The 57,671-nt window shown below is 52.9% G+C and carries 38 protein-coding genes, 1 tRNA gene, 1 pseudogene and 1 riboswitch (1 of these 41 running past the window's edge); of the genes and pseudogenes, 19 read left to right on the top strand and 21 right to left on the bottom strand.

What is annotated here, in order from left to right; genetic code table 11:
• Both P8N76_07230 and P8N76_07225 read left to right on the top strand, forming a co-directional pair.
• Positions 1 to 480, top strand: partial view of a hypothetical protein gene (locus P8N76_07230; protein ID MDG2381448.1) — the 3' end only. It extends 552 nt beyond the left edge of the window; the window shows 480 of its 1,032 coding nt (coding positions 553-1,032); the start codon falls outside the window, past its left edge; the stop codon is at positions 478 to 480.
• Between the two features lie 160 nt (positions 481 to 640).
• The gene (locus P8N76_07225) at positions 641 to 1,090 is read left to right on the top strand and encodes a hypothetical protein (GenBank protein MDG2381447.1); all 450 of its coding nucleotides are present in this window, start codon (positions 641 to 643) and stop codon (positions 1,088 to 1,090) included.
• 60 nt (positions 1,091 to 1,150) lie between these two features.
• Here P8N76_07225 and P8N76_07220 read toward each other — a convergent pair whose 3' ends face one another.
• Positions 1,151 to 2,644 carry a sulfatase gene (locus P8N76_07220; protein MDG2381446.1) on the bottom strand — a complete coding sequence of 498 codons (1,494 nt, stop codon included), beginning with the start codon at positions 2,642 to 2,644 and terminating at the stop codon, positions 1,151 to 1,153.
• 542 nt (positions 2,645 to 3,186) lie between these two features.
• Between P8N76_07220 and P8N76_07215 the strand changes: the two genes are divergently transcribed.
• A tRNA-Arg gene (locus P8N76_07215) sits at positions 3,187 to 3,260 on the top strand.
• Here P8N76_07215 and P8N76_07210 read toward each other — a convergent pair.
• The 3 genes from P8N76_07210 to P8N76_07200 all read right to left on the bottom strand — a co-directional run bounded on the left by P8N76_07210 (position 3,234) and on the right by P8N76_07200 (position 6,004).
• Complete coding sequence (locus P8N76_07210; GenBank protein ID MDG2381445.1) at positions 3,234 to 3,575, bottom strand: hypothetical protein; 342 nt, start codon at positions 3,573 to 3,575, stop codon at positions 3,234 to 3,236. The genes P8N76_07215 and P8N76_07210 overlap by 27 nt on opposite strands.
• 213 nt (positions 3,576 to 3,788) lie before the next feature.
• Positions 3,789 to 5,138: a beta-propeller fold lactonase family protein gene (locus P8N76_07205; protein ID MDG2381444.1), complete on the bottom strand. Its 1,350-nt coding sequence runs from the start codon at positions 5,136 to 5,138 to the stop codon at positions 3,789 to 3,791.
• 338 nt (positions 5,139 to 5,476) lie between these two features.
• Positions 5,477 to 6,004, bottom strand: coding sequence for a hypothetical protein (locus tag P8N76_07200; protein ID MDG2381443.1), 528 nt, complete (start codon positions 6,002 to 6,004; stop codon positions 5,477 to 5,479).
• A gap of 990 nt (positions 6,005 to 6,994) precedes the next feature.
• Between P8N76_07200 and P8N76_07195 the strand changes: the two genes are divergently transcribed.
• The 5 genes from P8N76_07195 (at position 6,995) to P8N76_07175 (ending at position 18,982) form a co-directional block, all read left to right on the top strand.
• A complete protein-coding gene (locus tag P8N76_07195) occupies positions 6,995 to 8,218 on the top strand; it encodes a DUF1552 domain-containing protein (GenBank protein ID MDG2381442.1) in 1,224 nt (407 codons plus the stop codon).
• Positions 8,215 to 10,515, top strand: coding sequence for a DUF1592 domain-containing protein (locus P8N76_07190; GenBank protein MDG2381441.1), 2,301 nt, complete (start codon positions 8,215 to 8,217; stop codon positions 10,513 to 10,515). Before P8N76_07195 ends, P8N76_07190 begins: the two co-directional genes overlap by 4 nt.
• Positions 10,516 to 10,558: 43 nt before the next feature.
• Complete coding sequence (locus P8N76_07185; GenBank protein MDG2381440.1) at positions 10,559 to 10,747, top strand: hypothetical protein; 189 nt, start codon at positions 10,559 to 10,561, stop codon at positions 10,745 to 10,747.
• A 1,239-nt stretch (positions 10,748 to 11,986) separates the two neighbouring features.
• Entirely contained in the window at positions 11,987 to 15,982 is a 3,996-nt protein-coding gene (locus P8N76_07180; protein ID MDG2381439.1) for a lamin tail domain-containing protein, read from the top strand.
• An 860-nt stretch (positions 15,983 to 16,842) separates the two neighbouring features.
• Positions 16,843 to 16,948, bottom strand: a riboswitch (SAM-I-IV-variant riboswitch).
• 924 nt (positions 16,949 to 17,872) lie between these two features.
• The gene (locus P8N76_07175; protein MDG2381438.1) at positions 17,873 to 18,982 is read left to right on the top strand and encodes a linear amide C-N hydrolase; all 1,110 of its coding nucleotides are present in this window, start codon (positions 17,873 to 17,875) and stop codon (positions 18,980 to 18,982) included.
• Positions 18,983 to 19,034: 52 nt separating this feature from the next.
• On the opposite strand, the pseudogene P8N76_07170 reads toward P8N76_07175, so the two are convergent.
• Positions 19,035 to 19,199 (bottom strand): annotated as a pseudogene (locus tag P8N76_07170) (transposase).
• A 463-nt stretch (positions 19,200 to 19,662) separates the two neighbouring features.
• Between P8N76_07170 and P8N76_07165 the strand changes: the two are divergent.
• Positions 19,663 to 20,892 (top strand): DUF1552 domain-containing protein, encoded by a 1,230-nt coding sequence (locus P8N76_07165; protein MDG2381437.1) that lies wholly within the window; start codon positions 19,663 to 19,665, stop codon positions 20,890 to 20,892.
• Between the two features lie 4 nt (positions 20,893 to 20,896).
• Positions 20,897 to 23,377 carry a DUF1592 domain-containing protein gene (locus tag P8N76_07160; GenBank protein MDG2381436.1) on the top strand — a complete coding sequence of 827 codons (2,481 nt, stop codon included), beginning with the start codon at positions 20,897 to 20,899 and terminating at the stop codon, positions 23,375 to 23,377.
• Between the two features lie 790 nt (positions 23,378 to 24,167).
• Here P8N76_07160 and P8N76_07155 read toward each other — a convergent pair.
• The gene (locus P8N76_07155) at positions 24,168 to 24,482 is read right to left on the bottom strand and encodes a hypothetical protein (GenBank protein MDG2381435.1); all 315 of its coding nucleotides are present in this window, start codon (positions 24,480 to 24,482) and stop codon (positions 24,168 to 24,170) included.
• Positions 24,483 to 24,485: 3 nt separating this feature from the next.
• Positions 24,486 to 25,550, bottom strand: a complete 1,065-nt coding sequence (locus P8N76_07150) for a DUF1559 domain-containing protein (GenBank protein ID MDG2381434.1) — start codon at positions 25,548 to 25,550, stop codon at positions 24,486 to 24,488.
• Between the two features lie 133 nt (positions 25,551 to 25,683).
• Here P8N76_07150 and mntR point away from each other — a divergent pair, with 133 nt between their 5' ends.
• Together mntR and P8N76_07140 are read left to right on the top strand one after the other, a co-directional pair.
• Positions 25,684 to 26,100: a manganese-binding transcriptional regulator MntR gene (gene mntR, locus P8N76_07145; GenBank protein MDG2381433.1), complete on the top strand. Its 417-nt coding sequence runs from the start codon at positions 25,684 to 25,686 to the stop codon at positions 26,098 to 26,100.
• Between the two features lie 368 nt (positions 26,101 to 26,468).
• A complete protein-coding gene (locus P8N76_07140) occupies positions 26,469 to 28,469 on the top strand; it encodes an amidohydrolase (protein MDG2381432.1) in 2,001 nt (666 codons plus the stop codon).
• Positions 28,470 to 28,536: 67 nt separating this feature from the next.
• On the opposite strand, the gene P8N76_07135 is transcribed toward P8N76_07140, so the two are convergent.
• Both P8N76_07135 and P8N76_07130 read right to left on the bottom strand, forming a co-directional pair.
• A complete protein-coding gene (locus tag P8N76_07135; GenBank protein ID MDG2381431.1) occupies positions 28,537 to 28,818 on the bottom strand; it encodes a hypothetical protein in 282 nt (93 codons plus the stop codon).
• A 661-nt stretch (positions 28,819 to 29,479) separates the two neighbouring features.
• The gene (locus tag P8N76_07130) at positions 29,480 to 31,477 is read right to left on the bottom strand and encodes a S9 family peptidase (GenBank protein ID MDG2381430.1); all 1,998 of its coding nucleotides are present in this window, start codon (positions 31,475 to 31,477) and stop codon (positions 29,480 to 29,482) included.
• A 354-nt stretch (positions 31,478 to 31,831) separates the two neighbouring features.
• On the opposite strand from P8N76_07130, the gene P8N76_07125 reads away from it, so the two are divergent.
• Entirely contained in the window at positions 31,832 to 32,869 is a 1,038-nt protein-coding gene (locus P8N76_07125) for an SMP-30/gluconolactonase/LRE family protein (GenBank protein MDG2381429.1), read from the top strand.
• A 300-nt stretch (positions 32,870 to 33,169) separates the two neighbouring features.
• On the opposite strand, the gene P8N76_07120 is transcribed toward P8N76_07125, so the two are convergent.
• Complete coding sequence (locus P8N76_07120) at positions 33,170 to 33,436, bottom strand: GTP-binding protein (GenBank protein ID MDG2381428.1); 267 nt, start codon at positions 33,434 to 33,436, stop codon at positions 33,170 to 33,172.
• A 194-nt stretch (positions 33,437 to 33,630) separates the two neighbouring features.
• Positions 33,631 to 33,912, bottom strand: coding sequence for a GTP-binding protein (locus P8N76_07115; GenBank protein ID MDG2381427.1), 282 nt, complete (start codon positions 33,910 to 33,912; stop codon positions 33,631 to 33,633).
• Between the two features lie 138 nt (positions 33,913 to 34,050).
• Here P8N76_07115 and P8N76_07110 point away from each other — a divergent pair, with 138 nt between their 5' ends.
• Entirely contained in the window at positions 34,051 to 34,866 is an 816-nt protein-coding gene (locus P8N76_07110) for a DUF3137 domain-containing protein (GenBank protein ID MDG2381426.1), read from the top strand.
• A 19-nt stretch (positions 34,867 to 34,885) separates the two neighbouring features.
• Positions 34,886 to 35,497 carry a LemA family protein gene (locus tag P8N76_07105; protein ID MDG2381425.1) on the top strand — a complete coding sequence of 204 codons (612 nt, stop codon included), beginning with the start codon at positions 34,886 to 34,888 and terminating at the stop codon, positions 35,495 to 35,497.
• A gap of 258 nt (positions 35,498 to 35,755) precedes the next feature.
• Here the strand turns inward: P8N76_07105 and P8N76_07100 are convergent, their stop codons facing one another.
• Both P8N76_07100 and P8N76_07095 read right to left on the bottom strand, forming a co-directional pair.
• The gene (locus P8N76_07100; protein ID MDG2381424.1) at positions 35,756 to 37,192 is read right to left on the bottom strand and encodes a DUF1501 domain-containing protein; all 1,437 of its coding nucleotides are present in this window, start codon (positions 37,190 to 37,192) and stop codon (positions 35,756 to 35,758) included.
• Positions 37,189 to 41,001, bottom strand: a complete 3,813-nt coding sequence (locus P8N76_07095; protein ID MDG2381423.1) for a DUF1553 domain-containing protein — start codon at positions 40,999 to 41,001, stop codon at positions 37,189 to 37,191. The genes P8N76_07100 and P8N76_07095 overlap by 4 nt, the downstream gene beginning before the upstream one ends.
• Before the next feature lie 121 nt (positions 41,002 to 41,122).
• On the opposite strand from P8N76_07095, the gene P8N76_07090 reads away from it, so the two are divergent.
• Positions 41,123 to 41,881 carry an FCD domain-containing protein gene (locus P8N76_07090; GenBank protein ID MDG2381422.1) on the top strand — a complete coding sequence of 253 codons (759 nt, stop codon included), beginning with the start codon at positions 41,123 to 41,125 and terminating at the stop codon, positions 41,879 to 41,881.
• A gap of 89 nt (positions 41,882 to 41,970) precedes the next feature.
• On the opposite strand, the gene P8N76_07085 is transcribed toward P8N76_07090, so the two are convergent.
• Positions 41,971 to 43,227, bottom strand: coding sequence for a hypothetical protein (locus tag P8N76_07085; GenBank protein ID MDG2381421.1), 1,257 nt, complete (start codon positions 43,225 to 43,227; stop codon positions 41,971 to 41,973).
• A 72-nt stretch (positions 43,228 to 43,299) separates the two neighbouring features.
• On the opposite strand from P8N76_07085, the gene P8N76_07080 reads away from it, so the two are divergent.
• Positions 43,300 to 43,551: a PEP-CTERM sorting domain-containing protein gene (locus P8N76_07080; protein MDG2381420.1), complete on the top strand. Its 252-nt coding sequence runs from the start codon at positions 43,300 to 43,302 to the stop codon at positions 43,549 to 43,551.
• 184 nt (positions 43,552 to 43,735) lie between these two features.
• On the opposite strand, the gene P8N76_07075 is transcribed toward P8N76_07080, so the two are convergent.
• The 4 genes from P8N76_07075 to P8N76_07060 all read right to left on the bottom strand — a co-directional run bounded on the left by P8N76_07075 (position 43,736) and on the right by P8N76_07060 (position 50,717).
• Positions 43,736 to 45,514 carry a methyl-accepting chemotaxis protein gene (locus tag P8N76_07075; protein MDG2381419.1) on the bottom strand — a complete coding sequence of 593 codons (1,779 nt, stop codon included), beginning with the start codon at positions 45,512 to 45,514 and terminating at the stop codon, positions 43,736 to 43,738.
• An 872-nt stretch (positions 45,515 to 46,386) separates the two neighbouring features.
• Positions 46,387 to 47,733 (bottom strand): hypothetical protein, encoded by a 1,347-nt coding sequence (locus P8N76_07070; protein MDG2381418.1) that lies wholly within the window; start codon positions 47,731 to 47,733, stop codon positions 46,387 to 46,389.
• Between the two features lie 41 nt (positions 47,734 to 47,774).
• Positions 47,775 to 49,157: a hypothetical protein gene (locus P8N76_07065; protein ID MDG2381417.1), complete on the bottom strand. Its 1,383-nt coding sequence runs from the start codon at positions 49,155 to 49,157 to the stop codon at positions 47,775 to 47,777.
• 6 nt (positions 49,158 to 49,163) lie between these two features.
• A complete protein-coding gene (locus P8N76_07060) occupies positions 49,164 to 50,717 on the bottom strand; it encodes an enolase C-terminal domain-like protein (GenBank protein ID MDG2381416.1) in 1,554 nt (517 codons plus the stop codon).
• 1,091 nt (positions 50,718 to 51,808) lie between these two features.
• On the opposite strand from P8N76_07060, the gene P8N76_07055 reads away from it, so the two are divergent.
• Both P8N76_07055 and P8N76_07050 read left to right on the top strand, forming a co-directional pair.
• The gene (locus tag P8N76_07055) at positions 51,809 to 52,009 is read left to right on the top strand and encodes a hypothetical protein (GenBank protein MDG2381415.1); all 201 of its coding nucleotides are present in this window, start codon (positions 51,809 to 51,811) and stop codon (positions 52,007 to 52,009) included.
• 504 nt (positions 52,010 to 52,513) lie between these two features.
• Positions 52,514 to 52,954 carry a polysaccharide pyruvyl transferase family protein gene (locus tag P8N76_07050; protein ID MDG2381414.1) on the top strand — a complete coding sequence of 147 codons (441 nt, stop codon included), beginning with the start codon at positions 52,514 to 52,516 and terminating at the stop codon, positions 52,952 to 52,954.
• A 318-nt stretch (positions 52,955 to 53,272) separates the two neighbouring features.
• Here the strand turns inward: P8N76_07050 and P8N76_07045 are convergent, their stop codons facing one another.
• From P8N76_07045 to P8N76_07035, 3 genes are all read right to left on the bottom strand, one after another.
• The gene (locus tag P8N76_07045; protein ID MDG2381413.1) at positions 53,273 to 54,043 is read right to left on the bottom strand and encodes a hypothetical protein; all 771 of its coding nucleotides are present in this window, start codon (positions 54,041 to 54,043) and stop codon (positions 53,273 to 53,275) included.
• Positions 54,044 to 55,696 (bottom strand): arylsulfatase, encoded by a 1,653-nt coding sequence (locus tag P8N76_07040; GenBank protein MDG2381412.1) that lies wholly within the window; start codon positions 55,694 to 55,696, stop codon positions 54,044 to 54,046. It lies immediately after the preceding gene.
• Between the two features lie 797 nt (positions 55,697 to 56,493).
• Positions 56,494 to 57,671, bottom strand: a 1,178-nt coding sequence (locus P8N76_07035) for a hypothetical protein (GenBank protein MDG2381411.1), incomplete at its 5' end; no start/stop codon positions are given.

Raw genomic sequence — 57,671 nt, 5'->3', positions numbered from 1 at the left:
ATGCGGTTCGGGATGGAGTATGGCTCAGACGCGGAGGATCTGTCGCAATTTGGTTTTGATCTGTTGGCAAATCGAACCGCTGGATTTGGAATCGACACGAGTGTTAGGATGCATCGGGAGCAGGGCTTTGACTTTCGTGATCATTTGTGGGTCGGTGATGTTAATCTTGTTTACGAACTTTTTCCCACCAAGCATGTACGTCCTCGCGCGGGGATTGGTATCAATTGGCTCGCAGACGATATTGGTGGTGAAGCGGGCCTTAATTTGACGTTTGGGGTGGACGTGACGCTGTGGGAGCGGCTGCAGTTAACCGGTGAGGTGGACTATGGTGCAATCGGTGATGCTGATCTGTTTCATGCACGAGCGACAGTGGGGTACGGATTATCAGATCATCTTGAATGGTTTGCCGGTTACGACCAGTTGAATGTCGGTAGCGTTGTCATTGACGGTTTAGTTACCGGGATTCGTTTTCGGTTTTAGCGTGAATCCTAGCTAGCCTAGAGAGCTGATGAATCGTTTGCTCTTCGGATGATCTTGTTTCACGGATTGCAGGACCAAGTTTTTTGTCGGTCGGGCCTATACTGAAGCACGTGCTGTCCGATTTCCTTGATTCCGCCATTTTTTGGCTCGGAGTTGTGTCTTGAAGCAATTCATTCGCGCTTTTGGCATGGTCCCTGAAGATGGCGGCACCCGTGAAAAATGGCTGTGCTTGTGGAATAATCGTCGGAAGTGTTTTGAATTTATTTCTGCGGAGCCGATGGCCGCCGATACGTTTCGCGAACAAATTCACCAACAGGTTTGTGCGGATTTGGGGCTCTCCGACCAACAGTTGCTTACCGCCAGCATGGCCCAGCTGAATTTAGAAACAAGCGAAGTCTTGCCTGGTGAGACGCAACCCTGTCATCTTGCAATCGCTTTTTACCTGACTGAGTTATACGGGCCGGATGCCAAAAGCCGGATACAAAGAGTACCGAATCACCGTTGGTTGAACCATCGTGAACTGATTGGTGGCACAAGCGACGACGGCTTGGATGTCGACCCTGTTTTGGTGCATCTGCTGAGACGCACCGAAGTGATTCAGCCCTGGTAAAGGGATGGCGAGTTCGAGGGAGGGTCCGATCGGTGGGCGAGCAGTTTGAGCTATCAAGAGCTATTCATAGTCCCATTTCATGATCCAGGGATCATCCATTGATTTTTGCATCGCTTTCAATTTCGCCTTGTACTGTTTCAGCACCTGCTGATGTTCTTCACTTTCTGCCAGGTTGACTGTTTCGTGAGGGTCATTGCGAACATCAAAGAACTCGAACTCGGGACGTTGCACGTATCGACCGACGGTCATGTTCCCGTAAGGTGCGTCCTTACCTTGAGCCCATTGAGCTTGCCAGCTGCTGGCGGCCCATAGATCGGATGCGAACGGGTAGGGCAGGGGGTGTGCGATATTCCAGATCAATTTGTAGTAGTTGTCTCGAACCACACGCATCGGATAGTACATCTGGATTTCATGGAACGTATGCGAGGCAAAAATCGTGTCATGGTGTCGGGCAGTTGCATCGGCCAGAGAAGGTAGCCACGATTTACCGTGATAGTGATCGAACTTTTTGTTGCCATTACGATTTTCTTTGAGCGCTTCGCCTCTGGATTTCCAAAACTTATTGGCATCGATCATGTTTTTGGGGCCATTGGTTTTGTGGTTTAATCCACCCGCAAAGTCCAACAGCGTGGGGGTGATATCGATATGGCTGATTAGCGCATTCGATTCAACGCCCCGAACGGACTGATAGGGGTCACGAACAACCATCGGGACGCGCAGGCCTCCTTCGTAAACCGTGGTTTTTCCACCGGCGAAGGCCATGCCATGGTCGCTGGTGAATACGATCAATGTCTTGTCGTAGAGGTTGGCCTCTTTGAGAATTTGCACGAGTCTGGCGATACCCTGGTCGATGCGCGAACAGGATTGGTAGTATTGCGCCAGTTCTTCTCGGGTGTCGGCCGTATCAGGTAGAAAGGGGGGCACGGGAACCTGGTTGGGATCGTAGAACACTTCCTTGACGCCTGGATAGGAGCCGTCGTTCGGTTTGTTTCCGAATAAATCCGGTTTCAATTCACGTTGTGACGTTTTGTCTGTGCCGCCACCTCGGTGAGGGTCGGACGTTGCGAAGTACAAAAAGAAGGGCCGATTGTCAGATCGGTCGTTAATGAATTCGCGACATTGCTCCGCCATCTGGACCGCATTTCGAGAATTACCTTTGAGGTAGGTTTCGAAGTGGTAAACCGGTTCTGGCGCGACGTGATATTTGCCGATTTGACCCGTGCGGTATCCAGCTCCGGCCATGACACGTGGCAGTGACAGGCTGACCACATCGTGAAACGAAGCAAATTTGTGGAAGTGATGCTGGTGTCCAAATTGGCCGTTGCGATGATTGTGTAGACCGCTCATGATGACACTGCGACTGGCGCTGCAGGACGCGGTGGTTGCAAATGCGTTGCGGAAAATCATCCCATCTTCGGCGACCGCATCGATCGCTGGAGTTACAGCGATCGGGTCGCCATAGCAGCCGAGTGTTGGACTCTCGTCATCGGTGATAATGAACAGGACATTTTTTTCAGCGGTTTGGGCGCTACTCAGGAAAACGAAGCCGAGCATAAACAGGCTACAGGTTGATCGTGCAAAAAATCGCATCGTTGAAATCTCGCTTGCAAGAGTTGCCAATGATTTTTCCGTTCTGTCACAGTTTAATCCGATTTCGAGCCGTTTGCTGCCACCAAAGAGGGCTCGATCATTGAACGAGCTGAATTGTTACACGGATGGCGCGAGGGTAGGAACCGGATGAATAGCGTCGCGAAGGACTTGGTTCCGTTGCCGAGTGGGCTGAAATGGCTGAAGATTTGGTTGAATGGGCAACCTGTCAATCCTCGAAAGGATTGGGGCGATCGGCCGTTTGCCCGGGAATGACGGCGGTTGGGCGGAGTCGATCGGCTCTTCGCTGGGCCGGCTTTTCTAGGTCGAGCTGACTTGGTAGACTGAGCCGCTGCCGTGAAGTTGCTCCGTTGTTGGAGGAGGCGGCAGGATCGACGAGCCGCCGCATCGGCGGTGACGGTCGAGGAGAAAACCGGGGAGTCGCTGAAAACTTGCGGCCGTTTGTGGGGCATCGATGTTTTTGCTCAACTGGATTCTCGAAAACGTTTGCACCCCTAGCTCAATTGGATAGAGCATCGGTCTACGAAACCGAAGGTTACTGGTTCGAATCCAGTGGGGTGTACTTCAATTGATGAAGGTCGTCGGAACCCACTCCGGCGGCCTTTTTCTGTTTCAGCTCCGCCGTCCCAAGTGCAATCAGATCAAAGGGTTGTCGAAATTCGACCGTCAGTTCACCGTTGCCCCAGGTCGAGTTCGATAGTACGAAATTGAGCAATCGGCGTTTCTCACTGGCTGACTGCTTTTCAAAGAGCTCTCCCGCCCGATTGGCCAGTTCGAGAATGGCGATGCCTTCCTGAAGGTAACTCTGGTTCGCTTGCTCGTGCTGTTCGAGGTTCTGTAGAACGGCGGCCTGCTCTACCGCTGCGGTCGTTTGCACATCACGCCTTTCCCGCGAACGGTTTGAATCCTGTTATCAGTCAACAGTGCGTTCCGTTTGAGAAATGCGGGCAAGACTGTTTTCGATGGGTAGGAGATGCAAGTTTCCTGAGGATTCAGCGGCAATGGTATGGACAGGCGGAAATTGAATCGCCAAGTCAACATTGAGTTCCCGTTTGATCGATAAACTAGGCGTTTCGTGCTGAATGGCTGATCAGCACGCTAAAGGTTTTGCGACTTGGACACTGAGGATGTGCGGTGCTTCCCAAATGGCCCCGGTGGGACGTAGCGAGCCATTTTCAGGGTCTCGTCTTAGAACCATTAAATTTCCTGGCTCACGACCTGCTGGCGCGATTCGGTCGGGATCGGAACCTTGGCCACCCGGTTGACGCGCGGTTGGGTCATCCGCATTTTGATTAGCAACCAGAAGAAAATGATTGTCGAGAAATGTGATCGACCATGGTGTTCGGCCGCCACTGGCAATTCGGACTTGATCTGTTGGTGCAAGCACGCCATCTGCGTGAATCTTGAAACCAGCGACCGAATCATGTCCTCTCGCTGAGGAATACACGTGACGACCATCGGGGGAAACTGCAATGCCCGCATTGTAGTTTGGTTGCGCGTTGTACATGTATGGACGTGGCGGTAATTCATCTAACCAAGTTTGGGGAATCGTCATGTGAGGTGGACCGCACGGAATCAGCGTGCCTCTGGACTCGTCAAATCGATAGCTGGATATCGTGTGGTCCAATTCATTGACGCTTAATAAAAATTTGCCGTTAGGTGAAAAGCGTATCAGACGTGTACCGGCAAGGTAATGGCGATTATTGTCGGGTGCTGCATGACCGCGCAGGACAAAATCCGGTTTACCCGAATCAAAAGATTCTCCAAGGGGAAGTGAAAACACTGACAGGTTACTGGTGCCAAGATCACAAACCGCCAACCATTTTCCACTGGGGTGGCACGCGACTCCATGCGGGTGTGATCCATCCTCGGGAAAACCTTCTGGGAAACCCAGTTCTTTCGCCGCAGCACTAGGACCCAGTTGCCGGACTTTCTCAGGAATACCAAAATGCGTCAGCAAGCAGACTCGGGGATCGCCGCAAAGTTGACCATCGGTGTCAAGTGATAGAGAGGAAATTGAGCCTGCCATGAAATTGCATGTAAACAGGTTTTCCTCACGCATATCCAAGCTGATATCAACTGGCATCACACCATAAGGTGTCTTCGAGGGTTCAGGGGTAACCTGCAACAGGATCGGTCCACCAATGATTTTCCCTTGATCGTGGGGAGCTAGGTGGTAGCAAACGACTCCATGTCTTCCAGCGGTAGTAAACAGCTTCGTTCCTTTTTGATTGATCACCTGAGCGATCGGCATCAATGTCCCTTCCGGCAGCGTCGTTTGTTGCACGGGGATCAAGCTATTTGTGGTGGTATCGAGCGAGAGAACCGTCAGCTTCGATGCCCGCTCGTCAGGCAATGGCGCGTTGTAGCAATGTGAAACACAGTAGATAGCCGGTATCCGGTGTGGTGACACGTTGTTTGCCTCGGTTTGTAATTGCATGTTGCTTTGTCAATCAGCTGATGAAATGCACTTCGAATGATTATTGTGCTTGAATTTCCTCGGAGCGTAAACAGTGGCTCGACGAAGCAAGATTCATCTCAATATCGGTTCTCCCATGCGGAAATAAAGCATCAGAGGTGCCTTACGATCTTCATCAATTTTACACTGATCTCGCAATCATTTCGGTTATTTCTCTGGCACATGCCTGGCCCGTTATTTGATCGACAGTGAGTTGTGCAGGCGTGTTCGCATGAAGAAGTAATAGGACAACGGAACTTAAGTACAAGGATTCAAGGTTGCATACCTAGAGTGTAAAATCAGTCCAAGATATTTATTGTTTAGGCAGCTCTCTTCGCATTAAGTGTGGGGCAATTATTTGTTGGGTATATGCCATGCGTGATGCACGCAGACAGATTGAGCTCGTCGAGTCGCTTTAGAAGATCTGCAATCGCATGAGAGTTTGAACGGAGAGAAGTTCTAAAAGCATCAACCCAGGGGTACTTCAATTGATGAAGGTCGTCGGAGTTCAATCCGGCGGCCTTTTTCTGTTTCAGCTCCGTCGCCCCAAGTGCAATCAGATCGAAGGGTTGGCAAAATTCGACCGTCAGTTCACCGTTGCCCCAAGTCGAGTTCGATAGTACGAAATCGAGCAATCGGCGTTTCTCACTGGCTGACTGCTTTTCAAAGAGTTCTGCCGCTCGATTTGCCAGTTCGAGAATCTCTACACCTTCCTGCAGGTAGCTCTGATTGGCGTGCTCATGCTGCGCGAGATTCTGTCTGACGGCAGCCTGTTCTTGACGCCACTCCGTTGACTTCTGGTCGAAGAATTCGTCTGTCACGCGGCCATCCAGCTTATCGATATACATGCGGTCGATTCGATTCTGGAGGCGACTGTACTCGCCTTGGAGACGCTGGACCGCTTCATCGTGGAACCGTTTTTCATTCCGATTGAGGTGTTGAACTAAATCTTGGTGGGACCAATTACGCCCTGCGATACTGGGTCGAGAGGGTCGGACCGACGGAGCATCGCAATGTGAAGCGGTCGTCGAGGCGAGTGTGGCTCAGCATCATCTTATTTACGGATTGCTTGTGTTTGTGTTCCTGAAGTAATCATACCCGCCGTTTTCAGCTGCTTTCCAGTACTAGTAGATCTCGTGAAAAAAGAGCTGTCAACGGCACTTCCGCAAGCGTCGCGATCGCCAAAAGAAGCCGCGAGGTCCGTCGCCTTCACCTCGCAACGCCAACGAAGACTACAGCCTCGTTCTTGGCCTTTTGTATTGACGACCGGAGCCGTTTAGCATGATGCCACTGGCATTTGCGGCGCTGTTCTTGCTTCGTTTGAGTCGGATCTAGGTGGATTTCAAATGAGCAGTCCAATCAGAGTTGGGATGGTTTGCGTTGTTTAAAGTTTATTGACTTTCTTGGGGCTCACTCCGGACGTGATGACTTGGGATTTATTGCAACGCTTTCGTGAAAGGGGAAAACGATTCTGGGAGGGAAGAACCGGATTATTGAAGACTGGGCAATGGTCAGTGGTTACTTCCCGTTTCGTGTCTTAAGAGCCGTTTGGACTGGCAAGGATTGATCACTCAGCCACCAACGAGCACAGGAAACTAACTGAGATCATCCGGCAGAAACCAGTAAGGATCAATAGTTTTGATAAGGCCCCAGCACACTAGTTTTGAAGTCTTTTTTTATCCGTAGAATCGGAAGAAATCAAAAAGTGCGTCACCCGGATAGGTAGCGTTAAAGTTTTTGGTTTGATGCTGTAGCATGGCCTGATTCGATCTGCGAAACTTGTTAGAGATTTGTTCAGAGCTCTGCTAGATTGAAGTGAAGCTGAAAGAGGCGGAATTGTGAATAGACGTACATTTCTTCAGGGAGCGGGGGTTGTCTTGCTCCTCCCCCGCATGGAAAGCCTAGGGCAAGTCGCCGAGGCCGATTCGCCGCGCCGCCTGCTCACGATCGTTAATCACCTCAGCTTTTATCAGCCCGAGTTGATCCCGCAGGTGGACGGTGCATTCGAGAAGACGCCGCCCTTGCTGGACGAGTTTTCCGATCACTTCAATCACCTAAAGATTTTCAGCGGGCTGGACAACCCTGCCGTACAGAACGGTTTCGGGCATACGCCTTGCGTGGGAATTCTCTCCGGTTACTTCAACAAGCTGCGACGCAAAAACCGGCTATCGATTGACCAGGCAGTCGCGGACCTGATTGGGGCCGACACGCGTTTCAGGTCGCTGGTCTTTCAGGCTGGAGAGAACCTTAACTTCTCCCAGATCTCCTGGAACAAACACGGATTACCGGTTAAACAGATCGATTCTCCCCGGAAAATTTTCAATCTGCTCTTTCAAGTCAACGAAAACGAGACGACGCAACAGCAAGTACTCGCCGAAGACCGCAGCATTCTCGATGCGGTGTTCACTCAGGCCAAGTCGATGGAGAAGCGTCTCAATGCGACTGACCGATTGAAAATGGATGAGTATCTAACTTCAGTCCGCGAAGTGGAGCAGACGATAAAGCGCCGAGCCTACTGGGCCGACCACTCCAAGCCACGCGTGGACTACGACTTCGAGGATTTCAACCGCAAGTCGGTGGACGACTACGTAGGCACCTTGCTGGATCTTGCCGTGCTAGCCCTGGAAACCGATTCGACGCGTGCGGTCACAGTGCAGATTCCGTTTTGGGAAGGCTTCAAGGAGCCGGACCTCAGTGGTAACTACCACGATCTTTCCCACCACGGCCAGAAGCCGGAGAAGATCGAGAAGTTGCTCATGCTGGAGCACGCAATCGTCAAGCGGATCAGTACTTCGCTCAGCAAGATGAAGGAACGCAACGCAGGAAACAGCTCGCTCTTCGATCAGACGACCACCCTCCTGACCGCCTCCATGGGCAGCGCCAACTCTCATAATTTCGATGACCTGCCAGCCCTGGTGTTTGACGGCCGTATGAAGACCGCCGGCCATTGGCAAAAAAAGGACGCACCAATGAGCAACCTGTACCTCGGGCTGCTGCAACTGTTCGGGGCCGAGCAGGAACGGTTCGGGGAAAGCACCGGAGCCTTCGAGGTGTTGTCATGATGCTGCGGCCCTGGGCAGTGCTGCTGGCGGGCTTTCTTCTATCGGGGACGCTTAACGCGGAAACCACGCTGGAACAGTTCTTCGCGCAAAACTGTGTCAATTGCCACGGCCCTGAAAAACAAAAGGGCAAGGTGCGATTCGACAAGCCGGTTGGCGACTTGCTCTCTGATGAGGAGTTACTGGAGACAATTGCGGCCGTGCTCGAGGCTGGCGAAATGCCGCCGGACGAGGCGCCGCAACCCAAAGCGGAAGCAGTCGCTGAGGTTGTGCAGATGCTTCAGAAACAAATCCTCACCCAGCCCCCGGTCAATACCCTCAAACGGCTCACTCGCGCTGAATACACCAACACGATCCGTGACCTCTTCGGTGTGGATTTCGATTTCACCGGTCTACTGCCGCCCGATCACGTGGAGCACGGCTTCGACAAGTTTGGCGAGGCTCACCTGATGTCGCCGCATCAGGTTATGGCCTACCTCAAGGCCGCACGCTTCATCGCCGATCGTGTCTTGCCGGATGCCAAACCCAAAACGAGGACGTGGGGATTCGATGTGCGGCATTTTCATGGCAGCAAAAACTTTGCGACCGGTGGAGGTGGGGATTACCGAGATGGTGACGACTACGTTCTCACGGGCTTCCGCCCCTACCGTAGCAATCTGCATTTCTCCATCGATCCGGAGAGCCACGATCAATTTATGATTCCCGCCTTTGGGGTGTACCGGCTCGAAGTAAAAGCGCATTCGGGAAAATCGAACGAAGGCGAAATCATCGGGATCAATCTCGGGGACGGGCGTCACCCGACCAGCTTTCAGATGATCCGTCGGATTCCCATGCCGCATGGCTCGAAAGATTTTACGACCGAGCTCACGCTGAAGGCGGGCGACCAGCTCGCCTTCACCTTCGATAGCGCCCGTGTGCCGGGCAGAAGTTTGGAAAAGAAACCACACAAGGGTCCAGTCATGCGATTCTCTCATCTGAGGGTGACCGGCCCGTTAACGGAGCAGTGGCCGACCGCAGCGATGGAGGCCATTCTCCCCAAGCCGAATATGAAGCCGACGGAGCTCGTCGATCACATTGCGTTGTTGCTCACGCAGCGGCCTCTGGTGGAGGAGGATCGCAAAGCATTTGTCGAGATCGCTCGGACCCGCGAGAAGGTCGGCACCTCGATGATCGCCACCGCCCGCAGCGTGCTGATCGCGTTGTTGACCTCTCCGCATTTCATCTACAAGTCTGAGTCACCAAGGTTAACCGACGTGGAACTGGCCTACCGTCTGTCGTATTTCCTCTGGAATTCTGCCCCCGACGCCACACTTCTGAACGCGGCCAGGTCCGGCACCCTGCGCAAGGATCCATCAGCCCAGGTGGAGCGGATGCTCGAGGATACCAGGGCAGGTCGCTTCATCGACGACTTCACCCGCCAGTGGTTGCAACTTGACAGGGTGGGCAATTTCGGGCCGGATGTCCGAGTGTTTAAGAACGTGCGTCGCATGACGGTCAATTCCATGGGGCGCGAAGGCCGCGAGCTTTTTCGCCACCTGCTCGAGAAGGGGCTGAGCATGGAATACTTCATCGACTCGGATTTCGTGATGGTCAATGACCGTCTGGCCCGCTTCTACGGTTTGCCCGCCGTCGAGGGTGATGCTTTCGTGCCGGTGAAGCTTCCCAATAAAAGCGAACGGGGCGGACTCGTGGCTCAGGCCGGTTTCCTCAAGCTTACCTCCACCGACTTCGCCACATCACCGATCCACAGGGGCTCGTGGATTCTTAAGAATCTCTACAACGAACGCATCGAACCACCCGCTGACGTTTTGATCAACGAGCCGGACATCCGGGGGACCACCACCATCCGCGAAGCCATTCTCAAGCATCAACAGCTTGAAAGCTGCTCCCGTTGTCATTCGAAGATCGATCCCCTGGGGTTTGCCCTGGAATACTACGATCCGGTTGGGCGCAAACGGAGCGAGTATCGGCACGTTGAAGAACTCCTTGTCGAGCAGGAGCGAACGACGTTCACGAAGAAACTCAAATTCACCAAGGTACCGATTGACGCCGCCATGAAACTTCCGAACGGCCTGGAGGTGCGAGATCTTCCCACGCTCAAGGTCGCTCTAATGGCCGATAAGGAACGCATCCTTAAGGGCATCATCGGAAAACTCATCAGCTACGCCCATGGCCGCGAAGTCACTCGGGCCGACCGTCCGACTGTCAACGCAGTCTTCGAGTCGATTGCTGATGAGGATTTATCTCTTCGCGCCGCTATCCACGCTATCGTGGCCCACCCTGGTTTCGGCCGGAAATAGCCTGACGCGTGAGCGGGGGACGGAATTCGAAAAGCTCTGCCGCTTGATTTGCCAGTTCGAGAATCGCAACGCCTTCCTGCAGGTCGCTCTGATTGGCGTGCTCATGCTGCTCGAGATTCTGTCTAACGGCAGCCTGTTCTTGATGCCTCGAGTTCGAGCCGCCCCGGACCAGTGTTTGCTTGCCGAATCACTCGAATCGACGGTTTCACCCGTGATTCAAGTGATTCGATGAGTTCACCCAAATCGACTGGATTATCGCTCCCATCATCCACAATGATGATCTCATATTCGTCAACGGTAAGTGTCTGTCGGCAGAGTGACTTAATGCAATCATTAAGAGCGGTGTTGCGGTTGTAGGTCGGTATGATAATTGAAACGTGGATGTTGCATTCTCGCTATTGTATTTGATATTCGAGTAGACGAGTGCGTGGATAAATTGAATGCACGGATGTGGTCCATTGATCAGGTAATGCTGCTAATAGCACCGCCATTTCCTCCTGCAGTACGCAAGTGGACGTGGAGCCGAAATTTCGGTCGCCCATCTACTCATTTGTTTTGATTAGCGTACAACAAATACTAAAAACAATGCCACAGATTGCATCGGTTCGTTGCATGGTTAAGCGTTTTTTTTATCGCAAAAAACTTCGTATAGTGGATGCGTTTCAGACCGGTTCACACCGCAGAGGGCACAGATTCGAATTCTGTATCGCCCACTGCTTTTTTGAGACTGCAAAACACGACGAAAACTCACTCTTCGTTCATTGGGGAACGGGAGCATCATCGAAGTGACTACCCCCCGGTCTTTGCGCCAAGTTGAGTGAGAGAATCGGGGTTGGTAATGCGGCTGTGTTCTGGATGCTGAGGCGTAGCCGAAGCCGGAAGAACAGAGCCTGCCTGGTTTGTGAACGAGATCGCGTTTGTCTGCTTGCCCTCAAACCGAACAATCATCCACAGTCACCGAACCGTACTTTTCAAAATCGAACCACGCGTCGTTTCCATACTTACCGCCGCGGAGACAAATTCGTGGCGGGCGTGGCGTTCCGCCGTGCTATCGGTGATCAAAAGCGTGAACCTACTAGACTCGCTGTCAAAATCGTCGAAAGGGGACAAACAAGACAGTCCCACTGCTATGGTTGGAAGGGACTCTACGGTGCTTGTCATCTGAAAAACGAGAATCTGATTCTCAAGTGTTTGATTGAACTAGCGAGGAAGCCGGGGAATGCACCATGATTCTCGCCGCTTTTGTGATATGCCGGTGCAAACGATTGGCTACACTGGTGTTTCGGATTAATCCTTTGAATTGTGTTGAGCGAGAGAGTGCAACATGCGGGCAACCGTCTTGACCTTGGTCGGATTGGCTCGCTGGCGAGCGCCGTAATGTTTCGTCGTTCGAAAAATTGGTTAGAAGGACGACAACAGTCCACTTTTCAGGTGGGCTGTTTTTCGTTCCGCATTTATTGCGTAGGACGGCATGCGAATTAATTTGGGCAAGAAACGGACCGTGCGGCATCTCCGTGTTGAGCTCTGTGAGTCCCGTCGCCTTTTGGCGGCGGACATTGTGATCAACGAGATTCACCATAATCCATTGGGCAATCAGAGCCTTTCGGAATTTGTCGAGCTCTTCAATGCGGGAGACGAGGCGGCTGACGTATCGGGATGGCGATTTTCTGACGGAGTCGCATACGAATTTCCAACGGGAACGTCCATCGAGCCAGGTGAATACTTCGTCCTTGCGGAAGACGCGACAGCCTATTCTGCCGAGTTCGATATCGGATCGGGCCCATTTGCCGCGTATGAAATCGAGGCAGGGAGTCGAGGCCGACAGAATTTTGGTGGTGCGGTTGGGATGGATTTCGTTGTTAACGATCCGATCGCTGTCACCCATTTAGCTGCGTTTGACAGTCGTTCCGATGGCTTCGGTTTGGATGTCACGATTCAACTCTGGTCGCGAAATGAGGCCGACACGCCAAATCTTCCGAGCGACGATCAAGGTGTGTCGATCTTGTCGGCACTGACGTTTACGGCGGACTCGCCGGGCGAGCTGATCGGCGGTTCTCGGTTCAAACCGCTGTCAGAGGCACTGAATCTTGATGCCGGCGCGTACACGATAGTCGCTTCCGGATACGGCGTCGGTGAACGGTTGCTGAATGGGGGAGCAGAAGGGGCTGGGACGGTCAACGACGGCGGTGGCCGAATTTCGTTCGTTGGGACTTCGAGGTTTGGCGACAACCCGAACGAATTTCCCGGTACCACTGACGCTCATCAGCATCAGTACGGTGCGGGCTCGTTTTTATTCGAATTCGAATCTGACGTCGAATTCCATACAGCAGACGGCGAGTACGACGGCAAGTTGTCGAATTCGGGTGAACGCATCACGCTTCGGGACAACGCCGGGAAACTTGTCGACACAGTTTCCTACAAAGTTGGTTTTCCATGGCCCACTGCGGCGGGCGGAGATGGTCCGTCGATGGAGTTGATTCATCCTTCGCTCGATAACGACTTGGGCGGCAGCTGGCGGTCAGCAGGTGGCAGCATCTTGGGGCGTGCCACACCAGGCTTGATGAATAGCGTCCATTCCACGGACGCGCCGCCACAAATTCGTCAGGTCAACGTGGAACCTTCGCAACCCTCGGCCGGTGTCGACGCTGTGCTGACGGCAAAGGTGACGGACCCAGGTGGAGTCGCAAACGTATCCGTTCAGTATCAGCTCGTAGACCCGGGCGACTACATACCGCAATCGAATACCCGTTATCAAGTTGAATGGACCGACCTCCCTATGTCGGATGACGGAACAGGAGCAGACGCGACCGCGGAGGACGGTATCTACACGGTGATCCTTCCTGCCGAACTGCAGACACATCGTCGGTTGGTGCGTTACCGCATTGCAGCGAGTGACGCGGAAGGGAATTCCGTACTGACTCCCCATGCCGACGATGTCCAGTCAAACTTTGCCTACTTCGTTTACGATGGGATCCCCCAATGGACTGGGGCAGACCGGCCCGGAACAACGGAGCCCGTGACCTACTCGACCGACGTGACACGATCGCTGCCCGCATTTCATTTAATCTCGCGCGAGTCGGATGTCACGGACAGCAATTACAATTCACGGTTCAACACTGATGAGTTTCGCTTTGAAGGGACGCTGGTCGTCGGGAACAAGGTGTACGACCATATTCGCTATCGAATTCGGGGGCAGAATTCGACTTACGTAACCGGCAAAAATAAATGGAAACTGAAATTTAATCGCGGTCACGAGTTTCAAGGCTTTGACCAGTACGGCAACCCGTGGCCCGAAAAATTGCGCACCCTCAATTTTGGCACCGCCGCGTCTCCGTGGGCTCCGGCGAGTCGAGGACTGGCCGGTCTGGATGAGGCGATTGCGTTTCGACTATTCAACATGGCCGGTGTAGCTGCTCCAAACAGTAGCGCGTTTCAATTGCGGGTGGTTGATGCCGTTCACGAAGCGTCGGATGCCGACCAATACGGTGGCGATCTTTGGGGGCTCTACCTCGCTTTTGAAAACCCAAGTAGTGACTTCCTTAAATCGCATGACCTGCCAGAAGGCAATCTTTTCCGGATGCAGAATGCAGCGAGCGAACTCGAAAGCCATGGCTTCGGATTGCCGGACGACCTGTCAGACCTGAATGCGTTTACTTCGCGGCGTACTGGATATAACCTTCGAACAGTACAGCCCATTGAATGGTGGCGTACCAACGTTGATTTGGATGGATATTATAGCTACCGAAGTGTTGTAGAGGCTTTGAATCACTCGGATATCCGTGACCGTGAAAACAGTTTGCTGTATTTCAATTCCGAGACAAAAAAATGGTCGATGTTGCCCTGGGACGTTGACCTGCTGTACGAAGAATTCGACCGCTGGGGTCCTGACGGCGTACAAAATGCGTCGCCTTTAGAACAGTTTCGCAAGGCGCTGAAGTACAAGGAAATTGAAATTGAGTTTCAGAATCGCGCGCGTGAACTACAAGACCTGCTTTTGAATAACGAGCAAGGATCGCTGGTCGTTGAAGAATACGCTCGGTATGTCGAAGTATTCGCCGCAATCGACCGCGCTCAATGGGACCACAACCCTCGGGTCAGGCGATCGCCAGCCAACGGAGAGCATCGTGGTGCCTTCTATAACGAGGTCTATCAATATCCCGCAGGCAACGGTGCGGCGGGCGAAGTCCGTCGAGCAATCAGTCCCGTCGGGTTCGAGGGCATGGTGAATTGGGTCAAGCAGTTCATTTCCAAGGACGGTTTCGGGGGCGGGCAACTGGCCGTGCTTGCGGACGATTCGATGATTCCTAACACTCCGATATTGGCGTACGAAGGTGCGGACGGATTTCCTGCGGATGATCTCGTCTTCCGGAGCAGTGAATATCAAGACGCACAGGGTGCTGAAACATTTGCAGCCGTGGAATTGCGACTTGGACAAATCCATAATCCCACCACTCCCACCTATGACGCTGCAGAACCGTGGATTTACGAAATCGATACTGTTTGGACGAGCGGCGTTCTTAATCCACTCGATCCGCAATTGAAACTGCCCGCTGACGAAGTTGTCGTAGGCCAAACCTACCGAGCTCGCGTTCGGCACCAAGACTCAACAGGGCGATGGAGTCACTGGTCTGCTCCCGTTGAGTTTACCCCAGGCGCGCCGACCAATTCCGTGGGTGGCGGTTTGAGAATTGCCGAGATCCACTACAACCCAGCCGATCCAACCCCGCAAGATCTGGCGGCCGGATTTTTCGATCGCAATGACTTCGAGTATTTGGAAATCCTCAACGTGTCGGAAGAAATGGTTGATCTGACCACGACTGCCATCACTGGTGGTGTGACGTTTAACTTTGCGGATGGAACCGTGGCCCAATTGGCTGGCAACGAGCGACTTGTGGTCGTGGAGAACGTCGCGGCGTTCCAACAGCGATACGGTACAGATATCGTGATCGCGGGGGAATGGTCAGGGCAACTCTCCAACGGGGGGGAACCGCTTAGTTTATTCGTCAACGCGGATCGGATTCAGCAATTCACCTACGAGGACATTTGGCATCCATCGACAGACGGTGGTGGGTTTTCGTTGGAGCTCGTCGACGAATTCGGTGCAAGGATCAATTACGATTCAGCTCAGGCTTGGCGTGCGAGTTCGCAAATAGGTGGCTCGCCGGGAATTACAGGACTGCCACTCCCCGGTGACTCAAACCACGACGGAATTTTTAATTCCTCCGATTTAGTGCTGGTCTTCCAGTTGGGCAAGTACGAGGATGGCACGCTCAACAATGCGACCTTTGAAGAGGGCGACTGGGATGGCGATGGAGACTTCACCACACGGGACTTTGTTTTCGTTTTTCAGCAAGCTTCCTATGTGGCCGCCGCGGAAGAAGCACAAGCGAGTGACGCCGTATTCGCCATGTTGGCGTTGGATTTAGAAAAACGCAAAACGGGCGGTGGCATGAGAAGCCTTGGTTGATGCCTTGGGTTTTCGTTGCTCGAATCTTAACGGTTAATTCAGCACAAAAGACTTCGTCGGAATCTTTTAAAGTGGGCTGTTTGAGACTGGCCAGCCTGCAAGTTGGCGACAAGGTGACTGGAGCGGCGACGGCCTTTTTTCTTCTTCTGTTTCAGTTGGGTCGGGTGTGCGGTCAACCGGTTGTTTGTGCATTCTGTCGATGGGTTGGGATACGGATCATAAAGCGGTGCACCGCAGACGAATTGGTGATGCACCGGGTTCTTGGATCGATACGCGACATGATCCTGCCTTTTCTCCCTCAGGTTTGTCTGTATTTCATATAACAACCCCTCCCAAAATGGTCGATCTCAAAAACGATTGATGAGTTGCAGCTCGTATCATCGCATTAGTCTTCCTGCAAAACTTGAGCAGTTACTAACAAGCAACAAGCGATTAACAGTTTGTTTGCAGCGACCTATTCCGACGGCGAAATGGGCTGTTTTAGAGAATGAGATCGGGCCATCAGCTTTATATTGGACGCGACGCGAAGCTTACCGGCCTTCTCCACCAATCGGTCCACTTGCGTTCGCGTGCGCAAGTGGGGATTATCCATGACGGGATGTTTGCCGCGGAAGACAACTTGTCTGATCACGACCTTTTTACTGATTTTCTCGGAGGCAAAAAAATGCGGCCGCGCAGTGCTTGGGGCAGTTACGGACGCCGGCAGCGAGGCGATCGCTGATACGGCTATAAAGTTGCGGCGGCTAATTCGTAGTGCGGAGACTTTCATGACTAAATTACCTCTGGTGTTGATGTGTGTATTCTGTTGAGTAACAAATCAGCAGTCAGAGACTCCGTACGCGGGCCAGAAGTGGCCGAAAGCGGGTCCGAAGGATTGCCTGTGGCCACATGTCCGCATCGAACGGATTCCACCTTACCCGGACCGGGCAGGTTGGAGGGGAAAGCTCCCAACTCATCATGCTGTTTGCGGCAGACGTTCTCAATGCAGCCTACGCCCATAAGACGGTCGAGCCGCCCGAGGGTTCTCACATTTCTTTAAATATTTAGCGGAATTCCAAGGTTTTAGATTCGATCGCAAAACCAGCCGGAATCGTGAGAGACAAATGGATCGTTAGAGGGCAGTGGCTTGAACGAACTTCTGTGGCATGTCGCTGTTTTCTCACGATGTGTGAACGCCTAACTAGTCTTCATGGCTCGGGCAAGTTGTCAAAAACTGATTTGAAAGTTTTTCGGCGGCGTGGGAGGAGGCAGCTAATAATAATCGAAACGATCAATCCGAGCGGCGGTCGAAGGTTTACTGCCGTATCTGAAAAATAAGCTTCGTGATCCAGATGATGTACAGCTAGTCGGAGCTAGGAGAATCTAGCTTTGATAGAGCAGTGTCCTTGACTTCCGGAGCTACTTCGACTCAATCAGTTTCTCGGATGATCGTTCGAACAACGCTGAGTACTTTCCCTCGCCCGATTGCATCGAGATAAACCAAGAGAGTCATCAGCTCGGAGCTGTCAGGATTATCTGAGAGATTTTCAAATGTGCCTGCCTGTGTGGATGCATTGCCGCATGACGAACAATCCGACGAGTCATTTGCGTGTATGTCGTCGGACAAACTGTTCGCAACCTCGGAATCCTCGGAGGTGTACGACAATTGACGAAGGTCGTCCGAGCCCACTCCGGCGGCCTTCTTCTGCTTCCGTTGGGTCGGATGTGCGGTCAACTGGTTGGCGGGGCATGGATCCTGTCGATGCCTTGGGATAGCATGAGGAAACGGTGAACCGGAGCCGATCTGGTGATGCACCGGGTTCTTTGATCTGTGTTTTGTTCGAACTGAATGGTTCGTTTTCTATAAAGTTCGCCAAATAAATCCCAAGAAAATTCTGAGGCTAATCATCCATGAATGTCCGCATTGCTGTTAAAACGACGGTGATTCTGCTAGTGATCGCCATGTGCTGTGAACCATTACTCGCTTGTACCTATTTTTTTCAGAAGGCAAAAGATGGTTCGGTTGTAGTCGGAAGATCCATGGAATTTGGAAATGAAGTTGCTTCACGACTGGATCTTGTGCCTCGAGGCACGTCCTTTGAAAGTACCGCTCCCGATGGTGCCATCACTACGGCGTGGCAGAGTAAATACGGTTTTGTCGCAATGTCACATCATGGAAAACATTTGTATTCGGATGGGATAAACGAAAAGGGGCTCAATGTCTCGACGCTTTGGTTCGTCGACGGATCCTATCCTAAGCCGAAGGCGGGAGAACCTGCGTTGCGAAATTACGATCTGTGCGGCTGGGCATTGTCCAAGTTTTCCACAGCCGACGAGGTTGCCGAGGCGCTTCGCTCTATCGTGGTTTGGGGGGCATTTAACGAATCGATGAATATGGTTCTTCCGTTCCATTGGGCCGTTACGGATGCAACCGGAAAATCTATTGTGATCGAGTATGTAAAAGGTGCGTTAACGATCACCGACAACTCCCGAATCGGCGTAATGTGTAACTCTCCATCGATCGACTTTCACCTTACGAATTTACGCTGTTATTCAAATCTCAACCCCGCCACCCAGCAGGCTCCCGAGGTGCTGAAGGAAGCTGGTTGGGCTTTGGGTTCAGGTTTGCGTGGGCTCCCTGGTGATTTTACGTCTCCCAGTCGCTACGTGCGTGTGGCTGTACAAAAGCACTATGCCCCACAACCAGACAACGCAGAATCGGCGGTCAGTCAGGCAATTCACCTGCTTAATACGGTCGATCAAGTGCCCGGCGTTGTCGTTTTTGGCGGAGACCGCGGTGCCGGGGACGGAGAAGGTCCACCAACTCAATTCACACCGTGGATTACGGTTGCCGACCTTGCGAACAAACACTTTTACTATCGCGCCTACGACAGCCAAGATATCCGTCGCGTTGATCTCACCAAGATGAACTTTGACTCTGGTCAGCCCTATCGCTCCGTTGATATCTATGGTCGCAAAAAATACGTTGACGATACGGCGCGTTTATTAGGCGGTAAGTAGTCCGCCGTCGAACAAGCGGATGAAGCTCAGTCGGAACAGTCGGGCTGGCCCTGTCCAGTTCCGCTTCTGCTAGTAATCGCTTCAAACGAGAGTTTTCCTGTTCCAACTGCTTAAGCCGCTTGGCGTGATCCATTCGCAGGCTGCCGTACTCCTTTCGCCAACGGATCCGCGTTTGTGTTGATATGCCAATCTGCTTGGCCGCCAGATCTTGCGTCATCCCCTGCGACATCAGAACCTCCGCTTCGCGGAGCTTGGGGGAATTTCTTCTGGCTTGTACTTCTTTCCTGGCGACATCCTTTCTCCCTCTAACTTGTGACCAGAGGATAACATTTTCAATTATCCCGTGGACTCATTTAGGGGGGCCGATCAAGACCACCTGGTTCGCTGCATTATCGACCTCCCGCACCCGAGTCTTTTCATCCATGTTTCTTCGTTCCGGCTGCGTCTCCACTCAGTAACGTGGATAAAGAAATGACGCTAAAAAGTTAAAACTGACACTAATACCCTCTATAAGGGCTTTTCATTGTTTTGTCTGATACGTTTTGTACATAAAGACATATGACTCGCGATTGACTAAAATAGTTCGGGTAATCCTGCGGTGCAGCGGTTCAACAGTGCAGCGGTTCAACAGTGCAGCGGTTCCACAGTGCTTTTGCAACCCAATGGAGAGGGCGAACTTGATGAAACGTCGTGAGATTCTAAAGTCAGCTGGCTGTGTGCTGTTCCTGCCGGCACTGGAGAGCTTTGGGCAGAATCGCTCCGCCCCGGAACAAGCTGAAGCCAAACGGCTTTTCTGTGTCAGCATGGGCTACGGTTTTTTCACGGACGTGCTGCCGCAAACCGATGGTGCCGACTACACATTCAGCGAACACATGGAGCCTTTGAAAAAGCACAGAGACCATTTCACGCTCTACTCGAAAATGAAGTTCGGCGGAGACCATGTCCGCGACCACAAATGCTTTGTCGGAAATACCACAACGAACCCGGACTCACTGGACCAGATTGTTGCGGACCACATTGGCCACTTAACCCGCGTTAGAAATGTTGTCACTTTCATCAGCCATGCTCATCACCACATCGTTGCATCGTGGCGGAACAGGCTGCCTGTAACGCCGATTCAATCAACGAGGCTGCTCTTCGAAACTCTCTTTGCCAAGACCGACAGAAAAACCGAGGAACGACTACTGGCCCACAAAAAGAGTGTCCTTGACGGTTCTCTCGAAGAAGCGAAAGCTCTGATGACGCGCGTGTCGGGCCGAGACCGCCAGCGACTGGAGGAGGATTTCGCGGCGTTGCGTGACTCGGTACAGGAACTCAAGACATCGATCGAGTGGCTCAGTAATCCTCGCCAGGATGTCGAATTCCCGGTCGCACCTCAATTCGAGAATAACTTCCTTGCTACCGACGTTGACAAGAAACGATTCCTGGAAAACCCACGTCAGATTCAACGCGGCATTGCATTCGACATGATCTACAAGGCCTTCAGGTTCGATATCACGCGCGTGGTCAATTTCTATATGGTGGGGCTCGATAATGACCATCACATCACGACGCACAACGTGCCAAAAACCGCGGACGCACGCACCAGCCTGACGAAGTATGACTCATCGTTCTTTTCACTGCTGTCCAACTTCTACGATAAGCTCGCCAGTACAAAAGGTGAGTTCGACGGAACCCTGATGGATGAGACCGTCACCGTCGCCACAGGTAACAACAGTGTGAGTCAGAGAATGGGGCCTCATAACGGGAACGAAATTCCTGTGTTCGTCGCGGGCGGACAGTTCGAGAATCACGGTGGCCATATCATGCGTAAGGGCGAGACAACCTGCGATATCTACCTGTCGATACTTCAGAAATTCGGTATCCAGCGAGAACAGTTCGGCAATAGCAAGAAGATCATTCAGCTGTAAAATTATGTTGAATAACAAGATCACGAAAATGGTTGTTTTGCTGTCGCTGATTGCAGGAATTCGTGCTTCGAGTTGTCGTGCGGATGATCGTGAGCAATCACAGCAGTTCTTCGGCACCTTTTGTGTCTCCTGCCATGGCCAGGAAACGTCGGAAGCCGGCCTTCGCCTGGATCAAATTGACTTGCAGCGATGGGAAGACGCAAGTCTGCTGGAAGGTGTTTACACGGCGATCGAGAGTGGTGAGATGCCGCCGGAAGAGGCGGCGAAACATCCAGAAGCCGACCAGGCCAGGGCTCTGCAGAAGGTTTTACGCAATCAACTGCACGTGCTTGCGGAAAAGCAAAAACCGGGAATGCTGAAACGGTTAAATCGGGTTGAGTATCAAAACACCGTCAACGATGTCTTTGGCACAGACTTCTCTCTGCTCGACCAACTGCCACTCGACAACATCGACGCTGGCTTTGATAACAATGCCGACAACTTGCACATGTCCGTTGTTGATATGGAGACATACTTCAATGTTGCAAACCGGATCGCCGAGACTATCGTCAGCGACAAACCTACTCCACGCGTCGTTGTCTACTCAACGAAGAACACAGATATTGATTCGCTCAGTCACAAAGACGATACGAATGGGTTTGCCCCATCCCTTGAACGGGATTCGCGCCCGCTGGTTTTTGCGTCTCCCGCCAACCAAATAAAAATCAATCCGTCAGTCAGGACGAACGGTGTCTATCGGATTGTTCCACAAGGATTCTATATCACGGCTCAGTTTGTTCCCGGCAGCCGTAATGAAGAAAGATTGCCTGCGGTCATGGACGTTTCAGATAACGATATCGACGGTACGCCATCAGGTGGCCATTCGATGAGCTACTTCCTGCGAAAGAACTCGGGAGTAGGACAAAGCATTGTTACTGTGATTCCAAAAAATGCTGCCTGGCAGGACTTCGATCTTAGGGAAGGGTTCACGACGCGGCTTTCCTCCGATGACACGATCGTTCTGAGATGCAATTCGGTCCAACGGGGCGGGGCTCAGCGGATGTTTTGCATTGAGGAAGCGACCATCACGGGGCCAGTGTACGAGTTCTGGCCACCGCAGACGCCTTTCTACAAAACCTATTGCAAAGAGATCGATGCTTCTGCTGACTATGAGTCATGCCGGCCCATTCTGAAGCGGCTTGCACAAAAACTGTTTCGTCGTCCGGTCTCTGACGCTGAGATGCAGCAAGTCGATGTCCATGCGAAGAAAGAGTTCGCCCTGGGTCGAAGCATCTACTCCGGCCTACAAGCAGGCATTCGCGGAATGTTATGTTCCCCGAATTTCCTTTATAAGCAGGAAGGTGCGTCGGGGCCGCTGGATGAACACGCGATCGCTGCACGTATGTCGTATTTCCTGTGGAACTCCTTGCCCGACGAGACGCTTTTCGAATTGGCGAGGCAGGGAAAGCTGAAGGATCCCGAAGTTCGACGCGAGCAGACGATCCGAATGCTGCAGGACGCAAGAGCTGATCGGTTTGCCGAAGACTATGTTCATCAATGGCTCGATCTTGAAAAGCTCAAGATCATCGAACCGGACGTGAACATTTTCACGGTTGATGAATTTGACCTTGTCCGAGATCAGATCAAAGAAGAACCGGTGGAGTTTTTCAAGGAAGTGCTGTCAGGCAATCTGAGCCTGCTGAACTTTATCGATTCCGATTTTGTAATGATCACACCGGAGCTGAACTACATTTATCGGATCGAAGGTCACCCGGTCGCGCAGCCGAGCAAGAGAGCTGGAGCAAGTAAAATATCACCGGTCGACTACAGGCCCAAAGAGATTACTTCGGAATTTTCCAAGGTGATACTTGGCGATAACGATCGATATCGCGGAGGCCTTCTTTCACAGGCCGGATTCATGCTGATGACGACTAACAACGGGCAATACACCAATCCGTTTTATCGTGGCGCGTGGGTACTGAGAAGCTTCTACGGTGATCATCTGGAGACACCAGCAAACCTGGAAATCGCAGCACTCAGACCACCGACGCAAACGGAGACGATCAAACAGACGATCGATGCGCATCGAGAGAACGTCAGCTGCAATAGCTGCCACAAGAAGATGGATCCCCTCGGGATTGCTTTGGAGAACTTCGACGTCATCGGACGCTGGCGGGACCAGTACGCTGACGTGAGCAACTATTCCGCCGCGAGCAAGAACGACGGCAATGAAACCGAACGCTTTCCTGTGGATACGAGAACCGTTCATATGGACGGCCGAGCCTTCGAGGGTCCACAAGGTCTGAAAACCATCTTGCTGGAAGATGAAGACAAGTTTTCCCGAACGTTCGTGGAGAACATGCTGTCCTATGCAATGGCACGCCAGCTCACTTTTCGCGATCGCGAAAACCTTGACTCGCTCTACAAGCAGTCCGCTGATACCGATTTCCGACTGCGCGACATTCTCTTAGCGATCGTCTCGTCAGACTGTTTCATCAGACGGTAACAATGAGCTATCAAAACAGATTCGAGATCGAAACACTGGCTCCAGTTAGCGGTTTTGTTTCCGGGGTCCGGTCACGTTCACTCGTGGAGTCGAAGCGCCCACATCGCACACGTTCAATTTTGCCTGTGGAACAATCAAGCAAACCGGGCAAGGAAACCGGCCGCAGCCAGGATGTTGAAAATAATCAAACAAAAAGGAAGCAAACTCCATAGGCTGAACGACCTGATCAAATCGACAACACCGCTCACATTTTCTCGATTCCGTAAGTAATTCCGCGATGGCTGCAAAGAGGGTTTATCGCGAAAGAAAATCACCGTTTGCACTTTCGTGAGAAGTCCGCATCGACCCCGCCGATGCGAGTCGATTTGCAGCTCTCCGATGCGGCTCAAAGTGTTGCCTTGGTGAGTCGAGTAGCTTGACGGTCCAATGAATTCGTCTGAAGACGCATGAGGATCTTTCTCAACGCTCAATCCTACTTTGTCAATTCACGCCGATCGTGCCGCAAAAGCAATGCCCAACCGCCCAATTCGCTAGCCTGATACGATTTTGCACTCACGCAAGGTTTTGAAGTCAAATTGGCGACAACTCGAGATCGCGCGGATCAGCTTTCACAATCGGGTATCACGATGAAAACAGGGAAAACAATCGTACAGGCTGACTCCTCAATCAACGGTGGGCGGAATACCGATTTCCGATTCGATCCTCTTCGCGTATTCAAACGCTGACAGCCTGATTCCAAAGTGATTTTTATGGAGCCAGGTCGCGCCTTCAAGTCTTCCACGCGGCGGCTTTATCGCACTTGATCCTCCATCATCTGGCGAGCAGCGCGATTTGCCGCTTCCCAGTGGCCATCCTCCGCCTTGCGGACGATGTCGATCAGCCAAGCGTTTTCCCGATCCGTGAGCTTTCCGTCTTCTAGAGATGTTTGGATCCCATCAGTGACACTGGGCAATCGGTCCTGCGCCTTACGATTCGTAACCGAATACAGCGCTTTGGCATACTCGTATGCCGTTGGACTAACTTCATCGTAGCCGCCGCAGCCGACGATCCCCACTAGCAGGCAGCCGCATGCCCATCTAAACATCGAGTAATTGTTCGTATGCATGAATTAAAGGTCTCCTGTTACTTCACCTTCATTGATGCTGGAAAATTCGGCCCAAACAATCAGATCGACTTCGTTCGTCACGAATCGGACCGACGCGTCTCCCATACAAACGTTGCCGCCACCCGAATGCTCGGAGAACATTTGTCCGACGTGATAGGTCGGAAAGTTGACGGGATGAATGATTGGAAAACCCGTGATGTCAAGCTCCCCGCCGGATGGTCCGGCATGCACGAGTACCAGCGTGGCAGCCGCATCCGGGCCGTTTTCTGGCGATGAGAAACGTGGATGAGTGAACGCACCGGGCACAACGCCCACCCAGGTCTTGTCACTAAGTTTCGACGAATGCTCTCCCAGGAAAATCGTTTTGGAGATCCCATCCTTGATGTGCCGCATTCTTGTGCGAGAGTTTCGATAAAACGGACCGTCGGCGACACGGCTTGCGTCGCCATTGATGGTGATCTCGCGAGTCGCGCTGGTGTAGATATTCGTGAACACGATACCCGTCGAACTCGCGCCGCACTCGCCCCAACAGGATTCCTGTCCATGGCTGGCAACATAGTGAGAGCGCCCCAGCGTGACCGTGCGACCCTCGATAGACAGCGGTTCGCCAGCTTCGTCTTGAACCACGAACGGCTCGTGCCCCCCGGATGCGGTTGGACAGAGGAAGGTGGGAACGGTCTGACGGACAAAGTCGGCGTTCCGCGGCGACCACACTGGCTGGGCCAGGTCGATGGAACTGGCCAGTCCGGACTCCTCAAGATAAGGTAACAGATACGTGCCCCAGCCCCAGCCTGGTGGCGCGTCCCATGTGTTGGGGTCGCGAGTCGCGGGTGGGGGCGCGGTCGTCGAGTTCGAAACGTATCCCGGCGGCAGCCTGCGACGCGCGCTTTCGTAGGCCTGAATCGCAATGCCCAGTTGACGCAGATTGTTCACGCATTGCACACGCCGCCCCGATTCTCTCGCGGCGTTTGCTGCCGGCAGTAGCAATCCAATCAGCAGTCCTATGATCGCAATCACGACCAGCAGTTCAATCAGCGTAAATCCGTGTTTTTGGAATCTGGTGGCCAATGAAAAACTCCTTCGATTCGAGCCGCGCACCCAAAGTTTAGCCTTGGTTAAACTTGACAGGCCCTGATTTTAGCATAGGCTAAACCCAGGTCAACCGCTCGCGGCACCGGAGCCGATCCGATAGATTTAAAAAATGATGAACCGACCGCAGCCCAACAAATCCCGCCCTTATCGCCGCACTCGCAAGGACCACGCCTCGGAAACGGCAGAGGACTACGTGGAGGCGATTGCCGAAACAATCCAGGAGCGGGGAGTCTGCCGGGGCAGTGATCTCGCCAAACTGTTCGGCGTCAGCAACGTGACGATCACCAAGACGGTCGTTCGGCTACGAACGGAAGGACTGGTGGACACCGAGCCCTACGCGCCACTTCGGCTTACGGCGAAAGGCGAGTCGCTCGCCGCACGGTCGAAGAAGCGACACGAAACCGTGCTGCAGTTTCTGCTTGCGCTAGGTATCAGTCGCAACGTCGCCGAGTTGGATTCTGAGGGGATCGAGCATCACGTGAGCGAGGAAACTCTCCGGGCATTTCATCGGTTTATTGACCAGTAACGCGAGATTGACTTGCGATTTCGATTCTCCTTGGACGATCGGCGCGCTTTGCCATCGGTTCCTGCGTGAAGGCCGAGTGCCAACGACGTCGCGGCCGTAATGAAGCCTAGCATGGCGGGCAAGGAATGTGCTCAGAGATCGATGTAACCGATGCGTCGAAGGAAAACGGCAGCAAGCACGACGTATGGCCTAGCAAATTCGAAGCAACAAAATACTTGCAATTGTCCGTTCGATTGCTTTAAATTTTCGATCAGCCTAGGGTGTTGGGCAGGCTTTGACGCCACGTCGATCAGCAGAGATGACCTTCGTGGATGGAAGAGCTGAACATATTCACACCTGCGAATTACCCACCTTCAATTATGATTTCAATGATGCAAGCTAACTTGCGAATTTCCAGTCTAGGCATCGTTGTTATGGCCGCGAGTGTTGGCTGGGCTCAACCATCAACGCTTCAAGATGTTGCTGGAAATGTGGCATCGCCGCGTCTCCCCAAGATGACGATTTACGTCGCGAAAGAAATCATTACGCTCGACCCATCGATGCCTAAGACCGAGGCAGTTGCGGTTGTAGGAGATCGAATTCTTGCAACAGGAACGCTGGAAACACTGAAAGCGGCTGCCGGCGATCAGGAGTTCGAGATCGATGAGACGTTCGCAGAAAAAGTGATCGTCCCTGGATTTATTGCGCAGCACGACCATCCGGTCCTGACCGCTCTGACCATGGCTGCGGAGGTTCTCGCCATCGAAGATTGGATCTTGCCGACCAAGACCATACCGGCCGTCAAGGATAAAGCAGACTTCATGAAACGTCTCGCCGCGGTGGAAGAGATGCTGGAAGACCCTGACGAACCGCTCGTATCCTGGGGCTATCATCCGAGTTTCTACGGCAAGTTGACTCGCGAGCAGCTAAACAAAATCAGCAAAACCCGACCGGTATTGATTTGGGCGCGTTCCTGCCGTGAGATCATCCTGAATGATCCGGCGCTGAAGGCGGCCGGCATCACGAAAGAACTGGTCGCCGGCTGGTCGGATTCGCAGAAGCAACAGTCGAACTTCGAGGAAGGTCGTTTTTGGGAACAGGGTTTCTTTGCCGCAATCGCTACTAATCTTGCGACGATGATCGCTACCCCGGAAAAATTGCAGAATGGGCTCGAAATTGCTCGGGACTTCATGCACGGGAAAGGCATCACCTTTGGCAACGAACCCGGCGGTATTCTCGTCAAGCCCGTGCAGAATGGCGTGAACGCCGTCTTCTCGCCGTCGACCATGCCGTTCCGTTGGACCTTCATGGTCGACGGAAAAACGATGTGCGACAAGTACGACGACGACGCACAGGTACTGGAAGAATCGAAGAAGCTCTCGTCTTGGTATGAAGGTATGACCAGCCAATCCCCAAGGATGGCCAAGCTCTTTGCCGACGGTGCCATTTACTCCCAACTCATGAAGCTTCGTGACCCTTATCTCGACGAGCACGAGGGCGAGTGGATGACGGATCTAGCCGTCTTTCAACGAGCCTTTCGTTTTTATTGGGACGCCGACTACCAAATTCACATTCATGTGAATGGAGACGCCGGACTGGATCGGGTTTTAAACACTTTGGAAGAGAACCTCCGTCGCAATGCTCGCCACGACCATCGCACGAACATCGTGCACTTCGCGGTCAGTGCCAAAGGCCAAGTTGATCGGATCAAACGACTGGGCTGTATTGTTAGCGCCAATCCGTATTACGTGCGAGCTCTCGCTGACAATTACAGCGAAGTTGGGTTAGGTCCCGAACGGGCAGATCGGATGGTGCGTATGGGCGACGTTGAACGCGCTGGGATTTCATTTTCGTACCATTCGGATATGCCAATGGCTCCGGCAGATCCTTTGTTCCTCATGTGGTGTGGTGTGAACCGAATCACAACGTCCGGCCGTGTGGCAGGAGAAAATCAGCGTGTCAGCCGGGCCGGGGCACTACGAGCGGTAAGGCTCGAGGCTGCGTACTCTTTGAAGCTGGAAAAGCAAATTGGCAGTATTGTCTCTGGCAAACTGGCAAATTTCACAATTCTTGGAGACAACCCTGTCACCTGTGACCCGCTGAAGATCAAGGACATTGCCGTCTGGGGCACTGTGAACGAAGGTCGCGTATTGCCCGTTCAACAACGCTCAAATCAACAAGCCATCCAACGCCCGGTCGATTCACGACAAGGGGAGCTTGCCCGAATCAGAATACTGAATGCCGCGCACGAACGGCAAATTAAAAGCAGCGGCCGCTCGCTTTCATTGTGGTCGATCAACTCAATCACTCAAAATCGTTCCGATCGCTCTTGCTCTTGTGGCAGCCCGCTTATTCACGCCCTTTTGTCGGGGCTTCACACCGGCCAATAAATTTGCCACGGTCGCATCGACTGCTTGTCGTTCACTTAGCTTCAAATTGCCGCCTGGTGTTCTCCCTTCACGCCAGTTCCTTGTTCGGCATTCCAATATTGCTTCGAAAGCATGTCTCAATGAAGCCCCAGTTGTCGCGCAGCGGCTCCCCGAGTGTCAGTCGATCAAAGAAAGAGGCATGCTCTCGTTCTTGGGGTGTCTGGTTGGCTGCTGGCCACTCGGCAAGAATTCGCCGAAAGGCTTCGTGGGAATCGACCGAACCGAACCGCTCGAGGCGACTGAACTTGCCACCATGAATTTTCCCCAGCGAATTTTCGGGCTTCGGTACCTCTAAACAGAACTGCCTCATGCATCACGGGTATCGGCCTGAAACACCTGATAATGCAGCCGGAAATCGAGCGACGGTGAGCGGAGAAGATTCGAAACGTATCAAGCAGGGGGAGCTCTTCTTGATGCTGGCTGCTGGTAAGCAATCCAGCAGGGAAATATGCTGTGGGGCAAAAGAAATTTTGCAGGCTCTCAAGCAGCGAGATTGAGGTCCGCGAAGCGTTTTAGAAGATCTGCGATCTCTCGAAAGTTTTAACAAATAGAAGTTCTAGAAGTTTCAACCCAGGTGCACGATCCTAGCCAGCCGGATCAGTAGGATCGGGTTTTATGGGGGCTTTGCCAGTCGGGTCGTCGTCAAACACTCGGCAAAACCTCTCCTGGTCGATCATTTCCGCCAGCACATCGCCAATGCTTCGGCCGGTTCTTTATGCCATTGTCTTACCATGCGGTAAAAGTCTGGTCGGACGCGAACTTAAGCTGGTCGATCAGGTCGTCATTGGCTGAATGCTTCAACATGTTGAAGTGAGGGGCATACTCCAGCTTAAATCTGTGATTTTTTGCCAGCGTCTGGCGCTGCCAGGGATGCAGTTGGCACCCCAGGAGCAGCAGTCGCCGCACCGATCGCTGCGCCCGCTTTAAGGAATTAACGACGTTTCATGGTGAGAGTCCTGGTCGACAGGGTCTCATTCCGTGTTCGAGTTTGATTCTTCGGCCGGTTCGTACGTCACTTTGTTCACGTCCACGCGGATTTGGTCGAGTCGCTCGGAGACGTCCTCCGGCATGTCCTCTTGATGCCGACCACCGATCTGTTCTGCAAGAAAAGCCTCGATCTCGGCATACATCGCCATGCGATTCACAGGCTTGGCAAAGCCGTGACCCTCGTCATCCGCCAGGAGATAGCTGACTTTGTGACCCCGATCTCGTAGCGCGATGACAATCTGATCGGCCTCCGCTTGTTTCACTCTCGGGTCATTAGCTCCTTGGATAATCAGCAGTGGCTTGGCGATCTTGTGCGCACTGAAGAGTGGGCTCGCTTCTCGAATTCGTTTCTGGCCTTCTTCTGTATTTGGGTCTCCGACCATGCCATACAGAAAGGCTCGCCCCGCTTCCCAGTAAGGAGGAATCGATTCAAGCAACGTGAAGATGTTGCTGGGGCCAACGATATCGACTCCGCAGGCGTAGAGTTCAGGCGTCAATGCAAGTCCCGCCAAAGTTGCGTATCCGCCGTAGCTGCCACCCATGATCGCCACGCGATCCGGGTCAGCAATGCCTTGCTCGATCAAATATTTGACGCCCCAACTAATGTCGTCCTGCATCAGTTTGCCCCATTGCAGGTCGCCCGCATTCAGGAACTTCTTGCCATATCCGCCACTAGCGCGAAAGTTGGGCTGCAGAACGGCGTAGCCGCGGTTGGCCAAGAATTGAACCAGAGCGCTATAGCCCCATGAGTCGCGTGGCCCTTTAGGGCCTCCATGAACCAAAACGACAACCGGCAAATTCTTCGCCTCAACTCCCGCAGGTACGGTCAGGTAAGCAGGGATGTTCAGGCCGTCACTGCTGGCATAGCGAATGGGAGTCATCGGGGCCAGGTGTTCTTCGACGTCCTTGAGTTCCGGGCGAGGCGTGTACTGATGGATCAACTTGCGCTCGGGTGCATCGAAATACCAGGCTTCAGCCGCATGTTTGTCGCCATGCACGGTAATCAAAAACTTGCTGTAGTCATTGGTTGCACTCTGGAAGGCAATTTCACGACCGGGAAACTTCTGCTGCAGGAACTTATAGTTCGCCTCCCAATCTTTGTCCCGCCAGTAATATTGAGTCTTATCGTCAGTGTAGGATGTGGAGATGATCTCCCGAGTGTTTCGGTCCATTCGCAAGCCGCCGAAATCGACTCGCTCTTTCGGGTCGCTTTCCAGGAGTTCCAGTTCCCCTGTTTGGGGATTCATCTTGAACAGCGTCTGCAGATCCAGGTCACCCTTGTTGGTGACCAGGTAAAGGTTCTCATTTTTCGGATCCCATCCCCGGACCATCGCGTCCTCTGTGACCGAAGTCTCATAGATGGGGACCAGCTTCTCGTCGTCTTTACGCAATAGGGTCGTATCGCCCGCAGGATCGGTTCGACTCAGCAAGCGAAGATTGTCATCCCAGTCAAATTCATAACCGGTGATGCGATCGTCGTTCTGATAGACCAGTGTCAAATCGCCTGTGGAGATTTCGAGTTGATAAAGATCGTGCCATGCCTGGTCTCGATTATTCAGTCCCACCCACAGCAAATCCGGATTTTTCTGACTCGCATGCATGATCCGTGCCGTGACATCTTTCAGCGGGGTCAGATTTCGCGAGTCTGGTGTCTCTTTGCCGGCGGCAGGTTTGGCGCTAGGATCAACAGCGAACAGATTGATATTCTCGTCGCCGTCTGAGTCTTTTACGTACAGAATGTACTTGCCATCTTCCGTCCACGTATATCCGTACAAAGGTCGCTTGCTGTCCGTCAACGGGCGAGCCTTGTCAAATGGCTCTGCAAACTCTTTGACCCAGACGTTCATGATGCCCTGATACGGTTTCATGAACGAAATAAACCTGCCATCCGGACTCAGCTGCCCGCCCGAAATCTGCGGGTTTCCAAAAAAGAGATCCCGATCGAGTAAGGGGGACTTGGTATCTGCGTTGCATTCGTTCATCAGGGAAAAGCTCAGGCTAGTGGTCACACAGCTGACCGACAGAGTTGTCAGTAGATACGCAGCAAGTGTACGGTTGATTGAAAGATCTCATGGTAAGGAAAGAGGAATCAAGGTCTATAGATTGTGAACTCGTTCGACATCATACCAACATTGCCAATATGTGGTAATCGATAGGGCTTCAGACAGCGACGGAGATCACCTTGGGAAACCCGATTTATCTCATCTCACTCGTCGAACTCGCTCGGCGGGCGTCTTCCTTGTCTTTGCCGGGGCTGACTTGATTGGGACGGAGATTCGAGGGAAACTAACGATATACGGTGACACTGCCCCGACTGCCATGAAAAGAGAAATCACATGAGCGCACCAAAGACGATTTTTAGACTCTGTAGCTTACTGACGGCGCTGGCAAGCGTTGCTCAGGCTCAAAATACTGTTAATTTTCCGCAGATTGGCCATGTCGACCGATTTGACGCATCGCTCGACAAACTCATTCTGAAGGACGCAGCGGTCGAGGTTCTTTGCGGCGGCTTTGAATGGGCAGAGGGACCAGTCTGGGTGCCGGAAAAGGACAATAAGTTCGGAGGTTTTGTTCTGTTTTCTGACATCCCTCACAACGCCGTCATGAAATGGCAAGAGGGTGTTGGAGTGTCGGTGTATATGAAGCCCGCTGGCTATACAGGAGTTGCAGATTACGGTCGCGAGCCTGGCAGTAACGGGTTGGCTCTGGACGCTGCTGGACGACTCGTGCTGTGCGAACACGGTGACCGACGGGTTTCGCTCCTCACCAAGGGGGGCGGCAAGGTAACGCTTGCAGATCGGTGGAATGGCAAACGATTCAATAGTCCGAACGACTTGGCCATTCGCCGGAATGGCGACTTGTTTTTTACCGATCCAATTTACGGACTTCCCCAAAGTGCGGATGATCCATTGCGCGAGATTGATTTTTGCGGCGTCTATCGCTTGCAAAAGGACGGCAAGGTCACGCTGCAATTTAAGGACATATCTCGCCCAAACGGTATCGCTTTCTCGCCGGACGAGAAGATTCTCTACGTGGCGAACAGTGACGGTCGTGATCCGGTTTGGCGTGCATTTCCTGTGCAGGAAGATGGCAGCCTCGGATCGCCCACCGCGTTTTTTGACTCGTCCAAAGACGATCGCATTCCGCGTGGCGGGGGCGATGGCATGAAGATCGATGTGCATGGAAACGTTTTTGCGACAGGGCCTGGTGGTGTGCTCGTGATCTCACCGAGTGGCAAGCTACTCGGTCGTATCGTCACGGGCGAAAGCATTGCAAATGTTGGTTGGGGAAACGATGGAAGCGTACTCTATCTGACTTCGGACATGTATCTTTGTCGGATTAAGACGCTGACCAAGGGCGATAAGTTTGAGTGATGTCGATTTGCCCAACGGGTCCCGACGTGATCCGAAACAGGGTCAATTCCTTCTGGGGACGGTCCGCCACGGTGGCATCGATTTAAGTTATGAGACAGCTGCTTTCGCTGTTGCCTGAGCAACGGGCACCGACGAGGTGCCAGCAGAGATCGCTTCATCCACACTGATAGTTCTATTTTGGAAATGGATCTTGAAGGTTCTTCCAGGCTTCAATCCCTGTCGCGTATTGTTCGTCGGTCAGTAAGCACTCCTGAAGCGAATCCTAGATAGCGACCTCGTCCATGCCGATGCCAATGAAGACTAATTCTTGTCTCGGCAATCACCGACTTCTGGATGCCATTTTTGCTCGACCTCCGCTTCGAGTGTGGATGATTCCAGCCAGTGTTCAGGCGGAACAGCCGCCCACCAGAATCCACCGAAATTGAGAGACGCCACTCGACCCGCCTGTGACCAGACCCCGATCTTGTCCAGTCGACTCGCAAGCCAGAAGAAACCCTTGCTTCGCAAGACCCCATTCCATTCTTGATTAAGTCGATCAAAGAATCGCTGCGTAGTGTGAGTTGCCAACCTTTACTCTGTTTCGCAATCTCAAAGTCAAATCGTCGCGTCCCCATGATTTGTGTTGGCTCGACCTTGCCGAAGGACGCCTGTAGCTTGAGAACGTGAGGATTTAGTTGCTCGACAAAGCCTTCGATCGTTCCCCGTGTGTCTTGGTCAACCAGATCCGTCTTGTTTAAGATGATGATATTGGCAAATTCGACCTATGCGGTAAGCAGATCGGCGACGGTTCGCGGGTCGTCTTCCGTTGCTGCCTGGTCGATGCTCTTCAGATTCTTGGGGATTCTGAGATCTTCCAGGAAGTTGGCCGCATCGACCACGGTGACCATCGTATCTAATTCGGCGATTTCCGAGAGCGGAGTTCCATCGCCGATTGCGAAGGTCGATGTATCCGCGACAGGGGCTGGCTCGGAAATGCCTGTTGATTCAATTAGCCTACCTTTGGAATTTTCGGGCTTTTTTTGTTTGGTTCTTTTTAATACCATGTCCGGGGACGTTTTTTTTGCCCGGCTTGCTTTATGTTCCGCAGGCCAAAACTGAACGTGAGTGATGCGGGCGGTTCGTTTCCATGGGCGAAAAGCTACCAGCTGCCGAAACAGCACCGCTACTGGAGCCAGCTAAACATGTCAGCACTCGATGACATTCTCAAAGCGATCCCCGTTCAAGGCCTTTTGCAGCTTGTCTATTTCTGGTTAAAGAACCGAAAACGGGCCAAACGCTATCGCAAATGGGCCAAGGCCAATGGCTTGCAGTTCGCGTTGACCGGACAGTCTTTTCAGGCGCCGCCGAACCCTGCCACGGTAGATCAGAGTGAGCTGCACGGTGAAAAGCCACTGTCTTCCCAGCAAAGAATGTTCGCAAAAAGGTTTGGTCGCTCGAAAATCCAATCCCAATATGGACAGTTCATATCGAATCGTTTTCGTGGAGATTGGCAATCTGACAAGAATATCTGTTGGGGCTCTTGGAAGGGCTATACCGTCGTTAGTTGGGACACGGTGTTCTATGACTATGTGGTCGCGACGGGACAGGACTTTGATTGGAGCGAGGGCGAGTTTAGCTCGATCCTGATTCTCACCGATATGCCACTACACCGCACCCTGATCACCCCAAAAAAGCTTTGGAAAAGATTGGCGTCGTTCGGTATTGAAGAGGGTAGCAGCCTCACGCTAAAGAATGTCAAATTTGAATTAGATTCATTTAACAAACAGTATCAGGTAAAATCCAACGATCCCAAATGGGCATTCGCCATCATTGATCAGGCCATGATGGAACAGCTAATGGAGCACGGCTTGCAACACGGGATCGAAATCAATTCGGGCGGCATCATGGTATCCACGTGGTTCACGATGGAACCGGAGGAAGTGCAAAAGCAGTTGGATGCCTGCGTTGACTTGTTGGGGAATATCCCCGAAGACTTGAAGCACAATACAACCGACTGAACGCTAAAGGATCATGCTTATGAGTTCCTCGATACAGCTCTTGGCAGCGATATCACCCGCTCTCGTCACGCTGATTGTTATTGGTGCCGGTTTACTGGTATTAATCATTTATGTCATCAGCTTGCAAAACAATTTGGTGTCCGGGCGTCAGTCATGTCGAGAATCCTGGTCCGACATTGACACCGAACTCGAGCGCCGACACGACTTGATCCCCAACCTGGTCAATTGTGTAAAGGGGTACGCCACCCACGAGAAGACACTTTTGAAAGACGTCACCGCCCTGCGCACGACGGCGGTCAATGATCGCTCCAAAAGCCCACCAGACCGAGCCAAAGTAGAAGACCAACTTGGGAAGGCCGTTCATGGCCTATTAGCGACCTTCGAAGCCTATCCCGACTTGAAGGCCAGCCAGAATTTTCTCGAGCTGCAAAAAGAGTTGGGCGAAACCGAAACTCGAATCGCGCGATCACGTCGATTCTACAATGCCAACGTCCGGGATTTCTTCAACCGAGTTCAAATGTTTCCCAGCAACCTGGTCGCCGGCATGTTCGGATTCAAAGACACTGAATTCGAATTTTTTGAGGCAGAAGCGGCTGCCAAATCGGTGGTTAACGTTGACATGAGCACATAGTCTATGTGCGGGATGTCTTTGTGCGGGATGATCCAAAGCGTCTGGGATGGAAATTACCGATTCAGCTCGAGTGACATCGCAGGATAACCAGGCAGTTTGTTTTGGCGCTGAGGCTTGTGGATCAATCGCTTGGCATCTTTTGCGAATGTACCACCTTCAGCGGAAAAAAATCACAAGTCAGTCGGTCGTGCCGCTGACTTGTAGGCTCGTCGCCGGTTTGCTGATGCTCAACAGGTGAATTGAAAGCGGCCGTTCAGCTTATCGAAGAATATCCTGGACAACGTGTCCATGAACGTCGGTCAGACGCATGTCTCGGCCGCCATAGCGAAATGTGAGACGTTCGTGGTCGAGTCCCAGCAGGTGAAGGACCGTGGCGTGTAGGTCATGCATGGTGACCACGTTCTCAACGGCTTCCATTCCAAATTCGTCTGTCGCTCCGTAAATCGTGCCGCCCTTGATGCCTCCGCCCGCGAGCCAAACGGTGAAGCCTGATGTGTGATGGTCGCGGCCGTCGCCCGGTGCTCCACCGGCGTGGGGTGTTCGTCCCATTTCGCCAGCCCAGAGAATCAACGTATCGTCGAATAGGCCTCGCTCTTTCAGGTCGTTAATCAACGCAGCGATTGGCTGGTCAGTGACAAGTGCATTTTTTTCATGGCCCGCTTTCAAATTGCCATGCTGATCCCAGCTTCCATTGTCGAGGCCGACGGGATTGGCAGTCACCTCAACAAATCGGACGCCTGCCTCTAGCAGTCGGCGAGCTCGCAGGCACTGTGTCGCATACGAGCGTAGATCTTTGTCTTCCGCGTTCAAGCCATATTGTTCCTTGGTGGCTTTTGTTTCGTTCGCCAGATCGAGTGTACCGGGAACGGCGGTCTGCATGCGAAACGCCATTTCATAATTGCGAATTGCCGATTCGACTCCCGATTGTTCGCCGACTTTTTTTGCGAATTCGCCGTCTTGAAGTGATAGCCACTTCAGCTTTTGTCGCTGCTTTGCGGAACGTGTAGGAATAATGTTGTCGACGGGAATCCCTTCTGCCTTAATTGAGGTTGCCTGATAGCTGGCGGGTAGGTAGCCATTCGCAAACAGCTCTTTGCCTCCCGGCGGCACGGAACCGCTGTTAAGCAGCACGTATCCCGGTAGGTTCTGACTTTCACTGCCGAGTCCGTAATTAATCCAGGAACCCAGGCTAGGCGAGCCAGCTCGCAGACGTCCGGAGTGGAGGAACAGGTTACCTCCAGCGTGAAGTGGGACTTCCGCGACCATCGACCGGACGATGGCAAGATCGTCAACGCATTGGGCCATATTTGGAAACAGGTCGCTGACCGGAATGCCGGATTGGCCGAAGTTCTGGAAATTCCAGGGACTTTCTTTCCATTTGCGTCCCGGATTGGCCCCCATGCTTTTGGCATTTGCCCATTTGCCGATACTTTGACCGTGATGCTTTTTTAGAGACGGTTTGGGGTCGAACGAGTCGACGTGAGAAACGCCTCCTGGCATGAACAGGAACACGACGCGTTTGCATTTTGGCTGAAAGTGGCTTCGTATCCCTTCCGCAAGACCTGCGTAAGAATTGTCACTCATCAGCGCGGAAAGCGACATCAGGCCAAAACCGGTGGATGCCGTGGCGAGCATTTCACGTCGGTTGATCGGGCGCGGCACGCGGCCGGGGCAGCTTGAAGGCATCGTATTCATGGGATGTAGATCAATTCCTTCAGGTTAAACACTGCGTGCGTGGCGTCTTGCCAGACATTCTGGTCCTCAAGCAAGGCCACCTGATCCGCAGAGGGATCATCGGCCAAGGCTCGAATCAGTGAGACGAAACGTTGCAATTCGATTTTACTCGGCGGTCGCCCAATCGCGCGTTGAAACATGGCTTGAATACGTACTTCGATTGACTCGTGTTTTACCTTGACCAGTTGCTCCGCCCAGAAACGAGCTTGGTCGATTACAAAGGGGTCGTTCAGCATTGCAAGAGCCTGAGCCGGCACATTCGTTCGATCGCGCTTTCCACGTGTGACCATGCGATCGGGGAAGTCGAACAGCTCGAGAAACTGCGGGCCCTCCATGCGGGTAACTTTAATGTAGATGCTGCGTCGGCCGTCGCCATCCAACGGGCCGATGAAGAGTTTGCGGTAGTCCACGTCCTTTTCACGATGAGGATGGAGGCCGGGCCCAAACACTTCTGGATTCAGTCGCCCAGAGATTGTTAAAATTGTGTCGCGGATTGTTTCGGCGTCCATGCGACGCGCCGGATAGTGATGCAGCAATCGATTTCCGGGATCAACCTGTCCCGCGTCGTGTTTCGGCCTATTTGTTTGCTGAAACGTCTTGCTGAGTACAATTCGTCGGATCAATTGCTTGATCGACCAGTCATCCCGCACGAACTGATCCGCCAGGAAGTCAAGCAACTGCGGATGCGTTGGCTCTTCACCCATTCTGCCGAAATCATCGGGTGTCGCCACGATTCCATTGCCAAATAGATGATGCCACACGCGATTGACCATGACACGGGCCGTCAGCGGATTGTTCTGAGAAGCGATCCGTTCCGCGAGCTGTAGGCGGCCGCTGCCGTTGGTTTCAAAGGCGGTTCCCGAGATGACTTCAAGGTAACGTGCAGGGACGATCGGGCCGTGCTTCTTGGGATCGCCTCCGATCAGAACCGGAAATCCTCGACCACTTTCCTGATCGGCAAGTCCGGCGACAACGCGTGGTTCGGCAATGGAGGATGCCACCGCTCTGTATCGACTTAATAGCTCGCCCAGCTGTTGCTGTTCGATGTTTAAGGTTCCGCTGTTTAAGGTATTGGGCAACAGCCCGGTTCGGAGGAACCAGTTGAGCCAATGCACATCGGCGTCGGTGGTGCGATTGTCTCTCCAAGCTAAAACTGCATCGCGCGCCATGCTTTGGAACGCCGTAGCAACATCGACTTCACTATTGGGCGAACTGGTCGCGAACATTGGCAACATGGGCGCCAGATTCGGCGCCGGTGCTCCCGGCGCATCGTGCAGCACCGCTCGTGTGATTCCGAAAGATGAGCGGTAGTCGTAGACCAGATTGGGGTCGGCAGAGCCCGCTCGATCCGGTCGATCCGGCCATCGTGGATTATCAGAACGCGTTGTCAGCTCGACGAAGGAACGCGTTCCTGGTGCGGCGCTGGTCGGAAACGTTTTCCATTTGAACTGGCCCCCTTTGAGATAGGTGAGTCCGCCGCCGGCGAACTCGTTTAAACCGCAACTATCCACCACCGTGCGGATCATGCTTCGTCGGTTGCCAATAACCTGGACGCTGATGAATTTTTTGTCCGTTGGCAGCCATGGCGATCGAATTGAACCGTTCAGTCGATTGGAAATGATATTCGTGTACAATCCCGCTGGAAGAATTGCGTTGACGATGGAGTCGCCTTCTTCTGATAACGTGAAGTCACCGGCTGGAGTTGGATTGTCCACCAGCCCGAGGCCGCTGGTGGACCAACCCGATGGTTTTTGGGAATGGAAGTCAGCCCAGCTGATGTGATTATCGGCAATCAATTTTTCGCGCCGCTGATGTTCGGTTTGGTATTCCTCCGCAAGTTTCTTCCAGCCGGCCGCGATATCCTCTCGAAGAGCTCCGTCGGCTTTCGATTCTTTCACAAGACCCCACGGCCCCATCGACGACGGTCCCATCTCGTTGGCTGCGGTCCATTTACTGTCATCGTGGTCGCGGGTTGTCCAATTGTCTTCGAGGTTGCGCGTCACTTTCCATTGATTGCTCGAACCCAGTTCCTCATTGTCGAGCAGGAGCGAAGCAATGAATCCTGCGGGGCCGACACCATTGGCTGCGTCAAACGCGATCGTATTGCGTCCCTTTTTTAACTGCTTCGTTACGTCATATTGAGCTGGTGTTTGCCACGCCGGGTTGTTTCCCAGACGTTGTCCGTTGACATGCGACGTCACCTGATCGTCAGCCGTCGCAAACAGTTGTGCCTTTTTCGGCAACTCTTTGAGGTCGAACGTAAATCGAAAATAGATTGGGGCAGAGCTCGGCTCGTTTTGAAACGCGTTTGGTTTGTCCCAGATCCACTTCGCTGACAAGAACGGTGTACCCGTTTGGGAATCGTTCGTCTTGGTGAATTGTTTTAGAATATAGGCCGGATTCTCCCACGGTGTTCCCTCCGCGCTGACGATGAGTTCGTTCTTGTTGGGTTCGTCATTGAGAGCCGCGACAATCATGTCCGGCATGGAATCGATTGTCGCGAGCCAATGCTCGGCGAGTCGCTGCCGTAACTGGCCCTTGAGCTGGCGGATTTCGGCTGATGTATCAGCGATCTGCTCAGGGGAATCAAGCGTGTGGACAATCTGACTGCTGTTTTCCAAGATTCCGACGAGTGCGTGGTAATCCTTCGTGGAAATGGCATCCAGTTTGTGGTCGTGACATCTCGCACATGAAATCGTCAGTGCTTGAAATGCCTTGCCCAGCGTATCGATCTGGTTGTCGAGCGCGTCGAAACGAATTTCGGGGAAGTCAACACAGTTGTCGTGGCCCAACTCTCCGAATCGCCAAAACGCTGTGCCGATGATTGATTCGTTGATTCCCAACTGCTCGTTCAGACGAGGGTTTTTGAGCAGGTCACCGGCGATGTGTTCGCGCACTAGCTGATCATACGGCAGATCGTTGTTAAAGGATCGGATCAGGTAGTCGCGATAGCGCCAGGCACCGCGTACTTCGTGATTCCACTCGTAGCCATGAGTTTCGGCGAACCGCACGACGTCCATCCAGTGTCGGGCCCAGTGTTCGCCGAAATGCGGTGAGTCAATGAGTCGTTCAACCAATGATTGGTAAGCCGCTTGCGAATCCGTTTTTGATTCTTTGACAAATTGATCGATTTCAGTAGGAGTGGGAGGCAGCCCGGTCAAGACCAGCGAAAGTCGTCGCACCAGCACTCGTGGGGGCGCAGATTTCCCCGGCGTGATTCCCGCAGCTTGCTGTTTCGTCGCGACAAAGGCGTCGATCGGGTTCTCGCTTTTTTCCAGTGGAGGAGCAATCGCGTCAACGGGGAGAAGGCTCCACCACTCACGACGTTCATTGAGAATCGTTTTCCACGAAAGTTCGGCAACTTCGTCCGCAGATGGTGGGTTATCTCGAGGGTCAGGTGCGCCGAGTTCGATCCACCGAGTGAAATCTGTGACCACTTGGTCAGGAAGTTTCTTGTCCGGCGGCATCTCAAACGTCTGGTGTTTGAGCGCATCGAGCAGCAGACTTTCCTGGGGGTTCCCTGGAACAATCGCCGGACCGGATTCGCCGCCTTGACGAATGAATTCGCGGCTGTCGAGACGCAAGCCGCCTTTCAGGTCTGCCGAGGCGGCCGAATGGCATTCGTAACAGTGTCGAATCAAGACGGGGCGGATCCGCTTTTCGAAAATCTCAACGTCCGCGCCTTCGTCACCGAACGCAACGATCTGCCCACCGATCAACAATGTCGCGAAACTCGCCAAGAGTTTCGGTAGCCGAAAGTCTTGGTTCATGGAATGCTTCCTGAGTGAACGCTGATTGCACACTGATTAATCAGTCGCTATCATCAACGAAAACAAGCGCCGCGTCAATCAGGTTACGCAATCGGGACACGCGAAATTCGCTTGATCCACGATGGAGAGGAACATTAATTTGCAGCCAGCCGCTCTCGTCAACAATTCCGCCGAACTCGTTACCCAGCTCGGACAACTCATTGAGGAGCAGAGGCTGAGGCCGGGTGATCGTCTTCCGTCGATTCGAAACTTAGCGGATCAGTTCGGAGTCAAGGCGGGCCTTGTTCGAGATGCGTTGCTGGACGCGCAAGGCCGCGGCCTCGTGAAAGTGCTGCCACGAGCTGGTGCGTTTGTCGAAATGCCGGCCAGTGGCGTTCAATCCACCACGTCGGCCGAGCGACTGGGTGAACGGTTGCGAGAGTTGTTGGCGGGCGAGAATCAAAATCTTTTCTATTTATTGGACGCGCGCGAGACATTGGAACTTGCTCTGATTGCTCAGGCCGCCCGCAGACGGGAAATTGAAGATCTATTGCCGCTGCGAAACATTCTGGAGCGGATGGCGTCGATTCCAGCGAATGAACGAGCGGAAAAAGAGGAATATCTCGAGTTGGATATTGAGTTTCATTTGGAGATTGCCCGACTCTCTGGAAACGCGGTCATGGCTTCGATGTTATGCGCCGTGTTGGAAGAACTGAAACCTCACCTCAAACAGTCCCATTGGACGACAAAGCGATATTCGGAAACAGACGAATCACACGCTCGTCTTTACTCCGCGCTTGTGCAAGGCGATAGCTCGATGGCTCAGGAAGAAACGCGTAATCATCTGCAGCATGCGTACCAAAATTTCTTAGACCGCGTTCGTCGGGCGCCCAACGTTTGAGCGTTCGCGAAGCCAAAAAAAATATTGGCTCCCGTTTCCGTTATTCTCACGGCAAGTGAAGGCCTAGCCGTTGTTTCAAACGGTGAAAGCTAACGAGGCTCCGAAGTCAAGGCAGGCAATGGCGCATGCGGATAATCGACTGGTTGATATGGAATGGCTAATTCCGGTGTCATCAGCTTTTGTTGGTTTTGAGCTCGCGATGTGAGCGCCCGATCGAGGATACCACTGGTTAGCAACGTGCGTTCGACAGGGTACGCCGGACGACCCGTATGCATCATCTGTTCGATCGCTTTCAGTAGATAGGAAAAGTGTGGGAAATAAGGTTCGGGGCGTTCTTCAAATCGCGTGGCTAAGATTTGTCCTTTGATTTTCAACGCCGCGCCGATTCCCCCGACGGATCCTGGCAGCATTAGCACTATGCCCGGCAGCCCATCCAGATATTCAAATTTAAATAAAGCGGCTCGCTTGTCAGAACGGATGTCTACTTGTTGGTTTCTGGGTACGGCGGCAAGTGCCGCGTCCAGTACATCCTTGGGGATGCCGCCACGGTCAATCATGTTCCAAATGGCATCACCTTGCAGGCATTGCACCGATCGCACTCCGCGTTCTGCACCGCGACGTCGTTCGACGAGACACTGATAAGAATCGAGCGTGTGGCTACCGTAAATGTCCAATCCGGAGTAACCGATTCCCACAGCCGCTTCGATCTCGCAGCCCATCGGCACCGAGATGTTCGGATCGCGAAAGCTGACGGGCAACGACGAACCGGCCATGAAGGGAACCTTCATTTCGCGTGCGCGGTCGTACATCCATTTTGCATCTGACCAAACTGGGCCCAAATGTTTGTCGCTGAAAACGGGTACGACTTTGCCGTGCTTTTTAAATGTGTCAGTGATTTCTTCAAAGAAGCGTCGCCGAGGATAAAGACGCTGTTGCTTGTCATTGACAGGATAGGAGCCGTGTTCGCCGATACTGATCACACCGTCAACCGGAATGTGGTTTTGCCCGACGGTCACCGCCTTTTCGATCGTGGGAAAGATGGGGATGTCGTACTTCTTCGAAATCCCGCGTGCCAAATCGTCGTCGCCGACCTGTTCGACGTACATTGACGCCAGCTTCAATGCTGGAGTTGGGCCGCCCTGTTGATGCCATCCTTCGAGAATCTTGCCGATGAGCACGTCTGCGTGAGACATCTTGCGATAGACCGTGATGATTGCCGCGACAGACTTGGGGTTTGTCTTGTCAACAACCGCTGCGCGGGATCGTGTGGCAAACCTTCCGTAGATCGCCGATGCCGAGGTGGCGGCTAACCATTCTCGGCGAGTTATTTGGTTGTTCGTGTTCATCCTGACACTTTACGGGAAAAATTGGCTCGCGTCTCCCTAAATTAAATTCGATAGCGCAAAATCGGGTGATCCGTGTTTCTCACTCGACGCGTGCTTGTCGAAAAGGTTTCCCTCACGATTGGCCAGCCCAAGTACGGCAATTTCGACACGGCCGATCTGATCGTAGCCTTTTCAAGCGGCATCGACTCGGCCGGTGGACGCTACGAGCAGGAGTCGGCAGGTAATCTGGTGCCGGAGCCAAGCGGTTTGGCGCTGTTGGCTCTGAGTCTATGGGCACTGTTAGGTTGCCAGGCCAGGTCCGAGAATCCGGCGATCGGTGAGTGAAACGCGTTCGATGGCAGGTTCGAAAAAGAGTCCTGCTTTTGCACATTCCGTGTCTGCGTTGTGGCAGTGGCCCGTGGGCGATCACTACGAATCGGAACTCTTTATGTGGAAACACGCCTCAAAATTCATCGCGGCAATTCGGCAGGGACGAGCGATGATTCGACGGATTGGTCACTCGGCATCATCAGCTTTCCGTGTTTCCTCGGCGAGGACTATCCCCCGGCATCAGCTTAAAACGCTCGATCTCATTCTGAAGCGTGACGGTTGCTTCTCGCAGTTGTTCGGCTGCCGACGCGAACTCGGCGGACGAGCTCGCCGTGCGGTCGGCGTTTCCGGTAAGCGAGGTCATGGTTTGGTTGATCTGCAGTGTCCCTTGTGACTGCTGCGACATGCCCTCGTTGACCGACTCGAAGCGGTCGGTAAGCGTATGCACCTGTTCGATGATGGTTCCAAGTTGTTCGCTGAGGACAGAAGTGGCGGCAACCAGCTCGCCGACCCGTGTTTTCAAGCGATCCATTTCGGCGACTCCCTCGGAGACAGCCGACTGTGTCTCGCCGACGTCTTGCTCGATCTCAAGTGTGGCCTTGGCGGTTTGGTCGGCCAGGCGGCGGGTCTCGTGTGCGACGACGCGAAAACCGACTCCGTATTCGCCCGCCTTCTGTGCTTCGATGGCGGCGTTCACCGAAAGCAGGTTCGTCTGATCGGCGACCTTCACGATCGTGGTCACGATCTGGTTGATACCCTCAGAACGTTCATCAATGACATTGAGTTTGGACGAGATGGAACGTGTCGACTCAAGCAGAGCCTGAATGTTTGACTCGACATTGCTGAGGCCGTTTTTGCCAGTGTCCGCGATCACGGCTGACTCGCTGGCAATCTGGCTGACCTCCTTCAAAGTGATGGCCAGTTCTTTTCCCGTGGTGGAGATCTCCTTGATCGCAGCGGCGATCTGACCGGACGACGCGCTAAAGTCGCCGACCATCGCCTGCTGATCACGTGAGGCGCCCGCGATTTCGCCCGCGGCGGTGGCGACGGTTTCAGACGTTCGCTTCACCCGACACAAAATATCGTGCACCATCTGGATGAAGGTGTTGAACCAGTGGCCAAGCTCGCCGAGTTCGTTGCGCCGGCTCTCGTCGACGCGTTGTGTCATGTCGCCTTCGCCCTCGGCGATGTCCTTGAGACGCTCGATCATCGCGCGGATCGGCGTGACGGTGAGACGAACGAGGGTGAGAAATGCAACGAGTGCGAAGGCGGCCGTTCCGATGGTGAGGCCGAGTGCGATCCTGGCATAATGGCGGACACGGGTGCTCTTTGTCTTGACGTCGTTTGCCGTTCGCTTATCGAGCATCGCGAAGAACTCGCGGATCGGTGTCATGATGGCGGCCTTCGCCTTGTGGTACTCTTCGCCGTGCATCAGTTCTCTTGCGAGCTTAGGGTCTGGGGCGTTTTCAACGGTGAAGTTGCCTGAGCCATCGTCGAATCTCCCATTCATGGCATTCATGGCCCGCTCTTCGAGGCGCACGAGCGCGTCCGATCGACGCTGCGCTTCGGCAAGCTTGGCGAACTCTTCTGGCGTGAATGCCATATCTCGCATGAGTTGTTCGAGTGCGATAGGCGATCCGGTCGCCTGCGTCTGCCCTCCTGCCGCGATGACGAAATCCCAGTAGATTCCGTCATACCCTTCGGGCCGCCCCTTTTCACCGTTCCGAATCGCGAGTATGTCGTTGAAGTAACGCTCGTAGGCTGGATTTCCGGTCACCACGAAAGTGCGCGCCATGCGGGTGAGGTCATCGGAGCTCTGCCGCAGCTCGTCCGCCAGTTTCCACGAGTCAAGGCGGCGACGTTCGGCAGCGGCCATCTCCCCTTGCGTCTGCGTTGTCATCGAGGCGACGTAAATCAGTGCGGCTAGCAGCCCCAAAAGCGTCACGAATACGGTGAGCAGAAGAGATCGGATCGACATGGAGGTCCGTTCGTTAGGTCGCAAAAAGGCCAGCAAAGGAGTGGCTATCCGCGATGAGCATGAGCTTGTAGAAGTCGGACCTGTCATGCAAGGCCGCTGACGCCGCGACCGCAATGTCAGGGCCAACCGTGAACAGCGGGTTACAGGGTATCAATTCGTCGCCGAGTCTTCGGGATCGTTGAAGAACGTCTTAACTCGGCGGATGAGCATGTTTCTACGCTTCGATACCCAATAATGCCGAACGCTTTTTCGGTTGTCAATCTTTTTTGACCGGCCGCAGCGGTGTTTTTCGTCACAACTGGATCAAGAGGTATATTCGAGCGATCCGCCGGGCCTTTGACGTTAACGAACGCATCGATTTGGATTCCGGAATGTCTGCGATGATCTCCCGGAATCGTTGTGTCAGTGGCGTGAATCGCGATCATGCTGACGAAGCATGGGGCAGGAATTGTGTTCACCGCGAGGGGGGAATTGGGGCTTCTTTCAGCTGGTCGTTGCAACCCGTGACTTGGCACGGTCGCTTCTTGATCAGCGCAACTCACGGTTGATTTACCCGATGGGACCTCTGCGGTCATAGAGGGTGACTGATATTCGGCGAGAAGAACGATGTAGGGGGGGGTTCGAAAACAATCAGACTGAATCTCGGATTGCATACGGCCAAGCAGCGGGTTCGTGAAGGCTAGCCAAATCAACCAGTTGAATTGGTTCGGCGGCCGAATTGGATGACGTGAATGTCGGCGCCATTATCGAAGAAGGTGCGTTGCGAGAATGCCGTAGAGATTCTTGAAAGCGAGGCAACGCGGAGTCCGGTATGAAAAACCGATAGCACTTAAGCTGCTTCCATGAAAGTCTTCGCAGACAAACGTCGTGTTTTAGAGTAACTCAGCGAGGTTGACGACGAATAGTTGCCGTTTTCCAAGCGGTGCCGCTTGCAAGGAAACCTGTTGGGAGTCCCGACTCCAGACGGGGTGACCGTCCAGCCGAAAGACGACGTTTTGTAGCTTGCTTTTATCAATCGTTGGTAGATTGCAAACCCTCATCTCTTCATTGGCGGTTAAATCGATGAGTCGTAAGCCCATCCGTGCCACGCCGGCATCATGGTGTCTCTTGTCGGTGATAAGATACTTGCCTTGGGGTTCAACACTTGGGTGGCCGCCGCCTTCGATCGTCTCGCTTAGCATGCGGAAATCCGTGCCGTCATAGCGAGCCTGAACGAAACGGTTGCCCACCATGCCCTTCACCGGCATGGAACGGATGACGTGGACGCCGTCGCCATGCCAATTGGGGTGGCCCCCGTTTGCATCCCATACGGGAACGCGATCCGTCTTCGGAGTGAAGCAGATATCGCTTCCGTCGGGCCTGAAGGTGAACATCATCGGATTGCGAGTGTCCGGCATGCGTGGGTGCATGTAACGAAGCACTTGAAGCAGTCGCGTGCCCTGTCGATTAAACTTCGTGTGCCAGAAGTAATAGGTACCGCCTTCGAAGGGCGGGGGGGATGGAACTTTGGCCGCGACATCGGCCAGACTCGCGATCAGGCGTTTTTCGTTCGACTTGAGGTCCGTCAGCCAAACTCCCTCGTCCTTCGATGCGCCAGGGGGAAGGCTTGCGTATTCACCGGGCTTTTTGGGTGGGACTCCGTAACCCTCCTGCGACACATCCTTCAACTCGTGTGGAAAACCTACCACGCACGATTCGTCGGGAGCGACGCTGTACAAGGGCCCTGCGTAGGCACGCGTTTCGGTGGTCTCCAGGTCAATGCCAACACACACTGCTGTCCCGTCTACGACATCATTGACGTACAGGCGCCGATCCGTGGAACCCCATTGGATGTTGGATCCGGTTTGATAGCCCCAGCATCGCGTCGTATAAACGGTTTGAATCGTCTCGGCTTCCAGATCGATGACGCAAATATCGGCTTTATCGCCCAAGACGGGCAGCCGCGACAGGATCGGCACACGTGTGACGGCGAAATATCGTTGCGACGGACTAAAGGGCGTCACATCGAAATAGGTGTGCACATAGTGACCGTCTTCGGGAGTGACCTGTGTCACTGGAGCCAACGTCTTGCCTTGGTTCCAAACTCGAAATGGGCAAGGTCGTTTCTTGGAAAAAGTACCGCGAAGCGTTTTGATTGGCGGTGCGCACTCTGTGCCCCCTGTCAGATTTCCCAACAAACTGGCTGCGCCCAAGGCCTGAAGAGCCTCCCGCCTTTTCATCGGAACTCTTTCTTCAAAAGGCATTGCGTTTTCTTTCTGTCTCATTCCTTGGATACCAAACCATTGATGTAAACTTCGAGGTTGGTGTAGTTTGGATCGAGGTCGTAGCCATTGCGGTCGTGGGGATTGGTTGGGTCGAGTTTGCGTTCTTTTTCCCAGCTGTCATGCATGCCATCTTGATCTTTATCAAGCGGCGCTTTTTGGGATTTCAACGCTGGCCATCCACCGACCTGCTTTTCGGTGTCGATCAGTTTGTGGGTGCGATTGCGGACACCTCGGATGACGCGAAGGTCGGCGCTGTCCCGGACTTTCGAAGCGCCGGAAGAATTTAGAACTAATTCATAGGCTTTTTCGGCGGATTGAGTTAGAGGCCGGTCCGCAGCGGCAACGGGCTCTCGAGCCATTTTGAAATTCTTGAGTGTCACATTTCCAAAGTAGTTTTCTGATCTTGGTCCCCACCGCATGGCGGTGTAATTGTGCTGAGTTCTTTCTGGATGGCCTTCGAATAAGTTTCCGCTGAAATAGCCTCGCGTGACGTCATGAGCTTCGGCTTTGGGCCAGAGTGGCAAGAGCGTGAGGTCGGTGCTTTCACCGGGCCGGTAGTAGTTGTTGATCAAATTGAAAATGCCATGGGCCAGGTTCGTTGACTCTTTTTGGTTGTAAACAATGTTGTTTCTAAAATCAAAGATGGCTCGAGTGTTGCACTCTTTCGGTTTTCCACCGCCCAGTGTGGGATGGCGGTTGCGGCTCGAGAAGAGCAGGTTGTGGTGAATACTTACGTTTCCATCTGTTTTTCGAAACGACATCAGCATGGCATGGTTACCTTTGTGGTGATTGCTGTTGTTCAATGCTTCACCAAACATGGACCATTGGAGCGTGAAGTTTTTGATGTGGCTGGTGTCCATGGTGCCGTCTATACCCCAAGTCGCGGTAACATGATCAAGGATCACATTCTCAGCCTGGTCAACGCCAAGCGTGTCGGTTTCAGTGCCGCTTTCGCTGCCGAGACGGAAACGCATGTATCGGATGACGATGTTGGAGCTGTTTCGGATACCAAATTTTTCATCGCGAATTGTGATGCCATCACCCGGTGCGCTTTGTCCTGCAATCGTGAGGCCGTGAATGTTTTTTACTTCCAGTCGCTTTGTGATGCGGATGGTGCCACTGATATCGAAGACAATGGTGCGCGGGCCCTGCCATGACTCAATCGCGTCACGCAAAGACCCTGTGCCGGTGTCATTGAGATTGGTGACGTGATAAACGTCTCCGCCGCGTCCTCCGGTGGCGAAACGGCCGTAACCTTCGGCGGTAGGGAACGCTAGTTTTGGGACAGATTTATCGGCCTTTTCGGTGGCTACAGCTAAGGCAGAAGAGGCAATCAGGAGGATGATGCCCGATAGTATTGAGATCGTAGGTTGTTTCATAATTACTTAGGCTTTCACATCGAATTGAGCATTCAGATTGCCCAGTTGTTTGGGATTTAGCTCGATGCCCAATCCCGGCGCATCAAAGTCCCGGCAGGTTCCGTCGACGATTTTGTAACCATGCTTGATCAATGTATCGCCTAGCTGTTTGCCTGCATCATGTTCAGCCCGGTAAAAGTTGGGGATGGCACAGCCGGCATGAACCGACATGTAGAACCCCAAGTCGTTGCCGAAGTTGTGCGGTGCGATCATCGAACCATGTCCCGCTTGGGTCGCCATCCGAGCCTCTTCGAGAATTCCCTCGAATTCGAATCTGCGCATGTCAGCTTGCAGGATATCCAGGGTTCCCGATTCAATCATTTCCTTGACTAGCGGCTCACGCGGATTTTTCCAGCCTTCGCCGTCAGCGACCAAAGTCTTGATTCCCAGTTTTTTGATTTCTTCACGAACCACGCGGTACTGACTAACGTCGTCGGGAAACATCTCTTCAATAAAGGCGATATTCAGGCCGCCGCATTCGTTGATTAGCCAAAGTGTATCTTCGAGCGAGTAACCATTGTTAGCATCAACGCCGATGCCAAAATCGTGCCCGGCATATTCACGAATTAATTCAAGCACCGCGAGGTCCTGATAGTTACCCGCTTTGCGGCTCAAATGGAGTGCTCCCCGCCCAATCTTAACTTTGACGAAGTTATGATCTTCCTGTTTGGAAACATCGATGGCTTCTTTGATAATGTCTTTCCAACTTGGCATTCCACCGTACTGAGAACCTGAATTACGATAAGCCGATCCTTTGTCGCGAGACAATAGTTCTTCGTGGTAGATCATGCCATCGTAGATTGGGATGCCGCCCTTCGGCGCTTTGCCGCCCAGCAACTCATAAACCGGTTTTTGTAAGGTTTTACCTGCCAAGTCCCAGAGGGCAGAAGTGCCAACGCGTTGGTTCACTTCACTCGCAAAATTTCCAAGTAAATCGGAGGCTTTCTTGCCTACCAGATAATGTGCAAGTTTTGCGTTTGCCGCGGGCCTGCACGCCCCAACCCCAATTTTTCCGTTGTCGCCAAATACAAGAAGCACTCGATCCGTACGATACTTCCCCGCCAATCTGTACCCGCGGTTTCCGGCAACAATTCGGGGCCGCTCGTACTTGACTTCACATCTTACAACCCGATTGATTTTGACATCTAAATTATCAACATCATCGACTCTTGCCGTCCATGCTGAGCTGGAAACGGTGGCTGCCACACCCAAACCGGTGGCAGAAACGGCCGTTGACTTAACAAACTGACGGCGGTTGCACAAAGTGAATTGATTCATTTTAGGTTGCTGTTGGTGAGAGAGCATCGTCCAGATCCTGATTGGAGCATGAGACTGGGAAGACCAGTTGAAGGTAGCAGGTTGATTCCAACCGGTAAGAAGGCAGGAAGTGTTCTTGTCATATTTCTTTTTGTCCTTTTCGCAGGAGGCGGTATTGTAATGCATGGACGAACGGTTCGGTGGTCGAATTCCCTCTGCAGATAATTCGATTAGCTGATTGACGGTGAGAGAATTGAATCGCATGTCGACGCCTTGCGATCGCTAACTCTCGGGGCGAACGTAATCTTCAAGCTTGTAGCACCGAGCCGATTCCGTCGTAAGCGATCGACATACAGATTTTTCGTCAGTTGATTTTTTGATCGATCATTCATCAACGGATTCTCGCGATCTACACGATCAGTCGATTCACGCCAGGATTAGTCTCGATATGGTCAAGTTTCAAATCAACCAACGAAATTCATTGCCACTCGGTTGAGCAAAGGGGATATACTTTCGTGAAATATCTCGAGTGCGTTCTACCCACTTGTTGGTGGCATGACAGCAAAAGGATCCTGAACGATAACAGGAATGCAAGATCGTTGGTCGCCTCATTGATTGACTGCAAGAGACGCGATGAGACGCTTTTGTTTCGGACGTTTCTCCAGGATTTCGGCGCAACGTTCCACCTGGCATACCCCCATCGTTTAATATGCCTGGCGGTCTTTTATCCTCACTGCTAAAAAATGCGCCTTATCCTAACTCATGCAAGGGGTGCTCAGTCGTGATGATTTCGAGGTGTGGTAATGGTTTCGTTCGGAGACCATCAGCCAGGCGAGATGGCTTTCTCTATGGCTTTCTCTATGGCTTTCATCTCCAGAAATCATGCTTCCTTGTTGGAAGTGGATGATGAAAACTGCCGCCGCACGACCAGTCTGACCGAATGGTCGACCCGATTTTGTGGTTCGAGCCTATTGTTGTTTGCCGGATTCTCGCGAACGATCAAGACCGATTGCAGAAAGGCCAAAGTGCACATGGGAATGGTTTCGAGTTTGGGATGGCGCCGAATTTCTGTTCTCCCGCGAATAACGAATGGTGCCGCCACGATGACGACTGTGCAGTTGGGAATTGGCAAAAGGTTCGCGTTCCCTTCGCCCCTGTTGAATGTCTTGCCGCGTAAGTGGAAGGTGCCTAATTGCTTTGCTACAATCGAACGTGCAAGTTTAGGATTAAAAACGGTGCGTAGCGTTAGGCTCCGGCCTGGTTTCGGCGTGATCGAGTCTTGGCTGAGCTTAACGGAGGGTGCGCATGTTTGAGCTAATATCGATAAAGCGGTAGGCCGTATGTGGGCGGGTTGGGTGCTCCTGTTTGCTTTCGATGCGGTCGGTGTTCTAACCTTGCCTCTTAATTACAACTACGGAGGCCTACTCCAGGCTTACGCACTGCAGTTGATTTTGCGTAAGAAGGGCCATGAGGTGTTTACCGTCGATTTCGTTCCAGAGCGAATATATGCTGCCGATGAAATCCAGCGGGTCGCCTCCCTGTTTATACAGAAGTAGGTTCTTTGGCAGGTTTTGGCGACATTCCTTCCAAGGAATAATCAAGAGACGAGGGCTTTCCAACAGCACACTGACCGCTTCATCGCCGAAAATATTTCACTCACGCAGAGTATCTCCTGTCTTAATGAGTTCGACTATATCAAGAGGTATGACTTCGATGCGTTTTTCGTAGGACGTGATCCAGGTGTGGAGGCCGGCTTATGCTCATTGACTTTCGGCCTACTTCCTTCGTTTCTTGGGAGATGATACGCGGGTTAAGCGAATTGCCTACGCGGCGTCGTTCGGCTTAGATCACTGTCGAAAGTTCAGTGGGAAGGAGTTGTCCCAGTTCTCGGATTTGATCAGGAAATTCGACGCCCTTAGTGTGCGAGAGGATTCTGCTGTCAGGCTGTGTCGCGAGTTCTTCGGTGTCGACGCCGAGCATCTCTTGGATCCCACGATGTTATTGGAGCCGGACGACTATGGTTGGTTGAGCGGGATAGAGTCCCGAAAAGCGCTGGGAACATGATGGTTTACGTCTTGGATTCGTCGGTAGAAAAACAAAAATTCATCGAGCAACTCGCTCAGAAACGAGGCTTGAAGGTAAATGCCTTCAAGCTCGATTCAAAAAACGCAATCTACCCGCCAGTGACTCGGTGGCTGCGTGGTTTCATGGATGCAGAGTATGTGGTGACAGATTCTTTTCACGGTATTCTGTTCGCGATCCTGTTTAACAAGCCTTTTTTGACGTTTGGGAACCCCAGACGCGGCATGACGAGGTTTGATTCGATCTTAAAGAAGATGCAGTTGCTCGACAGGATGGTGTGTGAACCCTGGGGATTCGATCCCGAGCTCGTTGCTCGAGATATTGACTACTCAAAGGTCAATGCCATTCGCCGGGAAGAAGTCGCCCATTCGCTTGATTTCTTGAGGAACGCCTTGGCGAATTCTCATGAACCGTCGTAGTAATCAAATTAGGAGCATTTTGTGAGCACCATTCCGGGCCCCATACCGATTGAAATGCGGTCAGCGACGAGAGGGCATCATGGCCCACAAGCCCTCACGGCTCGTGGGCGTCGACCATCAACGTGGAATGGTGCAATCATTGATTCTTGAGGGTTTGATGTGAATGGACTGCGCCAAACCACGAGTGATTGCGATATTGGATTGCCGATGAGCTGCTGCAGGATTCGACAGGAATCCTGCAGCTTGTTTGGCTTGTGCGTACTTCTGATGGGATGCAAGCTTGAGCAAGATCTTGCCCATATCAGACAGTATCGTTTTTTACCGTAAGTCGATGGTTACGTTCTTCAATCGCCCAGTGAACGGGCTTTGTGGAACCTTGCCCAGGCGGCGCTTCAGCACGGGCGAGCCGCGATCACGACCCACATCGGCGCCTTCATCGATCGAAAATCGACTGGCAACGGTGCTCTCAAGTTTTGCGACTGCAGGTGATTGATTTTCAACCTGCAAAGAAATCGTTACGGCTTGGCCCGGGCCATCACCCTCGTAGTTGAAGTCCAGCACGATTGTTTGCTGTCCTGCTCGCAGAGGAGATTTGGATTTGACGACGGTGATCTCACCGAGGTTGTTGTAGGCATAGCCTGCGTGACCCTCTTCCATGAACAAAGTCCAGCCTCCGAACCGTCCTCCCTGAGCCATGATCACTCCGTTGGTATTCGGTGGATCGACAACGTTGATGTTTGCCGAAATTCTGCTTGACCGATTCTTTACATTGATCAACGCATTTTCATTGACGGCGATCGTGCCCGGGTAGAGTGTGATTGACTTGCGATCGCCCATTAATGTGGGGCGTCCAGCAACTTCGGGAAGTAGTCTTTCTAACAGGCGATCGTCCAGCGGGAAGACGCCATTCGCGATCGCCTCACGAATAAATTTTTCCTTCAGTTCTTGCAAACGTTTGGGGTGTTTTTCGGCGAGGTCGTTCGCCATGCTGAAATCCTCCAGCGTATTGAACAATTCCCAGCCGTCATCATCGGTGACTTCGTGACGTTTTTTAGTTTCCCAAGGATATTTGACGGTTGTCCGGGCCATTCAGCCGTCAGCGTACATTCCTCGGTTCCCAACGATTTCAAAATATTGTTGAGAGTGCTGTTCTGCAGCGTTGGCATCATTGAACGAATAGATCAGGCTGTTTCCCTGTAGAGGGTATTGCTTGATTCCGTTGACATATTCAGGTTCTGGAATCATCGCGGCTTCAAGAATTGTGGGAGCGACATCGATGACGTGGCTGAATTGAGTCCGAATCTCGTTTCCGGATTTAATACCGGCTGGCCAATGGATCACCGTGCCGTTTCGCGTGCCGCCGAAATCGCCTGCCACCTGCTTGGTGTGGGCAAACGGAGCGTCAAATGCGATCGCCCAACCGACTGACATATGTGGATAGGTATCTGGGCCTCCCCACGCGTCGAAATAGCGCAACTGTTCTTCCGTCGTCTCAGGAACGCCGTTCAACATATGTCCCCAATTCCAATTTCCCGTTTGGTTTCCTTCGGAACTTGTGCCGTTGTCGCCCGTAATGTAGATCACTACTGTGTTGTCCAGCTCACCTAATTCATCGATTGCATCAATCAAACGTCCGGCGTGAAAGTCAGAGTACTCAGCAAATGCGGCAAATGCTTCTGCCTGCCGGGCATACATCTTTTTCTGGTCGTTCGTTAGATTTTCCCAACGTACGATGCTGTCGGCGGGGGTTGCTAGTTGGGTCTCTGGCGGGACGATGCCCATTTCGATCTGTTTGGCGAGGGTTGCTCGGCGTGTGGCATCCCAGCCCTGATCAAATTCTCCTTTGTATTTTTCGATCCATTCGGCGGTCACATGGTGGGGTGCATGAACGCCAGGCGATGCATAGTAGATGAAGAATGGTTTATCTGGTGTCATCGAATGTTGTTGGTGCATCCATTCGATGGCCTCGCGGGTCATGTCATCGATTACGTGGTACCCGTCGGTTTCGGGCACATCGATATTGGTGACACCGTCGTGGAGCGAAGGCTCGAAATTGTTTTCCTCAGCCCCAATGAAACCATAGAATTTTTCGAATCCCTGTCGCGTTGGCCAGCGGTCCTGGGATCCGGATGTGGTCGTCTCCCGTCCCAAGGTTGCGTGCCATTTTCCGAAGGCGGCCGTGTTGTAGCCATTCAGTCGCAGGATTTCAGCTAACGGCGCTGTGTCGTTAGGCACTCGGCTAGTATTGCCTGGAAAGCCGGTGGCAATTTCCGGAATCGATCCCATGTTCACGACGTGATGATTGCGACCCTGCTTTAGAGCAACCCGAGTCGGTGCGCAAAGCGCACAAGTATGAAATCGAGTATACCGCAGCCCACCTTTTGCCAATCGGTCCAAGGCTGGCATGCGGATGGGGCCTCCAAAGGCAGAAGGTCCGCCGAAGCCGAGGTCATCTAAAATAATGACGACGACATTAGGAGCACTAGCGGGCGCTGACAGTTGTGCACTTTTGGGCATTCGTGCCTTCGATGGATCGATTTCGGTGATCGCATTGGGGCGAGCGTCCGCGATTGGAATTCGCGTGCGGTCGAAGGTTTCTTCTGCTTGAATTGCTATGCCCGACTGGAAAACGATGTAGGAAAATCCGGCAAGTAAAAAAAATCTTCGAATTGAGCGATCATAAATCAATTTCGATGAATGTAACACGTTTGCGATTACTATCGCTGGTTTTCGATTCCCCATTTTTAATCACCTTTGTCGTACTTTGTTGGAGACGGTCGATAATGAGCGTTTCAAGTAGATCCTGCGTTTGTCAAAAATTCAATGGGTTAATTGCACTTACTTCCGAAAACTGACGGTATCCCTCATCCGTTCGAGCTCTCGCGAGAAAGGGATGTTTTCGGTGTCGTGAGGATCAGCAGCGCAGGAGAGATTGGAGGTTGGACAAAATTTTTTGGTTGTCCCGTTGGTCGCCTCGCAAGAGCTTCTGGAGATCACTAGTTGCGAAAAAGAGCATAGGGTATTGCGAATGCTGACTCGGTACCCCATGGGATGCCTGCAGATGAAGCTCGACGGATGCGCCTTGCTGGACGACGTAAAAAAATGGCCAGTAGGATTGCTATGTCTCTTCTGCCCGTGATTGAAAGCCTTAGGCTTCTTATTGTGGAAGGAGCACCGTTTGGACTTTGGCAAAGCCCGAAAACATGATTTCGTATTCAGGCAGATTGAAATCGTTACCGATAACCTCGGCACTACTTTCCGACAGCGACTTGTTGTCTTAGCAGCGAATGACTCAGTTGAAGGTTAAAATGACCTGCAAACGGAATTGAAGTGCTCTCGTTTTAAGCTCGCTCTCAATCCTTGAGGAGCAACCGGTGCTGTTTGTTGGCGTTTTATCGGATTTGAGATGCTTGCCAGAGGGGATTCGTGTTGGTTTCATTTTCTGGATCAATGCCGTCCCGCGGATGATCGTTTGCGAGATCTTGTTAGGCGTGGCGACTGGATCCACAGGCAACAAGTTTTTTCATGGAACAAACTTTTCAGGCGATGAAGACGTTCGGTTTCCCGCGATTTTGGCCTTCGCCGTGAGGATCTGTCTCTGACGTGTTGACGTCTAGTTCCCGGCGGACCTTGGTCAACGCCAAGGCGTCGCCCAGCAACTCCATCGCTCGATCGAGCTCAGGGGTTAGTGGGTCATCGACTTTGTCTCGGGGTTCCTCTTCTCGCCAATCGACGAACACTGAGTCGGCACTTTGGCTGTCGATCAAAGGTGCTGGCTCGCTCCTGGCGATCAACGCTGGTACGGGGGCGCAGAGAGCGCATATCAGGGTGATCGACTCGAAACCAGAGTGTTCAATCGTGGCGAATTCGCTCGTCGTTATGACGAGACCGTCGTTGATGGGCAGGGCGCTCTGGCCCATCACGGATAGGACATCTCCGAAGACTTCCCCATTACCAACAGCGCGGAAAGTCACGAACGGATCAGGGATGAGGAAAAATTGATCATTCCCGTCACCGCCATCCATCACTCCTGTGAGCGTCGCTCCGGTGGCTGCCTGGAACGTGTCGTCCAGGGAGCCACCAGTTAAATTCTCGACGTTTGTGAATCCAGCTCCCACACCGGTGACGGTTCCGGCATTCGGTCCGATAACGTCAAAGGTTGTGACAAGATCATCACCCAACAGCGTGTCGATGTTCCCCGCGCCGTCGATGCTTCCGGTGAGCGTACCGCCGCTCAATTGGAACGTGTCGGCGAGAGATCCACCAGTCAAGTTTTCGACGTTTGTGAATCCGGCTCCCACACCGGTGACGGTTCCGGTATTCAGTCCGGTAACGACTAGGGTCGTGGCGAGATTGTCAGCTATCAGCGTGTCGATGTCGCCCGCGCCGTCGATGCTTCCGGTGAGCGTACCGCCGCTCAATTGGAAGGTGTCGTCGAGAGCGCCGCCGGTCAGGTTTTCGACGTCTGCGAATCCAGCTGCCACACCGGTAACGGTCCCGGTATTCAGTCCGGTAACGACAAAGGCCGTAGCTAGATCGTCACCAATCAGCGTGTCGATGTTCCCCGCGCCGTCGATGCTTCCGGTGAGCGTACCGCCGCTCAATTGGAACGTGTCGGCGAGAGATCCACCGGTGAGATTTTCGACGTCTGCGAATCCAGCTGCCACACCGGTAACGGTCCCGGTATTCAGTCCGGTGACGACAAAGGTTGTGGCAA

This window comes from Pirellulaceae bacterium (genome assembly GCA_029243025.1).
Lineage (GTDB): Bacteria > Planctomycetota > Planctomycetia > Pirellulales > Pirellulaceae.
The sequence above is the reverse complement of the archived record's forward strand: the minus strand, read 5'-3'. Positions and strand labels throughout refer to the sequence as shown.

Excerpts from the sequence above, each read along its gene's own strand:
- P8N76_07090 (MDG2381422.1), top strand. The coding sequence starts at position 41,123 with ATGGAGAGGAACATTAATTTGCAGCCAGCCGCTCTCGTCAACAATTCC.
- P8N76_07180 (MDG2381439.1), top strand. The coding sequence starts at position 11,987 with ATGCGAATTAATTTGGGCAAGAAACGGACCGTGCGGCATCTCCGTGTT.
- P8N76_07110 (MDG2381426.1), top strand. The coding sequence starts at position 34,051 with ATGTCAGCACTCGATGACATTCTCAAAGCGATCCCCGTTCAAGGCCTT.
- P8N76_07045 (MDG2381413.1), bottom strand. The coding sequence starts at position 54,043 with ATGGCCCGGACAACCGTCAAATATCCTTGGGAAACTAAAAAACGTCAC.
- P8N76_07220 (MDG2381446.1), bottom strand. The coding sequence starts at position 2,644 with ATGCTCGGCTTCGTTTTCCTGAGTAGCGCCCAAACCGCTGAAAAAAAT.
- P8N76_07135 (MDG2381431.1), bottom strand. The coding sequence starts at position 28,818 with ATGAGGCAGTTCTGTTTAGAGGTACCGAAGCCCGAAAATTCGCTGGGG.
- P8N76_07100 (MDG2381424.1), bottom strand. The coding sequence starts at position 37,192 with ATGAATACGATGCCTTCAAGCTGCCCCGGCCGCGTGCCGCGCCCGATC.
- P8N76_07060 (MDG2381416.1), bottom strand. The coding sequence starts at position 50,717 with ATGCGATTCAATTCTCTCACCGTCAATCAGCTAATCGAATTATCTGCA.
- P8N76_07050 (MDG2381414.1), top strand. The coding sequence starts at position 52,514 with ATGATGGTTTACGTCTTGGATTCGTCGGTAGAAAAACAAAAATTCATC.
- P8N76_07095 (MDG2381423.1), bottom strand. The coding sequence starts at position 41,001 with ATGAACCAAGACTTTCGGCTACCGAAACTCTTGGCGAGTTTCGCGACA.
- P8N76_07075 (MDG2381419.1), bottom strand. The coding sequence starts at position 45,514 with ATGTCGATCCGATCTCTTCTGCTCACCGTATTCGTGACGCTTTTGGGG.
- P8N76_07040 (MDG2381412.1), bottom strand. The coding sequence starts at position 55,696 with ATGGGGAATCGAAAACCAGCGATAGTAATCGCAAACGTGTTACATTCA.
- P8N76_07205 (MDG2381444.1), bottom strand. The coding sequence starts at position 5,138 with ATGCAATTACAAACCGAGGCAAACAACGTGTCACCACACCGGATACCG.
- P8N76_07140 (MDG2381432.1), top strand. The coding sequence starts at position 26,469 with ATGATGCAAGCTAACTTGCGAATTTCCAGTCTAGGCATCGTTGTTATG.
- P8N76_07155 (MDG2381435.1), bottom strand. The coding sequence starts at position 24,482 with ATGCATACGAACAATTACTCGATGTTTAGATGGGCATGCGGCTGCCTG.
- P8N76_07130 (MDG2381430.1), bottom strand. The coding sequence starts at position 31,477 with ATGAACGAATGCAACGCAGATACCAAGTCCCCCTTACTCGATCGGGAT.
- P8N76_07065 (MDG2381417.1), bottom strand. The coding sequence starts at position 49,157 with ATGAAACAACCTACGATCTCAATACTATCGGGCATCATCCTCCTGATT.
- P8N76_07070 (MDG2381418.1), bottom strand. The coding sequence starts at position 47,733 with ATGAAAAGGCGGGAGGCTCTTCAGGCCTTGGGCGCAGCCAGTTTGTTG.
- P8N76_07160 (MDG2381436.1), top strand. The coding sequence starts at position 20,897 with ATGTTGAATAACAAGATCACGAAAATGGTTGTTTTGCTGTCGCTGATT.
- P8N76_07165 (MDG2381437.1), top strand. The coding sequence starts at position 19,663 with ATGAAACGTCGTGAGATTCTAAAGTCAGCTGGCTGTGTGCTGTTCCTG.
- P8N76_07115 (MDG2381427.1), bottom strand. The coding sequence starts at position 33,912 with ATGGTATTAAAAAGAACCAAACAAAAAAAGCCCGAAAATTCCAAAGGT.
- P8N76_07105 (MDG2381425.1), top strand. The coding sequence starts at position 34,886 with ATGAGTTCCTCGATACAGCTCTTGGCAGCGATATCACCCGCTCTCGTC.
- P8N76_07190 (MDG2381441.1), top strand. The coding sequence starts at position 8,215 with ATGATGCTGCGGCCCTGGGCAGTGCTGCTGGCGGGCTTTCTTCTATCG.
- P8N76_07085 (MDG2381421.1), bottom strand. The coding sequence starts at position 43,227 with ATGAACACGAACAACCAAATAACTCGCCGAGAATGGTTAGCCGCCACC.
- P8N76_07200 (MDG2381443.1), bottom strand. The coding sequence starts at position 6,004 with ATGTATATCGATAAGCTGGATGGCCGCGTGACAGACGAATTCTTCGAC.
- mntR (MDG2381433.1), top strand. The coding sequence starts at position 25,684 with ATGATGAACCGACCGCAGCCCAACAAATCCCGCCCTTATCGCCGCACT.
- P8N76_07125 (MDG2381429.1), top strand. The coding sequence starts at position 31,832 with ATGAGCGCACCAAAGACGATTTTTAGACTCTGTAGCTTACTGACGGCG.
- P8N76_07175 (MDG2381438.1), top strand. The coding sequence starts at position 17,873 with ATGAATGTCCGCATTGCTGTTAAAACGACGGTGATTCTGCTAGTGATC.